Annotated in this window: 48 protein-coding genes (1 of these 48 running past the window's edge); 27 read left to right on the forward strand and 21 right to left on the reverse strand. The window is 60.8% G+C overall.

What is annotated here, in order from left to right; all coding sequences use genetic code 11:
* Positions 1-112 precede the first annotated feature (112 nt).
* Positions 113-1000, forward strand: coding sequence for a threonine/homoserine exporter RhtA (gene rhtA / locus ACI77H_RS13600; RefSeq protein ID WP_407012706.1), 888 nt, complete (start codon positions 113-115; stop codon positions 998-1000).
* Positions 1001-1169: 169 nt separating this feature from the next.
* Positions 1170-1451 carry a hypothetical protein gene (locus ACI77H_RS13605; protein WP_192419429.1) on the forward strand — a complete coding sequence of 94 codons (282 nt, stop codon included), beginning with the start codon at positions 1170-1172 and terminating at the stop codon, positions 1449-1451.
* A 9-nt stretch (positions 1452-1460) separates the two neighbouring features.
* Here ACI77H_RS13605 and ACI77H_RS13610 read toward each other — a convergent pair whose 3' ends face one another.
* On the reverse strand, positions 1461-2021 hold the full coding sequence (locus tag ACI77H_RS13610; RefSeq protein ID WP_407012707.1) for a TetR/AcrR family transcriptional regulator: 561 nt from the start codon (positions 2019-2021) through the stop codon (positions 1461-1463).
* A 90-nt stretch (positions 2022-2111) separates the two neighbouring features.
* On the opposite strand from ACI77H_RS13610, the gene ACI77H_RS13615 reads away from it, so the two are divergent.
* Together ACI77H_RS13615 and ACI77H_RS13620 are read left to right on the forward strand one after the other, a co-directional pair.
* Positions 2112-2840 (forward strand): SDR family oxidoreductase, encoded by a 729-nt coding sequence (locus ACI77H_RS13615; protein ID WP_407012347.1) that lies wholly within the window; start codon positions 2112-2114, stop codon positions 2838-2840.
* 36 nt (positions 2841-2876) lie between these two features.
* On the forward strand, positions 2877-3467 hold the full coding sequence (locus ACI77H_RS13620; RefSeq protein WP_407012348.1) for a 2-hydroxychromene-2-carboxylate isomerase: 591 nt from the start codon (positions 2877-2879) through the stop codon (positions 3465-3467).
* On the opposite strand, the gene ACI77H_RS13625 is transcribed toward ACI77H_RS13620, so the two are convergent.
* Positions 3464-4462 (reverse strand): zinc-dependent alcohol dehydrogenase family protein, encoded by a 999-nt coding sequence (locus tag ACI77H_RS13625; RefSeq protein ID WP_407012349.1) that lies wholly within the window; start codon positions 4460-4462, stop codon positions 3464-3466. The two genes, ACI77H_RS13620 and ACI77H_RS13625, sit on opposite strands and share 4 nt — an antisense overlap.
* A gap of 104 nt (positions 4463-4566) precedes the next feature.
* Between ACI77H_RS13625 and ACI77H_RS13630 the strand changes: the two genes are divergently transcribed.
* The gene (locus ACI77H_RS13630) at positions 4567-5487 is read left to right on the forward strand and encodes a LysR family transcriptional regulator (RefSeq protein WP_407012350.1); all 921 of its coding nucleotides are present in this window, start codon (positions 4567-4569) and stop codon (positions 5485-5487) included.
* Here ACI77H_RS13630 and ACI77H_RS13635 read toward each other — a convergent pair.
* The 4 genes from ACI77H_RS13635 to ACI77H_RS13650 form a co-directional block, all read right to left on the reverse strand.
* A complete protein-coding gene (locus ACI77H_RS13635) occupies positions 5480-7288 on the reverse strand; it encodes an aminopeptidase P family protein (protein WP_407012351.1) in 1809 nt (602 codons plus the stop codon). The two genes, ACI77H_RS13630 and ACI77H_RS13635, sit on opposite strands and share 8 nt — an antisense overlap.
* 64 nt (positions 7289-7352) lie before the next feature.
* Entirely contained in the window at positions 7353-8510 is a 1158-nt protein-coding gene (locus ACI77H_RS13640) for a cysteine desulfurase family protein (protein WP_407012352.1), read from the reverse strand.
* Between the two features lie 161 nt (positions 8511-8671).
* Entirely contained in the window at positions 8672-9286 is a 615-nt protein-coding gene (locus ACI77H_RS13645; protein WP_407012353.1) for a LysE family translocator, read from the reverse strand.
* A gap of 98 nt (positions 9287-9384) precedes the next feature.
* The gene (locus ACI77H_RS13650; protein ID WP_407012354.1) at positions 9385-9654 is read right to left on the reverse strand and encodes a hypothetical protein; all 270 of its coding nucleotides are present in this window, start codon (positions 9652-9654) and stop codon (positions 9385-9387) included.
* 480 nt (positions 9655-10134) lie between these two features.
* On the opposite strand from ACI77H_RS13650, the gene msuE reads away from it, so the two are divergent.
* The 4 genes from msuE (at position 10135) to ACI77H_RS13670 (ending at position 14301) form a co-directional block, all read left to right on the forward strand.
* Entirely contained in the window at positions 10135-10698 is a 564-nt protein-coding gene (gene msuE, locus ACI77H_RS13655) for an FMN reductase (RefSeq protein ID WP_407012355.1), read from the forward strand.
* Between the two features lie 10 nt (positions 10699-10708).
* Positions 10709-11854, forward strand: a complete 1146-nt coding sequence (gene ssuD / locus ACI77H_RS13660; RefSeq protein ID WP_407012356.1) for an FMNH2-dependent alkanesulfonate monooxygenase — start codon at positions 10709-10711, stop codon at positions 11852-11854.
* Between the two features lie 134 nt (positions 11855-11988).
* On the forward strand, positions 11989-13176 hold the full coding sequence (locus tag ACI77H_RS13665) for an acyl-CoA dehydrogenase family protein (RefSeq protein ID WP_407012357.1): 1188 nt from the start codon (positions 11989-11991) through the stop codon (positions 13174-13176).
* A 21-nt stretch (positions 13177-13197) separates the two neighbouring features.
* Positions 13198-14301, forward strand: a complete 1104-nt coding sequence (locus tag ACI77H_RS13670) for a sigma-54 interaction domain-containing protein (RefSeq protein WP_407012358.1) — start codon at positions 13198-13200, stop codon at positions 14299-14301.
* On the opposite strand, the gene ACI77H_RS13675 is transcribed toward ACI77H_RS13670, so the two are convergent.
* Positions 14298-14663 carry an antibiotic biosynthesis monooxygenase gene (locus tag ACI77H_RS13675; protein ID WP_008032619.1) on the reverse strand — a complete coding sequence of 122 codons (366 nt, stop codon included), beginning with the start codon at positions 14661-14663 and terminating at the stop codon, positions 14298-14300. The genes ACI77H_RS13670 and ACI77H_RS13675 overlap by 4 nt on opposite strands.
* A 93-nt stretch (positions 14664-14756) precedes the next feature.
* Here ACI77H_RS13675 and soxR point away from each other — a divergent pair, with 93 nt between their 5' ends.
* On the forward strand, positions 14757-15224 hold the full coding sequence (gene soxR, locus ACI77H_RS13680; protein WP_407012359.1) for a redox-sensitive transcriptional activator SoxR: 468 nt from the start codon (positions 14757-14759) through the stop codon (positions 15222-15224).
* 125 nt (positions 15225-15349) lie between these two features.
* Here soxR and ACI77H_RS13685 read toward each other — a convergent pair whose 3' ends face one another.
* From ACI77H_RS13685 to ACI77H_RS13695, 3 genes are all read right to left on the reverse strand, one after another.
* A complete protein-coding gene (locus ACI77H_RS13685) occupies positions 15350-16120 on the reverse strand; it encodes a MetQ/NlpA family ABC transporter substrate-binding protein (protein WP_407012360.1) in 771 nt (256 codons plus the stop codon).
* A 68-nt stretch (positions 16121-16188) separates the two neighbouring features.
* Positions 16189-16854, reverse strand: coding sequence for a methionine ABC transporter permease (locus ACI77H_RS13690; RefSeq protein ID WP_407012361.1), 666 nt, complete (start codon positions 16852-16854; stop codon positions 16189-16191).
* A gap of 2 nt (positions 16855-16856) precedes the next feature.
* A complete protein-coding gene (locus ACI77H_RS13695) occupies positions 16857-18080 on the reverse strand; it encodes an SfnB family sulfur acquisition oxidoreductase (RefSeq protein WP_407012362.1) in 1224 nt (407 codons plus the stop codon).
* A 269-nt stretch (positions 18081-18349) separates the two neighbouring features.
* Here ACI77H_RS13695 and ACI77H_RS13700 point away from each other — a divergent pair, with 269 nt between their 5' ends.
* The 9 genes from ACI77H_RS13700 to ACI77H_RS13740 all read left to right on the forward strand — a co-directional run bounded on the left by ACI77H_RS13700 (position 18350) and on the right by ACI77H_RS13740 (position 25323).
* Positions 18350-18808 carry a VOC family protein gene (locus ACI77H_RS13700; RefSeq protein ID WP_407012363.1) on the forward strand — a complete coding sequence of 153 codons (459 nt, stop codon included), beginning with the start codon at positions 18350-18352 and terminating at the stop codon, positions 18806-18808.
* Positions 18809-19089: 281 nt separating this feature from the next.
* Positions 19090-20292 (forward strand): PepSY-associated TM helix domain-containing protein, encoded by a 1203-nt coding sequence (locus ACI77H_RS13705; protein ID WP_407012364.1) that lies wholly within the window; start codon positions 19090-19092, stop codon positions 20290-20292.
* Positions 20289-20831, forward strand: a complete 543-nt coding sequence (locus ACI77H_RS13710; protein WP_008032641.1) for a hypothetical protein — start codon at positions 20289-20291, stop codon at positions 20829-20831. Before ACI77H_RS13705 ends, ACI77H_RS13710 begins: the two co-directional genes overlap by 4 nt.
* Positions 20828-21157, forward strand: a complete 330-nt coding sequence (locus tag ACI77H_RS13715; RefSeq protein ID WP_407012365.1) for a hypothetical protein — start codon at positions 20828-20830, stop codon at positions 21155-21157. Before ACI77H_RS13710 ends, ACI77H_RS13715 begins: the two co-directional genes overlap by 4 nt.
* The gene (locus ACI77H_RS13720) at positions 21154-21726 is read left to right on the forward strand and encodes a DUF6162 family protein (protein WP_407012366.1); all 573 of its coding nucleotides are present in this window, start codon (positions 21154-21156) and stop codon (positions 21724-21726) included. Before ACI77H_RS13715 ends, ACI77H_RS13720 begins: the two co-directional genes overlap by 4 nt.
* Positions 21727-21761: 35 nt before the next feature.
* Entirely contained in the window at positions 21762-22688 is a 927-nt protein-coding gene (locus ACI77H_RS13725) for a metal ABC transporter substrate-binding protein (protein ID WP_407012367.1), read from the forward strand.
* Entirely contained in the window at positions 22685-23521 is an 837-nt protein-coding gene (locus ACI77H_RS13730) for a metal ABC transporter ATP-binding protein (protein ID WP_407012368.1), read from the forward strand. Before ACI77H_RS13725 ends, ACI77H_RS13730 begins: the two co-directional genes overlap by 4 nt.
* Complete coding sequence (locus ACI77H_RS13735) at positions 23521-24420, forward strand: metal ABC transporter permease (RefSeq protein ID WP_134419184.1); 900 nt, start codon at positions 23521-23523, stop codon at positions 24418-24420. The genes ACI77H_RS13730 and ACI77H_RS13735 overlap by 1 nt, the downstream gene beginning before the upstream one ends.
* Entirely contained in the window at positions 24421-25323 is a 903-nt protein-coding gene (locus tag ACI77H_RS13740; RefSeq protein ID WP_407012369.1) for a metal ABC transporter substrate-binding protein, read from the forward strand.
* A 233-nt stretch (positions 25324-25556) separates the two neighbouring features.
* On the opposite strand, the gene ACI77H_RS13745 is transcribed toward ACI77H_RS13740, so the two are convergent.
* From ACI77H_RS13745 to ACI77H_RS13765, 5 genes are all read right to left on the reverse strand, one after another.
* Positions 25557-25781 (reverse strand): MbtH family protein, encoded by a 225-nt coding sequence (locus ACI77H_RS13745; protein ID WP_407012370.1) that lies wholly within the window; start codon positions 25779-25781, stop codon positions 25557-25559.
* An 81-nt stretch (positions 25782-25862) separates the two neighbouring features.
* Complete coding sequence (locus tag ACI77H_RS13750) at positions 25863-27275, reverse strand: aspartate aminotransferase family protein (RefSeq protein WP_407012371.1); 1413 nt, start codon at positions 27273-27275, stop codon at positions 25863-25865.
* Positions 27276-27352: 77 nt separating this feature from the next.
* Positions 27353-27838, reverse strand: a complete 486-nt coding sequence (locus ACI77H_RS13755; protein ID WP_407012372.1) for a GNAT family N-acetyltransferase — start codon at positions 27836-27838, stop codon at positions 27353-27355.
* Between the two features lie 120 nt (positions 27839-27958).
* Positions 27959-29284, reverse strand: a complete 1326-nt coding sequence (locus ACI77H_RS13760) for an ATP-binding protein (protein WP_407012373.1) — start codon at positions 29282-29284, stop codon at positions 27959-27961.
* Positions 29281-29964 carry a response regulator gene (locus ACI77H_RS13765; RefSeq protein WP_407012374.1) on the reverse strand — a complete coding sequence of 228 codons (684 nt, stop codon included), beginning with the start codon at positions 29962-29964 and terminating at the stop codon, positions 29281-29283. The genes ACI77H_RS13760 and ACI77H_RS13765 overlap by 4 nt, the downstream gene beginning before the upstream one ends.
* A gap of 153 nt (positions 29965-30117) precedes the next feature.
* On the opposite strand from ACI77H_RS13765, the gene dsbD reads away from it, so the two are divergent.
* Genes dsbD through dsbG form a run of 3 tightly spaced genes read left to right on the forward strand, consistent with a single transcriptional unit; the run spans position 30118 to position 33466 of the window.
* A complete protein-coding gene (dsbD, locus tag ACI77H_RS13770; RefSeq protein ID WP_407012375.1) occupies positions 30118-31854 on the forward strand; it encodes a protein-disulfide reductase DsbD in 1737 nt (578 codons plus the stop codon).
* Complete coding sequence (locus ACI77H_RS13775) at positions 31854-32720, forward strand: prolipoprotein diacylglyceryl transferase family protein (RefSeq protein ID WP_407012376.1); 867 nt, start codon at positions 31854-31856, stop codon at positions 32718-32720. The genes dsbD and ACI77H_RS13775 overlap by 1 nt, the downstream gene beginning before the upstream one ends.
* On the forward strand, positions 32696-33466 hold the full coding sequence (gene dsbG, locus ACI77H_RS13780; protein ID WP_407012377.1) for a thiol:disulfide interchange protein DsbG: 771 nt from the start codon (positions 32696-32698) through the stop codon (positions 33464-33466). Before ACI77H_RS13775 ends, dsbG begins: the two co-directional genes overlap by 25 nt.
* 148 nt (positions 33467-33614) lie before the next feature.
* Here the strand turns inward: dsbG and ACI77H_RS13785 are convergent, their stop codons facing one another.
* The 3 genes from ACI77H_RS13785 to ACI77H_RS13795 all read right to left on the reverse strand — a co-directional run bounded on the left by ACI77H_RS13785 (position 33615) and on the right by ACI77H_RS13795 (position 48644).
* The gene (locus tag ACI77H_RS13785; protein ID WP_407012378.1) at positions 33615-34034 is read right to left on the reverse strand and encodes a hypothetical protein; all 420 of its coding nucleotides are present in this window, start codon (positions 34032-34034) and stop codon (positions 33615-33617) included.
* Complete coding sequence (locus ACI77H_RS13790; protein ID WP_407012379.1) at positions 34012-35040, reverse strand: polymorphic toxin type 44 domain-containing protein; 1029 nt, start codon at positions 35038-35040, stop codon at positions 34012-34014. The genes ACI77H_RS13785 and ACI77H_RS13790 overlap by 23 nt, the downstream gene beginning before the upstream one ends.
* Before the next feature lie 608 nt (positions 35041-35648).
* Positions 35649-48644: a non-ribosomal peptide synthetase gene (locus ACI77H_RS13795; RefSeq protein WP_407012380.1), complete on the reverse strand. Its 12996-nt coding sequence runs from the start codon at positions 48642-48644 to the stop codon at positions 35649-35651.
* Positions 48645-49029: 385 nt separating this feature from the next.
* On the opposite strand from ACI77H_RS13795, the gene ACI77H_RS13800 reads away from it, so the two are divergent.
* Positions 49030-49578: an RNA polymerase factor sigma-70 gene (locus tag ACI77H_RS13800; RefSeq protein WP_017339972.1), complete on the forward strand. Its 549-nt coding sequence runs from the start codon at positions 49030-49032 to the stop codon at positions 49576-49578.
* 126 nt (positions 49579-49704) lie between these two features.
* Here ACI77H_RS13800 and ACI77H_RS13805 read toward each other — a convergent pair whose 3' ends face one another.
* The 3 genes from ACI77H_RS13805 to ACI77H_RS13815 form a co-directional block, all read right to left on the reverse strand.
* Positions 49705-50709 carry a GNAT family N-acetyltransferase gene (locus tag ACI77H_RS13805; protein ID WP_407012381.1) on the reverse strand — a complete coding sequence of 335 codons (1005 nt, stop codon included), beginning with the start codon at positions 50707-50709 and terminating at the stop codon, positions 49705-49707.
* Between the two features lie 101 nt (positions 50710-50810).
* Positions 50811-51605: a substrate-binding periplasmic protein gene (locus tag ACI77H_RS13810; RefSeq protein WP_407012382.1), complete on the reverse strand. Its 795-nt coding sequence runs from the start codon at positions 51603-51605 to the stop codon at positions 50811-50813.
* Between the two features lie 93 nt (positions 51606-51698).
* The gene (locus tag ACI77H_RS13815; protein ID WP_407012383.1) at positions 51699-52325 is read right to left on the reverse strand and encodes a TetR/AcrR family transcriptional regulator; all 627 of its coding nucleotides are present in this window, start codon (positions 52323-52325) and stop codon (positions 51699-51701) included.
* 175 nt (positions 52326-52500) lie between these two features.
* Here ACI77H_RS13815 and ACI77H_RS13820 point away from each other — a divergent pair, with 175 nt between their 5' ends.
* The 4 genes in view from ACI77H_RS13820 to atuD are tightly spaced (at most 24 nt apart) and all read left to right on the forward strand, a layout consistent with a single transcriptional unit that may run on beyond the window.
* Positions 52501-54291, forward strand: a complete 1791-nt coding sequence (locus tag ACI77H_RS13820) for an acyclic terpene utilization AtuA family protein (RefSeq protein WP_407012384.1) — start codon at positions 52501-52503, stop codon at positions 54289-54291.
* A 12-nt stretch (positions 54292-54303) separates the two neighbouring features.
* Positions 54304-55173, forward strand: coding sequence for an SDR family oxidoreductase (locus ACI77H_RS13825; protein WP_150635823.1), 870 nt, complete (start codon positions 54304-54306; stop codon positions 55171-55173).
* A gap of 3 nt (positions 55174-55176) precedes the next feature.
* Positions 55177-56793: a geranyl-CoA carboxylase subunit beta gene (gene atuC / locus ACI77H_RS13830; protein ID WP_407012385.1), complete on the forward strand. Its 1617-nt coding sequence runs from the start codon at positions 55177-55179 to the stop codon at positions 56791-56793.
* A 24-nt stretch (positions 56794-56817) separates the two neighbouring features.
* Positions 56818-57671, forward strand: partial view of a citronellyl-CoA dehydrogenase gene (gene atuD, locus ACI77H_RS13835; RefSeq protein ID WP_407012386.1) — the 5' portion only. It continues 304 nt past the right edge of the window; only the first 854 of its 1158 coding nucleotides appear in the window; the start codon lies at positions 56818-56820; its stop codon lies off the right edge, out of view.

The following is a 57671-nucleotide window of genomic DNA, read 5'->3' on the forward strand; positions in this document are numbered from 1 at the left end:
TCAAGATGTCCAAAATCAATGCTTATATATAGACGCGAAAGCCGTGAGTGCGCAGTATATTGCCCAGCACCAGAATAATACTCTCGTTTCCTGCCTTGGACGATGCCACGCCATGAATGACCAGCCCCGCAGTCTTGCCTCGACCCTGTTCTCGGTTGGCCTGCTATTGATAGCCATGGCGTCGATCCAGTCCGGAGCCTCACTGGCCAAAAGCATGTTCCCTGTCATCGGTGCGCAGGGGACAACGACCCTGCGGTTGATTTTCGCCAGCGTGATCATGCTGGTGCTCCTGCGCCCATGGCGTGCGAAGCTCACGGCAAAATCCTTGCGCACTGTCATTATCTACGGCATGGCACTCGGCGGCATGAACTTCCTCTTCTATATGTCCCTACGCACAGTCCCTCTGGGAATCGCGGTAGCACTGGAATTCACCGGGCCGTTGGCGGTCGCCATTTATGCCTCACGTCGCGCGATCGACTTTTTATGGATCGCCCTGGCCGCCGTCGGGTTGCTGCTGTTAATACCTACGGGAACCACGACTGCCGGCATCGATCTGGTCGGCGCGGGTTATGCCCTGGCAGCAGGCGCCTGCTGGGCGCTGTACATTCTCTTTGGCCAGAAGGCCGGTGCAGACAATGGCGTGCAGACAGCGGCACTGGGAGTCATGATCGCCGCACTGTTCGTAGCGCCTATCGGCATTGTGCATGCCGGCACCGCACTGCTGACGCCATCGCTGATCCCCATAGCGATCGGCGTCGCCCTGTTGTCCACCGCCCTGCCCTATACGCTGGAAATGGTCGCCCTTACCCGAATGCCAGCTCGGACCTTCGGCACGCTGATGAGTATTGAACCTGCATTCGGTGCACTATCAGGCCTTTTGTTCCTCCATGAATACCTCTCACTGTCACAGTGGATGGCTATCATGTGCATCATTCTGGCTTCCGTCGGCGCGACCATGACCATGGGCAGTGCCACCAAGCCTGCGGTTGCCGTGGATTAATAGAGGATTTGATGAAGGTCTGGTATTTGCCGCGCAATTAGGCCATGTTTAGGTCCGCAACCCAGTGTCAGACATGGATTTTTCACGATAGGGATATCAGAACGCTTCAAGCTAATGCGAACACGGCCAGACCCGGGCGCAAAGATCCGGGGACGCTATAAGGACAGCAATGAAACGAATTTTGATACTGATCGCCGTACTTGCAGTTGCGGGCTGCGCGGCGACTTCGGAAACTCATACCAAACGTGGCAAGAAAGGATTGCACATCAACTGTTCCGGACTGTCGTCATCCTGGGATAAGTGTTACACCAGCGCAGCCAACTCCTGCGCGCCCAAGGGATACAAGGTCATCGCCAAGTCAGGGGATGGCGTGGAAGAACCTGGCGATTATCCATTTGGTCTCAACCCGGCTGGCTATACCAGCCGCAGCATGATTGTCATCTGCAAATAGGCCGCCTCTTCAGGTCCGCGGACCGGCGATCTGACGGCTGATCTCATCGTAACTGGACTTCAGTACCGTGCGCTGGATGTCAGGGGTGGCCAGCATCCGCGCCACAACCAACGCACCGATGCATTGCGACAGAATCGCCCAGGCCAGGCTGTCGCTCTCCAGAATCCGCGCCCAACTCTCTTGTAGCCGACAAATCCAGTTCTCCGCCTGCTGGCGAATCAATACGTCTGAACGGGCTATTTCCGCGCCCAATGCCGGCAAGGCACAACCCGACTCCGGGTGCTCAACATGGGACATGCTCAAATAATGCTTCAGGCAGCGCTCGAGCCTGTCACGGTCCTGATCTGCCCCCAATCGCTCCAGGCTTTGCCCCAGCTCCCGCTCGACAATTGAAGCAAACAGCTCATCCTTCGACGAAAAGTGACTGTAAAAAGCACCGCCACTTAAACCGATCGCTTTCATCAAGGCGTCGACACCGACTGTGGCGAAACCCGACTTCTTCGCTGACACCGCACTGCTTTCCAACAGCTTCTGTTTGGTTTCCAGTTTGTGATTGGCCGAATAGCGCATAGCCTTGCCCTCAGTATTGATCATCTTGACGCCCGCCGAATCGTAGCATAACGTTCGTTTAGTTAACGATCGTTTAGCAAAGGAGCCACCATGAATAACAAGAAGGTCGTACTGGTTGTCGGCGCCGGTGATGCAACGGGCGGCGCTATTGCCAAACGTTTTGCTCGAGAAGGATTTGTCGCTTGTGTTACCCGACGCAGCGCGGACAAACTCCAACCGCTGGTGGATGCCATCAACGCCGAGGGAGGTGAAGCCCATGGTTTTGCCTGTGATGCACGCAAGGAAGAGGACGTGATTGCGCTGGTCGAGCAGATTGAAAGCCAGATCGGCCCGATCGAAGCGTTTGTGTTCAACATCGGCGCCAATGTGCCCTGCAGCATTCTCGAAGAAACCGCCCGCAAGTATTTCAAGATATGGGAAATGGCCTGCTTCTCGGGCTTTCTCAATGCCCGAGAAGTGGCCAAGCGCATGGCCAAGCGCCAACGGGGCACCATCCTGTTTACCGGCGCGACCGCCGGCCTGCGTGGTGCCGCCGGTTTTGCAGCATTCGCCGGTGCCAAGCACGGCATCCGTGCATTGGCTCAAAGCATGGCCCGCGAGTTGGGGCCGATGAATATTCACGTTGCCCATGTTGTCGTCGACGGCGCCATCGATACCGACTTCATCCGTGACACCTTTCCCGAGAAGTACGCCACCAAGGATCAGGACGGCATCCTCAATCCCGAGCACATCGCCGAAAACTACTGGTACCTGCACAGTCAGCCCCGTGACGCCTGGACCTTCGAGCTGGATCTGCGTCCCTGGAACGAACGCTGGTAAGTCCTCCCCCACAACAATAAACAGAGCGCATTGAACATGAGCAAAACCGTGGAGTTCTACTTCGATCTCGGCAGCCCTGCCACCTACCTGGCCTATACCCAGCTGCCGAAAATCTGCGAGCAGACCGACAGCCAGTTGGTCTTCATTCCGATGCTGCTTGGCGGTGTTTTCAAAGCCACCGGCAACGCGTCCCCCGCGACCGTTCCGGCCAAAGGTCTCTACATGTTTCAGGACCTGGACCGCTACGCCAAACGTTATGGCGTGCCACTGAAGTTCAATCCGCACTTTCCCATTAATACATTGATGCTGATGCGCGCCGTCACGGGCATGCAATTGCACCATCCCGAGCGCTTTCAGGCATTCATCGACTGCCTGTTTAAAGCGCTTTGGGTCGAGGGACGCAGCCTCGATGACCCGGCGACCGTCGTTTCAGTGTTGACGCAGAACGGCTTTGATCCCAATGAAGTGCTGGCCCTGACTGCCGATGACGACGTCAAGGCAGCGCTCAAGAACAACACCGAAAAAGCGGTGCAACGCGGCGTGTTCGGCGCACCCAGCATGTTCATCGATAACCAGCTGTTCTTCGGCCAGGATCGACTCGACTTTGTGATTGAAGCCCTGCGTTAGATCTCTATGACCAGCCGCCCCTGAGCCGCGCCGCAAACCAGCAGCTCATGGGCGGCCTCGGCGGTTTGCAAGGTGAACGCCCGAGGATCCATCAACGGCTTCAACTTGCCCGCCTCGATCAGTCGACCCGCCTCACGAAGAATCTCCCCGTGATGCTCGCGCCCCACACCGGTGAGCAACGGCAACAACGTGAACACGCCGGAATAGGTTGCACCACGAAACGAGAGCGGCGCCAAACTGTGCTGCCCCCAACCGAGGCAACTCAACACATGGCCGTAATAAACCCGTGCGGTCTTGAAAGACGCATCCAGGGTGTCACCGCCCACCGTGTCGTAGACGATATCGAAGCCGTCCCCACCCGTGTGCTGCGCAACATATTGCTCGACCGAAGAATGGCGGTAATCGATAAACGTCGCGCCGAAGCCTTCGATGATTGCCTGCTGCCCGGCAGACCCGGTGGCAAACACCTGGGCACCGAAGGCGCGGGCAATTTGCACCGCCACATGCCCCACACCACCCGCACCGCCATGAATGAGCACCTTCTGCCCCGGACGTACCCGCGCCCGGTCCACTAGCCCTTCCCACGCAGTAATCAACACCAACGGCAACCCTGCCGCCTCACGCATACTCAAATTGCATGGCTTGCGCGCCAGCAGTCTCGCATCGACCGCGGCGTACTCCGCCAACGAACCCTGCGCACCGCCAATTCCCGCGGCCATGGCATAAACCTCATCGCCCGGCCGCCATCCACTGACACCCTCCCCCACTGACTCGATGGTTCCCGCCAGATCAATGCCCAACACCGCCGGCAATGGCTGACGCGCATGGGCGGCCTGACCTGAACGAATCTTCCCATCCAGAGGATTTACCCCACTGGCGTTGATCCGCACCAGCACCTGCCCCGCTTCCGGCACTGGCCGTTGAATGGAAGCCAAGCGTAGCGGCGCGTTGGCCGAGTCGACAATCAGAGCACGCATTTCCAGTGAGTCAGTCATTTCGCATATTTCCGTCGGAGGTGGCTGTGGGATAAATCTTCGGCCAACCGACTCATGCTGATAAGAAGCTAAATAGCTATAGTGATCATGCCCATCTGGCATTAATGAGAAATCCCGTGGACAAACTCAATGCAATGGCGATCTTCGTCAGGGTCGTCGAGCGCGGCAGCTTTTCTGCCGTCGCCCGAGAGATGCAGACCAGCCAGCCCACCATCAGCAAAGTACTAAAGGCACTAGAGGCCGAACTGGGTGGAAAACTGATTAGCCGCAGCACCCGTCAGCTTTCCCTGACGGACGAAGGTCAGCGGTACTACAACGAATGTCGACAAATCCTCGCGGCCGTCGATGCGGCCGAGCACAGCTTCCAGTCCGGCAGGGAGCGCATTGCCGGTCACCTGCGCATCGGCTCCTCGGTCAGCTTCGGGCGTTTGCAGATTGCCCCACGCCTGGCGGAATTCCTTGAACGCCATCCCGACGTAGAAATCGACCTGCAACTGAGTGATCAGAACCAGGATCTGGTCAGCGAAGGACTGGATGTGACCTTCAGGATCGGTGAGCTGAATGACAGCGGCCTGATCGCCCGCCACATCGGCACCACCCACCGCGTAACCGTTGCAGCGCCCGCCTACCTCAATAGACACGGCCAGCCGCAAACGCCAGCAGAATTGAGCGGGCACAATTGCCTGCAGTTCAATCTGTTGAACAGTCAGAATTTATGGGTTTTCGAGAACAACAATCAACGCCACGAGGTGCGGATCAAGGGCAATGCGCAAAGCAACAACTCGGAGGCGATCCGCGAGATGGTGCTGGGAGGACTGGGGATTGCGTGGTCGCCGGTGTGGCTGTTCAGCGAAGAGTTGAAAGCCGGGCGAGTGACCGCGATTTTGCAGGACTACACCGCGCAGTCACTGCCGATGCATGCCGTGTCCCCGGCGAATCGTCGCCAATCCGCCAGGGTCATAGCCTTTGTCGACTACATGAGTCAGGCGCTGGCATCAGCGCCTGAACTCAAGCCGATCAGATAGCGGCGGTACGGGTGTTCAACCACTCAAGGGCCGCACCGTCGAGCAACGGGCTCAAGCGCTCGCGCACTTCGGCGTGGTAGGCGTTGAACCACTGCTTCTCATCCTGAGTCAGCAGCGACGACTCCAGGCAGCGCGTGTCGATCGGGCACAGGGTCAGGGTTTCGAATTTCAGGAACTCACCGAATTCGCTCTTGCCCGCTTCACGGTTCAACACTAGGTTCTCGATCCGCACGCCCCAACGGCCCGGACGGTAGGTGCCCGGTTCGATGGAGGTGATCATGCCCGGCTGCATCGCGGTTTGCGGCGCAGCAGCGGCTTGATAGGCAATCACTTGCGGGCCTTCGTGAACGTTGAGGAAATAGCCGACGCCGTGACCGGTACCGTGACCGTAATCAACGTTCTCCGCCCAGATCGGCGCACGGGCGATGGCGTCCAGCAACGGCGACAAAATGCCCCGAGGGAATTGCGCACGGGACAATGCGATGACACCTTTGAGCACTCGCGTGCAATCGCGTTTCTGCTCATCGGTTGGCGTACCGACCGGGACCATCCGCGTGATGTCGGTGGTGCCCCCCAGGTATTGGCCGCCGGAGTCGATCAGCAACAGACCGTCGCCCTCGATCACCGCGTGTTCCTCTTCGGTCGCGTGGTAATGCGGCATCGCCCCATTGGCGTTGAACGCGGCAATGGTGTTGAAACTCAACGACACGTAATCCGGACGACGCGTGCGCGCTGCGGTCAGGTGTTCGTCGATGGTCAGTTCGGTGATGCGTTCGCGGCCCCACGCCGACTCCAGCCAGGCGAAGAATTCGCACAACGCCGCGCCGTCCTGCTCCATGGCACGACGGATGTGCTCGGCATCGGCCAGGCTTTTCTGCGATTTGGCCAATGTCGTCGGGTTCAGGCCTTCGACCAGTTTCACGCCGCTGTTCAGGTTATCCAGCAAACCGGCGGTGACGCGTGCCGGATCGACTTGCAGGCTCGCGCCGCTCGGCACTGCACGCAAGGCGTCGGCCACTTCGCTGTAATCGCGCAGGGTCACGCCGTCCTGTTCGAGGATCGCGCGCAACTCGGCACTGACTTTGCTCAGGGCCACGAACAGCGTCGCCTGCTGCTGGCTGATCAACGCGAACGAGACGAACACCGGATTGAAGGACACATCGCCGCCGCGCAGGTTGAACAGCCACGCGATGTCGTCGAGGGTGGCAATGAAATGCCAATCGGCGCCCCGCTCTTTCAGCTCTTCACGCAGGTTGGCGAGTTTTTCGCCACGGCTGACTGTCGCCTGCGGCGGCAAGTGTTGATAGATCGGCTCGTTCGGCAGCGTCGGGCGATCGCTCCAGACTTCGCTCAACAGATCGATGTCAGTGCGCAGACGGGCGCCGCGCTCTTCGAGCTTGCTGCCCAACGTGCGTGCCGAGGCCACGGCCATCACCGCACCGTCGACGGCGACGACGCCACCTTCAGGGGTTTGTTCGGCCAGCCAGTCCAGCGGGCTGGGCTGGCCCGGTTGCAGCTTGACCAGTTCGATGCCGCTGCCTTTAAGTTCCTTGCTCGCTTGTTCCCAATAACGGCTGTCGGCCCAGACACCGGCAAAGTCCGGCGTGACGATCAGCGTACCGACCGAGCCATGGAAGCCCGACAGCCATTGCCGCCCTTGCCAGTAGCCCGGCAAGTATTCCGACAGATGCGGATCGGCCGACGGCACCAGCAGGGCATGAATGCCCTCCCGGCTCATCAGCTCGCGGGTGTGTGCCAGGCGCTCGGGCACCGACCCATTGATCGAAGGCTGCGTACTCATCATGTCTCCTGCTAATCACTTCATCATTATTGTTGAGTGCCGATCAACGTCGGCACTTAAGGCCCTATTGCCAGAATGCCGGAGCACTGGCGCAGGCCGACTTAATCAGTTGGGCCGCCTGATCGATGTCCTGCTCGGTGGTGAAACGTCCCAGGCTCAAGCGAATGGTGCGGCCCGCCGAGCGAGCGTCATGCCCCAGTGCCAGCAGCACATGGGACGGCGCATTGCTCGCGGAGTTGCAGGCCGAAGTCGCGGAAAACGCGATCGAGGCGCTCAACGCCGCGGAATTGAACTCACCTTCGCTGAAGGTCAGGCTCAAGGTGTGAGGGATGCGCTGGGTCGCGCTGCCATTGAGGCGAACGCCGGGAATGCTCAACAGATGTTCGAGCAAGCGCTCCCGCAGGCGGGTGATCGTGGCTTTTTCTTCATCGAACAGCTGCGCGGCCAAGGCGAACGCCACGCCCATCGCGGCAATCTGGTGAGTCGCCAGGGTCCCGGAACGCAAGCCACCTTCGTGCCCGCCGCCGTGGATCTGCGCCTGCAAGCGCTGTTGCGCGCGGGGCCCGACATACAGTGCGCCGATGCCTTTGGGTCCGTAGATTTTGTGCGCCGAAAACGACATCAGGTCCACCGGCAAGTGCGCCAGGTCGATCGCCACTTTCCCCGCGCCCTGGGCCGCATCGACATGGAACAACGCCTCGCGGGCCCTCACGACTTCGCCGATGGCCGCGATGTCATTGACTGTACCCAATTCGTTGTTGACCAGCATCAGCGAGACCAGAAAGGTGTCCTCGCGCAGCGCTTCGCTGACCGCTTGCGGGGTAATCAAACCTTGCGCGTCGGGCACCAGATACGTCACGGCAACACCGGCATCCTGCAATTGTTTCGCGGTGTCGAGAATTGCCTTGTGTTCGATCTGGCTGGTGATGATGTGGCCGCCGGACACTCCGCGCGCCTGGGCCACGCCCTTGAGGGCGAGGTTATTCGATTCGGTGGCGCCTGAAGTCCAGACGATCTGGTCCGCTTTTGCCCCCACCAGTTCAGCGACTTGCTGTCGCGCCTGCTCGACCGATTGCCGGGCCTGTTGGCCGAATGCATGGGAGCTGGACGCAGGATTGCCGAAGTTCCCGGCAAACCCCAGACACTCGACCATGACCTTGATGACCCGCTCGTCCACCGGCGTGGTGGCGGCGTAGTCGAAATACAACGGACGTTTATTCATAAAAGGCTCGCAGAGCTTGTTCCGGGATCAGGTGCTGGCGACCCGTGCGCCAGCATTACCTGATCGGATGCGTTAAAAAAGTACGACTTCGCTTGAAAGTGCGTAGGAACGCTCCTGAAGTCGAGCTTAACAGGCATCGGGCAACCGGTTGAAGCAATGCGTCAGCTAAAGCTTTCGAGCAACAACGGATACAGCGAAGCCACCAGTAACGCGGCCATGCCCCAATTGAACACGCGCAACCAGCGGCGGTCCTTGAGCACATTGCGCAGCAGCGTGCCACACGCGGCCCAGACGCCGACGCTCGGCAGGTTGATCAGGGCAAAAACCGCCGCAATCACGATGACGTTGGTGAAATAGCCCTGCATCGGCGTGTAGGTGCTGATTGCTCCGATGGCCATGATCCAGGCCTTGGGGTTGACCCACTGAAACGCTGCGGCGCCGAGGTAGCTGATCGGTTTGCTTTCACCGTTCTCGGCGTCGGATACCGGCCCGGAATGCGCGATTTTCCACGCCAGGTAGAGCAAATACGCCGCGCCGACGTAGCGCAGCACGGTGTAGAGCAACGGATAGGTTTGAAACACGGCGCCCAGACCAAAACCCACCGCCACCACCAGTACAAAAAAGCCGCAGGTTATGCCAAGCATGTGGGGGATGGTGCGGTTAAAGCCGAAGTTCACGCCAGATGCCAGCAACATGGTGTTGTTCGGGCCGGGGGTGATCGAAGTAACGAGAGCAAACAGGGCGAAGCCCAGTAGCAGATCGAATGAGAGCGTCATCGGAGGCAGTCCATCAGGGTCAGTCAGGTATTGACCCTATCGCACGCCTGCCGGGAAACCCATGGACAGTTAGGTGAAACTTCGAGCGGTACAGTCGCTCAGCTTGGGCGGCCGTGCAGTTGAACAGCGCGCTCGGCGTTCATTTCACCCTGTTTATCGAAGCTGAAGGATTTCTGCGGCTGACCGAGCAATGCGGCTTTTTGCGCATGGTACTCATCGAAAGACAAACCGCGACGATTCAGCGATTCCAACGCCAGTTGCCGGGTTTCTTCAGCGGTGTACGGCCGCAACTCCGGGGACACGTGGCTGGCACATCCGGCGAGAACGGAGACCGCGAGCAGCAAGAAAGTGGCGATTAGAGGTTTCATCGTGTGGCGTCCTGGCATCTGGGTTCGGGGCAATGAACACAGGCTACTCGCGCCTTTGGATGGGCAGAAATCAACGCTCTCGATAGTGGGTATTGAGACTGGATCACTCACCCTGTAGGAGCCGGCTTGCTGGCGATGGGGACCTTGAACCTTGTGGTGTTTTTGCGGCCGTCATCGCCGGCAAGCCGGCTCCTACAGGATCGTGCATATTTCTTAATGATCTATAAATATCCTGCATTGATCTTTTGAGGAATAACAAACAGCCTTTATAACAACCTCATCGCCGCAAACAACTGTTGCCCACGCAACTGTTTGCCAGGCAACAGTCATTCAACAAACAGTCCTTAAAATCGAACAACACGCAGGCATCAATACGCTGCAAGCCACGCAAAACGTGGGCTCGATGGATTGGTACAGCTCTTGCTCAAGCCCTGTGACTACTCACTGCTCGCTGAGCAACTGTTTAAAAAGGAACTGATCATGTCGCGTCCATTGAAAGTCGTTGCCCTCTCCGGCGGTACCTGGCGTCCGTCCCGCACGTTGGTGCTGACCCAAGCGCTGTTGGCCGCACTGGCCGAGCAATTGCCGATCGAGAGCAAGCTGATCGAACTGGGCGACATCGCCCGACCACTGGGCGCTGCACTGTCGCGCCAGGAACTGAGCGCCGACATTGAAGCCGAGCTGCAAGCCATCGAAAACGCAGACCTGCTGATCGTCGCCGCGCCGGTTTATCGCGGCTCCTACCCAGGCCTGCTTAAACACCTCTTCGACCTCATCGACTTGAACGCGCTGATTGATACGCCGGTGCTGCTCGCTGCCACCGGTGGCAGCGAACGGCATGCGCTGGTGCTCGATCACCAGTTGCGGCCGCTGTTCAGTTTCTTCCAGGCGCTGACCCTGCCGATCGGTGTCTACGCCACCGAAGCCGATTTCGCTAATTACCAAATAACCAGTGAGCCCTTGAAGGCGCGCATTCGTCTTGCTGCAGAACGCGCCGCGCCATTGTTCGGCGTGCACCCCAAAAATCTGCTGAAAATCGCTTAAGGATCTCTTCATGGATGTTTTCTGGTTTCTGCCGACCCACGGCGATGGCCATTACCTGGGCACCACCCAGGGCGCTCGCCCGGTGACGCTCAACTATCTGAAACAAGTGGCGCAGGCCGCTGACAGCCTCGGCTACCACGGCGTGCTGATTCCCACCGGGCGTTCCTGCGAGGATTCGTGGGTGATCGCCTCGGCGCTGGTGCCGTTGACCGAGCGCCTGCGCTATCTGGTGGCGATTCGTCCGGGGATTATTTCGCCGACGGTCTCGGCGCGCATGGCCGCGACCCTGGATCGTCTGTCCAACGGCCGCTTGCTGATCAACGTAGTGACCGGTGGCGACCCGGATGAAAACCGTGGCGACGGGATCTTCCTCGATCACAGCGAACGCTATGAAGTCACCGACGAATTCCTGCACATCTGGCGTCGCGTGCTGCAAGGCGAAACGGTGGATTTCGACGGCAAACACCTGCAAGTGCAAAACGCCAAAGCCCTTTATCCGCCGGTGCAGAAACCCTATCCACCGTTGTACTTCGGTGGTTCGTCCGAAGCCGCCCATGAACTCGCCGCCGAGCAGGTTGATGTCTACCTGACCTGGGGCGAACCACCGGCCGCCGTCGCGGAAAAACTCGCCGATGTGCGTGAGCGCGCGGCACGCAACGGGCGCACGGTGAAGTTCGGGATTCGCTTGCACGTGATCGTTCGCGAGACGGCCGAAGAGGCGTGGAAAGCCGCCGACAAACTGATCGAACACATCAGCGACGAGACCATCGCGGCGGCGCAAAAGTCGTTCTCGCGCTTCGACTCCGAAGGCCAGCGGCGCATGGCGGCGTTGCATGACGGACGTCGCGACAACCTGGAAATCGCCCCCAACCTGTGGGCCGGTGTCGGCCTGGTGCGCGGCGGTGCCGGCACGGCGCTGGTGGGTGATCCGCAGCAAGTGGCGGCGCGGATCAAGGAATACGCGGACCTGGGGATCGAGAGCTTCATCTTCTCCGGTTATCCACACCTCGAAGAGGCGTATCGCTTTGCCGAGCTGGTGTTCCCGCTGTTGCCTGAACCGTACGCGAGCCTGGCGGGGCGCGGTGTCACCAACCTCACCGGTCCGTTTGGCGAAATGATCGCCAATGATGTCCTCCCGGCTCACGCCAAAGCCTGACAACCAATCCCTGTGGGAGCGGGTTTGCTCGCGAAAGCATTGTGTCAGCCACCTGATTTTTGACTGACGCACCGCTTTCGCGAGCAAGCCCGCTCTCACAAGGGATCTGCGCTGATTTCACTGAGGAACCCCGCGTGACTGCCAAGCCGCAAAGCGCCCTGTTATCCCCCCTGCAAACCGCCCGCCAGTTGGCCGCCGAGTTTGCCTTGACCGCGGTCGAGCGCGACGAACGTGGCGGTACGCCGAAAACCGAGCGTGACGCCCTGCGCCACAGCGGCCTGCTCGCGTTAAGCATTCCCACCCAGTACGGCGGCCTCGGCGCCAGCTGGAGTGAAACCCTGACCATCGTGCGCGAGTTCGCCAAGGTCGACAGTTCGATCGCCCACGTCTTCGGTTTTCATCACCTGATGCTCGCCACCGTGCGTCTGTTCGCCCGGCCAGAGCAGTGGCAGCCGTGGTTCGAACAGACCGCGCGCAAGAACTGGTTCTGGGGTAACGCCCTCAACCCGCTCGACACTCGCACCGTGGTGAAAAAACTCAGCGGCTGGCGCGAGTTTTCCGGCAAGAAAAGTTTCTGCTCCGGCGCCAGCGATTCGGAAATGCTGATCGCCTCGGCGGTGGATGAAAGCGCCGGCGGCAAGCTGTTGATCGCCGCGATCCCCAGCGGCCGCAGCGGCATCACCCTGCACAACGACTGGAACAACATGGGCCAGCGCCAGACCGACAGCGGCAGCGCCACGTTCGAACGGGTGCGCGTTGAGGAATCGGAATTGCTGCTCGACCCGGGGCCGCTGAGCACACCGTTCGCCTGCCTGCGCCCATTGATCGCGCAGCTGACGTTCACCCACATGTTCCTCGGCATTGCCGAAGGCGCCTTCGAAGAGGCGCGGCAATACACCCTCACCGAAACCCGCCCGTGGCACAAATCCAGTGCGCGGGATGTGCGCCAGGACCCGTATGTCCTCAGCCATTACGGCGAATTCTGGGTCGCGCTCGAGGGCGTTCGCTTGCTGGTGGAACGCGCCGCCGACCTGCTCGACAAGGCCTGGGCGAAAGGCCCGAACCTCAGCGCCGAAGAACGCGGACACCTGGCCACCGCCATCGCCACGGCCAAGGTCGCCGCCACGCGCAACGGCCTCGAACTCTGCAGCCGGTTGTTCGAAGTGACCGGCGCGCGCTCGACTCACGCCTCACTGCGGCTGGACCGCCACTGGCGCAACCTGCGCACGCAAACCCTGCACGACCCGGTGGATTACAAACTCCATGAACTGGGCGATTGGGCACTGAACCAGTCCCTGCCGATTCCGACTTTCTATTCATAGCCTTCTCATGGAGCCTGCCCCATGCAACTGCTGACCTTACCGCCCTCGCCCGCCCTGGCCACGTCGATCCGCGCCACCGCGCAGGTGTTCGAAGACCCGAAATCCCAGGCCTTGCTCGCGCATTTGCAGCAGGTCGCGCCGAGTGAAGCCAGTGTGCTGATCATCGGCGAAACCGGCACTGGCAAGGAGCTGGTGGCGCGGCACATCCACAATCTCAGCGCCCGACGCAACCGGCCATTCGTGGCGGTGAACTGCGGCGCGTTCTCTGAATCCCTGGTCGAGGCCGAGTTGTTCGGCCACGAAAAAGGTGCGTTCACCGGTGCCTTGAGCGCCAAGGCCGGCTGGTTCGAAGAGGCCGACGGCGGCACCTTGTTCCTCGATGAAATCGGTGATCTGCCGATGGCGATTCAGGTGAAATTGCTGCGGGTGTTGCAGGAGCGCGAAGTGGTGCGCCTGGGTTCGCGCAAAAGCATTCCGATCAACGTGCGGGTGCTGGCGGCGACCAACGTGCAACTGGAAAAAGCCATCAACGCCGGGCATTTCCGCGAAGACCTGTATTACCGCCTCGACGTGGTCAGCCTGGAACTGAGCCCGCTGCGTGATCGCCCCGGCGACATCCTGCCGCTGACCCGTCACTTCGTCGAAGCCTACAGTCAGCGCCTCGGCTACGGCACCATCGCCATCAGCAAAGACGCTGAACTGAAACTGCGCAGTTACAGTTGGCCGGGCAACATCCGGGAGCTGGAAAACGTCATTCACCACACCCTGCTGATTTGCCGGAACGGCGTGATCGAGCGCGATGACTTGCGGCTGTCGAACATGCGCATCGAGCGTCAGGACGACTACCACAGCCAACTCGACGATTCCCCGGAAGCCTTGCTCGATCGGGCCTTTCAGAAGCTGTTCGAGGAACAGGCCGGCGCGCTGCACGAGAAAGTCGAGGACGCCTTGCTACGTGCGGCTTACCGTTTCAGCCATTACAACCAGGTGCACACCGCCGCGCTGCTCGGTTTGAGCCGCAACGTCACGCGCACGCGCCTGATCAAGATCGGTGAACTGGCGGTGAACAAACGCCGCCCCACGGAAAACGTGCAGGGCGAGCGTTTGATGCAACTGTCGATCTAACCCACCAGATTGCAGTGCAGCGCGTTGTCATGGCTGCGCTCCAGACTGTGGAGCACCTGGAACGAACCGAACGTCACGGTTTTCGCCTGATGGGCGCGGATCAGTTGCCAGAAATCCTGCTCGCCGCTTTCAAAACTCTGAAACGCGGCTTCCCCCGCCTCACGCGATTGCCATTGCAGGTAATTGAGCACCCGCCGGCCATCGTCGCTGGCCTGGATGCTCGCGCTGAGAAAACCGCTGTAGCGCTGAGCCAGACGTTCGGTTTGTAGCGAAAGCGCCGAGACCAGGGCGGGCTGCTGATGGGGTTCGATCTCGAATTCGATCAATTGGGTGAAGCTGCGATTTTTCTCTGGTGCTTGCATGAAAGTCCCCACTGACGTGTCAGGCGGATCTTGCGATCCGAAGGCCTGCAGGGTAAAACCTCAAGCTAACTAGAGGTCAAGGGCATTTTTCACATGATCACCTCGGAACACCTGCATAAAGAACTGACCGTCGGCCAGGTCGCCGCCCGCAGCGGCGTGGCGGTCACGGCGTTGCACTTTTATGAATCCAAAGGGCTGATCAAAAGCACGCGCAATCAGGGCAACCAGCGGCGTTATCCGCGTGAAGTGTTGCGGCGGGTGGCGCTGATCAAAGTCGCACAGCGCCTGGGGATTCCGTTGGCGGAGATTGGTGAGGCGTTGAAAACCCTGCCGGATAACCGGGCGCCGACGGCGGCGGACTGGAAGGTGTTGTCGGCGCAATGGAGTCGGGAGCTGGATGAGCGGATCAATCAGCTGACCTTGCTGCGGGACAAGCTCAACGGCTGTATCGGCTGTGGGTGTTTGTCGATGGAGGCGTGTCCGTTGCGTAATTTTGGTGATGTGTTGGGGGAACAGGGGCCGGGGGCGCAGCTTCTTGAATCGGGGACAGATCCTAAATAGCGGCGCGGCCATCGCGGGCAAGCCACGCTCCCACAGGGTTTATGTTGTTCACCATTATTACAAACGACACAAAACCTGTGGGAGCGTGGCTTGCCCGCGATGGCGTCCTGTCTATCAACAAAAATTTAGAACCCCGGCGCAATCTGCCCTTTGTAACGGGTCAGGATGAACTGGCGGACCTCGTCCGAATTCAACGCCTTGGCCAGTTTCTGAATCCGCGGGTCATTGATGTTGTCCGGCCGAGCGACCAGGAATTCGATATACAGACTCTTGCCCTTCTCGACGATCAACGCGCTGTTGGTGTCGATCCCCGCTTCCAGGGCGTAGTTGGCGAACACGAACGCCAGGTCCACTTGGCTCACCGAACGCGCCAGCAACGCGCCTTCCAGTTCACGGATTTTCAGGTGTTTCGGGTTTTCCGCGATGTCGCGCTGAGTGGCCAGGGTGTTGCTCGGGTCCTTGAGTTTGATCAACCCGGCTTCGTGCAGCAGCACCAGCGCGCGGCCGGTGTTCACCGGGTCGTTGGGGATCGACACGGTGGCGCCATCCTTCAGCTCGGAAATGTTTTTGATCCTGGTCGAATAGGCCCCGAACGGCTCGATGTGCACGCCGACCACCGGCACCAGGTCGGTGTGGCGGGTTTTGTTGAAATCATCGAGGAACGGTCGGTACTGGTAATAGTTGGCGTCGAGGTTTTTCAGCGCCAGTTGCTGGTTGGGCTGGATAAAGTCGGTGAAGACCTTGATGTCCAGGTCCACGCCTTCCTTGGCCAGGGTCGGTTTGACGAACTCGAGGATTTCCGCGTGCGGCACCGGGGTGGCGCCGACAATGAGTTTTTCGTTGGCGTGAACGCTGAACGACAGGACGGCAGCCAGAATGGCCAGGGTCTTTTTCATGCTGTGCTCCAAGGCAGATTGAATGGCCGTCGTGGGGCGGACGTGGGCCTGTTTTTTTGAGTAAAAAATTAGCGTCGGCTGTAACGTGCCACCAAGCGGTCGCCAGTCATTTGCAGGGCTTGCACCAGGATCACCAGCAACACCACGGTGACCACCATCACGTCGGTCTGGAACCGTTGATAGCCGTAGCGAATCGCCAGGTCACCCAGCCCGCCGCCACCGATCACCCCGGCCATCGCCGTGTAATCCACCAGTACAATCGCGGTGACCGTGACCGCTGCCAGCAACCCGCCCCGGGCTTCGGGCAACAAGGTGTGGCGGATGATTTGCCAAGTGGTGCCGCCCATGGCCTGGGTCGCCTCGACGACTCCGCGATCTACCTCACGCAACGCGGTTTCCACCAGTCGCGCAAAGAACGGCGTACACCCGACCACCAGCGGTGGAATAGTCCCCGGCACACCCAGCGAAGTGCCGACCAGCAGCGTGGTCAGCGGAATCAGAACGATCAGCAAAATGATGAACGGCAGCGAACGCAGCATGTTCACGACCACCGACAGCACCCGGTAAACGCCGATGGCTTCGTGCAACTGGCGCTTGCCGGTGAGGAACAGCACCACGCCCAACGGCAACCCCAACAGCACGGTAAAACCGAGGGCCGCGCCGAGCATGCTCAACGTATCGAGGCAGGCCTGGCCGATGTCGGCCCAATAAATGTTTTTGAACAATTCGGCCATGATCAGGACCAGTCGTGGCGCGGCGGTTTCACGCCGTTGAGCAGCCAGTTGCCGACCACGTGGTATTTCCAGCGCACCGGATCATGCAGGGTATGCACCCGGGCGTTGCGCCAGTGTCGGTCGAAGTTGTGCTTCTTCAGGGTCGAACGGGTGCCACCGAGTTCGAACAGCTTGTTGCTGGCTTCGATGGCGATTTCGGTGGTCAGCACTTTGGCCTTGGCCACCGCCAGGGACGCTCGGGCGACGTTGTCTTCATCGGGTGCCGGGCGCGCCGCGTCCAGCGCCCAACCGGCGCGTTCGAGCAAGGCTTCGGCGGCTTCCAGACGAATCTCCAGAGCGCCGACCTGAATGATGGTCAACGGATCTTCACTGGCCTTTTCCACCCCGGCATCGATCCACGGCCGGGCAAATTGTTGAACGAAGGCGATGGTGTCACGCAGCGCTGCGCGGGCGATGCCGGCGTCGATGGCGGCGGTGGCGGCGGTGGTCAGTTGCGCGAACGGACCGGCCAGGGTCGGGCTTTCATAGGAGCGCCACGTCGGGAACACATTGAACGCCGGGACGTGCAGGTCCTCGGCCAGCACGGTGCCGCTGGAGGTGGTGCGCTGGCCGATGCTGTCCCAGTCGTCGACGATCACCAGCCCCGGGGTGCCTCGTTCGACGAAGGACAACTGGCCCTTCTGTTCTTCATCCAGCGCCAACACCGCCAGCCAATGTGCGTAAAGCGAGCCAGTGCAATATCCCTTGCGGCCGTTGATCAGATGGCCGTCGCCATAAGGGCGAATGGTCGCCTGAATGTCCTGCACGTTCTTGCCGCCGGTTTCCGACAGCGCATTGGCAAAGCGCTGACCTTGCAGCGCCAGGCCGAAGAAATGCGCCTGCTGCTCGGGCGTGCCTTGCAGGCGGATGTCTTCCAGCAGGCAATAGTGGTTTTGCGGAATCTGCCCCAGCGACGGGTCGGCCGCCGAGATGATCGCGATGACCTGTGCCAGCACCGCGTATGACACCTGCGCGCCACCGAATGCTTTCGGCACGCTGATGCCCCACAAGCCACTGTTGGAATACAGATCGACGATCTCGGCTGGCACCTGGCGCGTGCGGTCGCGCTCGGCGTCCTGTTCCAGCAGGACCAAAGCGACGCGCTCGGCCACGCGCAAGGCTTCGGCTTCATCGGCGATCCGATGGGCGGCCGGCGGGTTGATCGGATAAACGGCAGATTCAGGCATACGTGACTCTCGGCAACGGTGTTTACCGGAGGACATTGCAGCTTCTGTGCCTGAGCGCCTGGGCCAATGTTTTCGGGTGGTTCCGGGGGTTTTGAAGGGGCATTCAGTGAGAAACCCGAGCATTCTGTTGCTTCACTGTTTATGGCTGAACAGTGGCGTTGCTGCTCGTCGGGCACTCGGCTGCGTAAAAGCCGCTGACCTATAGTTATCCGGCCGGAAATCGGCGAAGGGCTACCTTCAACTCAGAACAATAGACAGGGAGAATCGTCATGAGCGTCAAACCTATTCCAGAGGGTTATCACAGCATCACCCCCTATCTGGGCATTCAAAAAGCGGCCGAAGCCATCGAGTTCTACAAGAAAGCGTTCGGCGCGACCGAAGTCATGCGCCTGTCCATGCCCGACGGCAGCATCGGTCACGCCGAACTGCGCATCGGCGACTGCCCGATCATGCTCGGCACGCCGTGCGATCAGGGGCCGTTGAGCAATCCCGATAAATCACCGTCCGTGGGGCTGCATCTGTATGTGAACGATGTGGACAAGTCTTATAAACAGGCCATTGCGGCCGGCGCCACGGTGGTGTCCGAGGTCAAGGATCAGTTTTACGGCGACCGTTCGGGTACGTTGAAAGATCCGTATGGGCATCTGTGGTTTCTGGCCACGCGCAAGGAGGATTTGACCCAGGAGCAGATTGAGCAGCGGGCGCAGGAGATGTTTCAGCAGGATTGAGATCTTCCGTACCTGACCAGGCCCCATCGCGGGCAAGCCACGCTCCCACAGGCTTTGTGTGCGCCGCGGATCAACTGTGGGAGCTTGCCCGCGCCCACAGTTAATTGCATTCACGGAACACGAAACATTTACTTTCATATCCCGCTTCGGGATTTCTGATTCTCATTCGTCTTATATAGATGCAGACGGTTCGCGTAGGCAAAAGCCACGGCCGTACTTTTCATGGACCCACGCTGGGAAGCCCGCAGCAGAGGCCCTCTCATCGATACAAGACCTAATTCATGTCGAAGAAATCCCGTTCAAAACTCTGGTTTCTGGTCCATAGCTGGCTGGCACTGCCGATCTGGTTTTTTGTCCTGATCGTTTGTGTGACCGGCACGCTGGCGGTGATCAGCCAGGAAATCGTCTGGTTGGCCAACCCGCAGATGCGCGCCAGCCAACCCTCCGATGATGCGCCGCTGTTGAGCTATGACCAGCTCATTGCCGCGATCAAGCAGGCCGAACCGCAGATCCTGGTCGAGAGCATCAGCCGACCGGACGAAACGCATTTCGCCCTGGATGTGGAAGTGACCTACCCCGACGGCCGTTCGGTGGTGGTCTACGTCAACCCCTACAGCGGCGTGATCCAGGGCACTGCTCCGCAATTCAACTTCAGGGCCTTCACCCGCGCCTTGCATGGCTGGTGGCTGGTGCCGTTCACCAATGGCTACAGCTGGGGTTGGTACCTGGTGTCGTTTCTCAGCCTGCCGCTGCTGGCTTCGCTGATTACCGGGCTGGTGGTCTACAAGCGCTTCTGGAAAGGTTTCTTGCGACCGACCCTGCGCATTCGTCATGGCGCGCGGATTTTCTGGGGCGACTTTCACCGCCTCAGCGGCATCTGGTCGATCTGGTTCATCGCAGTGATTTCCGTGACCAGCACCTGGTTCCTGATCGAAGCGTTCATGTTCGATAACCAGATCACGATTTCCACCGCCCCGGTGGCGCCCGTGGTCCCGCGTGAGAGCGTGCCCCTCACCGCCGATGGCACGCCGGCACCGATGATCAGCCTGGAAACGGCGATCCGTGAAGCGAAAGCACGCATTCCCGGCCTCGAAGACAGCTTCGTCAGCCTGCCCGCCAATGCCTACAGCTACCTCTCGGTGGGCGGCCGCAGTTGGTATCCGCTGATGTTCCAGACTGCTGAAATCAATCCGTACACCGGCGACGTCGCCGTCACCCGCCTGCTCTCGGACCGCTCGGGGCTGGAACTGGTGACCGAATCGATGCGGCCGCTGCACACCGGTGATTTTGGCGGGATCTGGATCAAGCTGATCTGGTTCTTCTTCGGCCTGCTCCTGAGCATGATGGTCCTCAGCGGCCTGCTGATCTGGACCAAGCGCACCGCCCTGGCCACCGCAAACGCCCTCAAGCGCAGCAACAAACGTCCCCGCGCTGCCGATGCCACTCAAGTCACGAGCCGCGACACCACGGAGGTCAGCCAATGAGCCTGTTCGCCGCTGAAAAACCGGGCTCCAGACTCAGCCGCTTCTGGCACAAATGGCGCTTCCACATCAATGTCCTGCTGTTGCTGGTGCCACTGGGCTTTATGCCCAAGTACTTCGCCGATGCCGCTCTCTTTCGCGGGGACACCGGCCTGGGTGAGCGGGAAATCGGGGAAGTTCAGGTCGGACCGTGGAGTCTGCGCCTGGCGGAACTTCGCAACGAAGCACCGCGGCCCGATGGCCCGGCCGGTTACATGAAGAGTTTCAACGCGGCGCTGTGCGACAGCTGCCGCGAGCAGGTCAAGGCGACTTACCTGCGCATCGGCAAACCGCGCAGTCTGCGCGCCGCCGGGGTGATTTTCTTCGGCACGCCGTACCGCATGGGCGCGATGCTGCCGATCCCGGAAAAAACCAAGGCCGACGCCGAGCTGTGGATCACCATGGAAGGCTGGGACGGCGCGATGCATCAAGCGTCCATTCCGCTGAGCCAGGCATCCCCCGCCACCCTTGAGTGGCTGAACAAACAAGGAGGCAAACCATGAGCCACGCCTTTCGCCCTCTCTACGCCGTGTTGCTGGTGCTGTGCGCCGGTTTCAGCGCCAGCGCCCTGGCCCACAACCCGATGTGCGAATGCAAGGCCATCGACGCCGAGCAGATCCAGTGCACCGGCGGCTTCTCCGACGGCAGCGGCGCACCGGGCGTGACCCTGGATGTGATCGGCTACGACGAAACCATTCTGGTGCCCGGCAAGCTCGGGGCCGATTCCAAATTGACTTTCAAGAAACCCAGCGCCGAGTTTTATGTGCTGTTCGACGCTGGTCCCGGCCACGTTGTCGAGATCGACCAAGCGGACATCCAAGCCCCATGAGTACACCCACTACGCACGTCGTCCGCCCGGCCGGTGCCGGCCATGAAACCCTGTATGTACTGCTGTTGTGCCTGATGATCCTGGCGGTCGCCGGTTCGGTGGTCGCCTGGCGTCATGAGTCCCAGGAAATCAGCAACGTCAGCAGCCATCAACTGGATGCGCGTCGCGACCTCAGCGCCTCCGAACAAGGCATCTACGCCGACCTGCGGGTGACGCTGGACGAGATTCACCTGCTGCGTCAGGAACAGCCAACCCTGCCGACACCTGAAGCGCTTGCCGAGGAAGGATTTGCGCCGTTTGCCCAGGACGCCAGTTCCGTCAGCCGTGGCGCTCATGCCTGGCAATTGCTCGACGCCAAGGCCTACTTCGGTCAGAGCCAGACGCCCACCGTAGCAGGTTCGTTTCTGATGCGCCTGACCGCTGACGACGCTGCGCCAGACATCTGGCTCAACCGTGCCGTCGACCTCAACGCGCCAGCCGACCACACGGACGCCACGCTGGAAAGCGCTGGCTGGCAGCAGATCGTCGCGCAATTCGATGCCGGCGTGACCCGCCAGCACCGGCACTGAACCCTCGCCTTCACCCGAGAGAAGACCGCTTTCCCATGCCTATTTCATCTCAACGCTCACTCCTTCGCCCGCTGCTGATCGGCCTGTTTGCCTTGCTGCTGACCCCACTGGCCAGCGCCGACGAAGCCAAGCGCCTGCGCATCGGCATCACCCTGCACCCTTATTACAGCTACGTGGCCAACATCGTCGGCGACAAGGCCGAAGTGGTGCCGCTGATTCCGGCTGGTTTCAACCCGCATGCCTACGAGCCCCGCTCCGAAGACATCAAGCGCATCAGCGGGCTGGACGTGATCGTGCTCAACGGCGTCGGTCATGACGACTTCGCCGACCGCATGATCGCTGCCAGCGAAACGCCGAACGTACCGGTGATCGAAGCCAACGAAAATGTGCCGTTACTGGCCGCCACCGGCACGGCCGCGCGCGGAGCCGGCAAGGTGGTGAACCCGCATACATTCCTGTCGATCAGCGCCTCGATTGCTCAGGTCAACAACATCGCCCGTGAACTGGGCAAACTCGACCCGGACAACGCCAAGACCTACACCCAGAACGCTCGCGCCTACGGCAAACGCCTGCGGCAAATGCGCGCCGACGCCCTGGCAAAGCTGACCCAGGCGCCGAACGCCGAACTGCGTGTGGCCACGGTTCACGCGGCCTACGACTACCTGCTGCGCGAATTCGGCCTGGAAGTGACGGCGGTGGTCGAACCGGCGCACGGCATCGAACCGAGCCCGAGCCAGTTGAAAAAGACCATCGATCAACTGCGCGAACTGGACGTGAAAGTCATTTTCTCGGAGATGGATTTCCCATCCACCTACGTCGAGACCATCCAGCGTGAATCCGGGGTGAAGCTGTACCCGCTGTCGCACATTTCCTATGGCGAATACACCGCCGACAAATATGAAAAGGAAATGACCGGCAACCTCAACACCGTGGTCCGGGCGATACAGGAGTCTGGCGCATGACGGCGAAAGAAACCCTCAGCGAATCCCCGATGGGAGCGGGCTTGCTCGCGAACGCATCAGGTCAGTCCGCACATTCGTTAAATGACACAGCGCCTTCGCTGGCAAGCCAGCGCCTGCAAGTTTGGGGTCCGACGCTGGATTTTGCCGAGGTCAGTCTGACGCTGGGCCGCACGACGATCCTCGACAAAGTGACCTTCCAGGTCCAACCCGGCAACGTGCATGCGCTGGTCGGCCCCAACGGCGGCGGCAAGAGTTCGCTGATCAAGACCCTGCTCGGGCAAATGCCGCATCAGGGCCGCCTGAGCCTGCAATGGCCCGGCGAACCCGGCACCATCGGCTACGTGCCGCAAGCGCTGGAGTTTGATCGCGGCTTGCCGATGACCGTCGACGACTTCATGGCCGCGATGTGTCAGCGACGCCCGGCGTTCCTTGGTTTGAGCAAGCATTACGCGGCGGCGATTGGTGAAGCGCTGGAGCGGGTCGGCATGCAGGATAAGCGCAAACGGCGCATGGGCGCCCTGTCCGGCGGCGAGCGTCAGCGCGTGTTGCTGGCTCAGGGGTTGATCCCGGCGCCGCAATTGCTGGTGCTCGATGAACCGATGTCGGCCCTCGATGAGGCGGGCATTCAGGTGTTCGAACGGTTGCTCGATGACTGGCGTCAGAGCGGGATTACCGTGCTGTGGATCGAGCATGATCTGGAGGCGGTCGGTCGATTGGCGGATCGCGTCACCGGCCTCAATCGCCGGGTGCTGTTCGATGCCACGCCGAAACAGGCGCTGACCCCGGACCGCTTGCTGACCCTGTTCTCGACCCATCCACGGAGCGCCGCCTGATGAGTTACGAAGCCTTTCGTTTGATGGTTCAGGGCTGGGCGTCCTCGGGTTATCTGCCCGAGGCGCTGGCCTATGGATTTGTGGTCAACGCGCTGCTCGCCGGTCTATTGATCGGCCCGGTGCTGGGTGGCTTGGGCACGCTGGTGGTGGTCAAGCGTTTCGCGTTTTTCTCTGAAGCGGTGGGTCACGCGGCGCTGACTGGCGTGGCCATCGGCATTCTGCTCGGCGAACCCTACACCGGGCCGTATGGCAGCCTGTTTGGTTACTGCCTGCTGTTCGGCATTCTGCTCAATTACCTGCGCAATCGTACGGGCCTGGCGCCGGATACGTTGATCGGCGTATTCCTGTCAGTGTCGTTGGCCCTCGGTGCGAGTTTGCTGCTGATTCTGGCGGGCAAGATCAACGTGCACATTCTGGAAAACGTGCTGTTCGGTTCGGTGTTGACCGTCAACGGCAATGACCTGTTGGTGCTGGCCATCGTCGGTTCGCTGGTGATGACGCTGGCCTTGCCGCTGTACAACCGCATCATGCTCGCCAGCTTCAACCCGCAACTGGCGGCGGTGCGCGGCGTCGCGGTGAAGACCCTGGATTACCTGTTTGTGATTCTGGTGACGCTGATCACCGTGGCAGCGGTGAAAGTCATCGGTGCAATTCTGGTCGGTGCGCTGTTGGTCATTCCCGCAGCAGCGGCGCGCTTGCTCAGTCAGTCGCTCAAGGGGTTTTTCTGGTGCTCGGTGCTGATCGCCACGGTCAGCACGCTATGCGGGATTCTGGCGCCGATTGTCTTCGACCTGCCGATCCCCTCCGGCGCCGCGATCATTCTGGTGGCCGGTATCGCCTTCGCCCTCGCCGCCATTGCGCGCGGTGTGGTCCCCAGCCTGAAAGGGAACCTTGGATAAATGTCATTTTCTCTGCGTCAACTGACCCTCGCCGTCACCCTGTGCGGGCTGGTCAACACTTCGTTTGCGGCGGACAGCGCCAAGCCGCTGCAGGTGCTGGCGTCCTTGCCGATCACTTATGGTTTGGGCGAGGTGTTGCTCAAGGGCACCAACGTCATCCTTGAACGGGCGGCGCCGGCGAACCTGCCCGGCAGCCGTCAGACGGCTTATTTCACCGGGCGCGGCGCGCCAGCGCTGGCGAAACTGGCGACCGACGCCGATGCGGTGATTGGTCTGCGTTCGTTGTGGGCGGATGATCCGCTGTACCCGATCTCCCGGCGCAGCAACATTCGCATCGTCGAAGTCGACGCCGCTCGCCCGGTGGACGGCGCCCTGCCCGGCATCGCCGTGCAGCCGGGCAACAAGGTCGATGGTTTGAACAGTCAGCCGTGGTTTTCCAGCAACAACATGGGGCGCATGGCGGACGTGATGGCGGCGGACCTGGTGCGCCTGGCCCCTGCTGCAAAGCCTGTGATCGAGGCCAACCTGGCGACACTGAAACAGCGCTTGCTCAAGTTCAGCGCCGACAGCGAAGCGCGGCTGGCCAGTGCCGACAATTTGAGTGTGATGAGCCTGAGCGATCACTTCGGCTACCTGATTGGCGGGCTCAACCTGGAGCTGATCGGCGTCGATGCGCGGCCGGATGCGCAATGGACACCGCAAGCGCTCGAGCAATTGGGCGCGACGCTCAAGGACAATGACGTGGCGGTGGTGTTGCATCATCGGCAGCCGTCTGACGCGGTGAAAGCGGTGCTTGCCGAGGCTGGGAGCCGGTTAGTCGTTTTGAGTGTGGACGCGGCGGATCCGGTGGCCGAGCTGGAGGGGAATGTGGATTTGGTGATCAAGGGGCTGAGTGGCGCCTGACGTCGCTGGGACCGCGTTATCGTTCTTCGCCGGCAAGCCGGCTCCTGCAATGGTGTTACACAAACCGGTGTAGGAGCCCGCTGCCGGCGATAGCGGTGGGTCAGTCGACCTGTTTATCGCCTGAACGGACGCCATCGCCAGCAAGCGGGCTCCTACAGGTTCCGCATCGATCATCAGATAAAAAAAAGCCCGCTGACCTTCTCGGTTCAGCGGGCTTCTTTTTGCGCCGTCACTCAATGAGCCACAGCCGCCTCTTCCATCTTTTTGCGCAAACTCAGTGGACGCATGTCCGTCCAGGTTTCTTCGATGTATGCCAGGCAGTCCTTCTTCAGGCCACTCTTGCCCACGGTGCGCCAGCCTGCCGGAACGGCCTTGTAATCGGGCCAGATCGAGTACTGCTCTTCGTGGTTGACCACGACCTGAAAAAGGATGTCCTCGCGGTCGAATACTGAAGTCATGGTGTCTCTCCATCGCTGTAAGGTGGGCTGCACTGCGTGCACAGCCGTTATGTAGAAGGAACGTTCCGGCCGCCGGAAAATTTAGGGTCTGAGGGTGGCAGCGGCCATGGCCCGGCCAAAAATCTCCGCCACCCGATCGATTTCCGCAGCGGTAATCACCAGCGGCGGCAGGAAGCGCACCACGCCGCCATGACGGCCGCCCAGCTCAAGAATCAGTCCACGCTTGAGGCATTCACGCTGCACCAGCGGCGCCAGTCGAGCGAAAATCGGTGGATGACCTTGCGCATCCGGCGCGCCGTTCGGGTCAACCAGTTCGACGCCAAGCATCAAGCCACGACCGCGAATGTCGCCCAATTGCGGGAAGTCCCGCTGAAGAATTCGCAGGTGCTCGCTCAAACGCTCGCCCATGGCCGCAGCGTGTTCGCAGACCTTGTGTTCGGTCAGGTAACGCATCACTGCGGAGCCCGCCGCCATGGCCATTTGGTTGCCACGGAAGGTCCCGGCATGCGCGCCCGGCAACCAGGTGTCGAGCCAGTCGCGATACACCACCACCGCCAGCGGCAAGCTGCCACCGATGGCTTTGGACATCACCACCACGTCCGGGATGATCCCGGCGTGCTCGAAGGCGAACATCTTGCCGGTGCGGGCGAAACCGCTCTGGATTTCGTCGACGATCAGCGCCACACCCGCCTTTTCGGTGATGCGTCGCAACCCGCGCAGCCAGTCGAGATCGGCCGGGATCACCCCGCCCTCGCCCTGAACGGCTTCGACTATCACGGCGGCCGGCAATTGCACACCGGCCTCGGGATCGTTCAGCAGGTTTTCCAGGTAGTTGAGGTTGACCCGCACGCCTTGCGCGCCGCCGAGGCCGAACGGGCAACGGTAATCGTAGGGGTACGGCATAAACTGCACGCCACTGCTGAGCAGTGCGCCCAACGGTTTTTTCGGCCCCAGGCTGCCCATCAGGCTCAACGCGCCCTGGCTCATGCCGTGATAACCACCCTGGAACGACAGCACGGTGCTGCGCCCGGTGGCGGTGCGCACCAGTTTCAGCGCGGCTTCCACGGCATCGGTGCCGGTCGGGCCGCAGAACTGGATTTTCGCTTCCGCAGCCAGGGCTGGCGGCAACAGACCGAACAGGTCCTGGACGAATTGATCCTTGACCGGGGTGGTCAGGTCGAGGGTGTGCAGCGGCAGTTCATCGGTCAGCACTTGCTGGATCGCTTCGATCACCACCGGATGGTTATGCCCCAGCGCCAACGTCCCGGCGCCGGCCAGGCAGTCAATGAAACTGCGGCCTTCGACGTCTTCGACATAAATGCCCTTGGCGCGTTTGAGTGCCAGGGGAATGCGGCGCGGGTAGCTGCGGGCATTCGACTCCTGCTGGCTCTGGCGCGCCAGCAAGGGCGATTCGTTAAACTGATAAAGCGTTTCGGCCGGCGCCGGAGCGATCCGGGCCGACTGATCTTCCATAAGGCTGGTAGCGACTGACATCTCTCGACCCCTCAATAAGGTTTTCCTGTTCTGGAAACGCATCAGCGCGCCAAGGATTTAGACCCTTGAGCAGCTTTCTATGAAGGTGCAGTCAGGCCCTTGTGCATGGGGATGGCGTGGAGCCCGGCTACGGTGAAGGTTTCAGCACAGGGCTGGTAACCCAGATGCCGGTAAAAGGCTTCGCTGGTCCGGGTGCTGTTGAGTCTTGCCTGAGCCAAACCGTTATCGATCAGCCAGCCTTCAAGGTCGCGCACCAGCGCTTGCCCGGCGCCCCGGCGAAACCATTCCGGTTGCACGTAACAGAACGCAAGCTTGCCGCTGATCGCAGCCATCGCGACGCCGACCGGTTTGTCCTGCAGCAGGGCAATGTTCAGGTACAGCCGTTGGTCGGTCAGCCACTGTTGAATGTGTTCGGCAGTTTTGTTGTGGGTCCAGGTGGCGACAATTTGCGGGTCATTGCGGTGATCGAGCACGCAGCCGACGCGGATGGAACGTTCGACGATCCGGCTGATGATACCGGCGTCGGCAGGGTTGGCCTTGCAGATGTGTATGAGTGTTTCCATGGCGCTGTGACCTCAATCCATTGAGAAAAAGCTGCCGGGGACGATAGCGTTGGTGGTCGTCTGGATGCCAATGCAGAGACGTTACATTTGATGTGCAACACAGATTCTTGTAGGAGTTGGTCAGACCGGTTGCAGCGGCATCGTCAGCTCAACCCGCAAGCCATCCGCCCGACTGTCGAAATGCAGGGTGCAGCCACATCGCTGAACAATTGCCTGAACGATGGCCAATCCCAGACCGCAGCCGGTGCTCTGGCCGTTACGCCAGAAGCGTTGGGTCAGGTGTTGCAGATCATCTTCGGCAATGCCCGGCCCATGGTCGCGCACGATGAACTGCACGCGGTTGCCGGTGGTCTCCAGACTCAGCTCCACCGGACCGTCGTTCGGGGTATGGCGCAGGGCGTTGTCCAGCAGGTTGCGCAGCGCGGCAATCGACAGCACAGCAGGCATTTGCACCGGTGCGTGAGAGATCTTCGACGGCAACTTGAATTTGATCCGCTGACGATCACCGCTGGCCGCATCCTGAATCGCCAGTTTCGCCACTTGCTCGGCGCTGTATTGCACACCGTCGTCGAACGACAGGCTGCCCTCGACCCGCGCCAGCAACAACAATTGCTCAAGGGTGCGATGCAGACGGTCGGCGCCCTCCTCGGCGCGGGCCAGGGATTGATCCCGTGCCGCTCCCTCGGTCATGCGCGCCACTTGCAGGTGAGTCTTGATCGCCGTCAGCGGGCTGCGCAGTTCGTGGGCCGCGTCGCCGGTCAATCGACGTTCGCGCTCGATGGTCTTGCCGATGCGCTGGAACAGCTGATTCTGGGTGTCCAGCAACGGCTGCAGTTCACTGGGCAGCGGCTGGATCTGCAAGGGTTCCAGCGAGTCGGCGCTGCGGCGCATCAAGGCATCGCGCATGCGGTTCAGCGGCGCCAGGCCTTGGCCGATCCCCAGCCACAGCAGACACAGGCAACCGAGCAATGCCACGCCCACTGGCACCGATGCCGCCAGCAGAATCGACATGTTCAGCGCTTCGCGCTCGATCTGCCGATCCGCCGTGGTAATGCGCAGATCGCCCCGGGCCAGGGTGAAACTGCGCCACGGCGCACCGTCGATCATCTGATCGTGGAAGCCCATTTTCTCCGCTTCCAGGGTTTGCTGCGGATCGGTGTGACTGCGGGCCAGGATTTCGCCGCGCAGCGAGCTGACTTGACACGCCATGCCGCCCGGAATGTTCAGTTGTTCTGCACTGAAATGGGTGCCTTCGCCCTTGGTCGGCAACGCCGGCAATTGCTCCATCAGGCCGGCAACCATGCGCGCCGACGCCACCAGCCGCTGGTCGAGGGAAAACATCATCTGGTTGCGCAGGTCGCTGAGCATCCAGGCCGCTGCCAGTGCCCAGATCAGCGCAAATGCGGCACCCAAGGTCAGGCTCAGGCGCAAACGCAGGCTCATCACTTTTTCAATTCCTCTGCACCATCTGCCGGCCCCAGGCGATAGCCCAGGCCGCGCACCGTCTCGACAATGCCATTACCGAGTTTGCGCCGCAGGTGATGGATATGCACGTTGAGGGCGTTGCTTTCCAGTTCGTCGTTGAACCCGTAGACGCTGTCTTTCAACTGCTCGGTGGAGAGCACCCGACCACGGTTATGCAACAAAGCTTGTAAAAGCGACTGTTCGCGACGGGAAAGGTCCACTGGCTGACCGGCCAGCATGGTTTCGCGGCTGCTCGGATCATAGGTCAGGGCACCGTGCTCAATCAGGTTGACGCTGCGCCCCGCGACCCGCCGCAACAAGGTGTGCAGACGTGCGGCGAGTTCGCGCAGGTCGAACGGCTTGAGCAGGTAATCGTCGGCGCCCGCTTGCAGGCCGTCGACCCGGTCGGTGACCGAATCCCGGGCGGTGAGGATCAGCACCGGGATTTCCAGACCGTTGTGGCGAAGCTGCTGCAACAGCTTCAGCCCGTCTTCGTCGGGCAGACCGAGGTCGAGCACCATGACGTCGAACTCGGCGACCTTGAGCATGGCGCGGGCAGCCGAAGCCGTGGCCACGTGCTCGACCGTCAGGCCTTGAGCGGTGAGACCGGCGACAATGCCGCTGGCGATCAGCTCGTCGTCTTCGCAAACCAGTACGTGCATGGTCAACCCTGTTGAAAAAACCTGATTAGGCCGGTGGCCGATTAAGCGGACATTATGCCGCAAGCGCCACGTCCACAAGGTTATCGCGGTTAATCATCGGTTAATCGCCGCCTCCCATTGTGCACCTCACTTGCACAGGGATAAGGCTTACCCATGCGTCGTCTGTTTTTGTTTTTTGTTCTCTTGATCTCGGGTGTGGCCCAGGCAGGGACGAATCCATTCGAAACCAAACCTGAATTCCTGCCGGTGGAAAAGGCGTTTGTCTTCACCTCCGAGCGCCTCGAATCAGGTGAAACACAGCTCTATTGGCAGATCACCGACGGTTACTACCTTTATCAGAAACGCCTGAAGTTCGATGGGTTGCCCGCCGAGCTGCATCCTGTGTTACCCGAAGGCGAGTCTCACAGTGATGAATTCTTCGGCGAACAACCGGTTTATCGCCAAGGCCTGGAACTGAAGATTCCGGCGGGCGCGACCGGCCAGATCAAGGTCGGTTTCCAGGGTTGTGCCGATGCCGGATTGTGTTATCCGCCGCAAACCCAGGTCGTGGACCTGGGCGGCAGCGCTGTTACTTCGGCGGCCAATGAAGCGCCGGATCAAGCCCTGGCCAGCGGCCTGCAACAACGGGCGCTGGGCTGGAGCCTGCTGGTGTTCTTCGGTCTGGGCCTGCTGCTGGCCTTTACCCCTTGCACATTGCCGATGCTGCCGATTCTCGCCGGTTTGATCGTCGGCAGTGGCGCCAAGCCCAAACGCGGATTCGCCTTGGCTAGCAGCTATGTCGTGAGCATGGCGCTGGTGTATGCGGCGCTGGGCGTTCTGGCGGCGCTGCTCGGCGCGAATTTGCAGGCATTGCTGCAAAACCCTTGGTTGCTGGGCAGCTTCGCCGCGGTGTTTGTGCTGCTGGCGTTGCCGATGTTCGGTTTCTTCGAGCTGCAACTGCCGGTGGCGGTGCGGGATCGGCTGGAAAACGTCTCGCGCAATCAGCGCGGTGGCAGCCTGATCGGCGCCGGTGTGCTGGGCGCGCTGTCCGGTCTGTTGGTCGGTCCGTGCATGACCGCCCCGCTGGCGGGCGCGCTGCTCTACATCGCGCAAAGCGGCAATGCGCTGCACGGCGGGTTGATTCTGTTCGCCATGGGCATCGGCATCGGGGTGCCGCTGCTGTTGCTGGTGACCGTGGGCAACCGCTTCCTGCCCAAACCCGGGGCCTGGATGAACCTGCTCAAAGGCGTGTTCGGCTTCCTGTTCCTCGCCACCGCGTTGCTGATGCTGCGGCCGGTGCTGGATGAATCGTTGTGGGTCGGTCTGTGCGGTGCGTTATTGCTGATTGCCGCCTACAGCGCCTGGAAACAGTCGGAAGGTTTCGGGCGTGTCGCGCATCTGTTCGGTGCCAGCTCATTGCTGCTCGGCGTGTGGGGCAGCCTGTTGATGATCGGTGCGGCGGGCGGCAGTGATGACCTGTTGAAACCGCTGCAGGTTTATAGCACCGCCCATGCGAGCAATCTTGCCCGCCCGGTTGGCCACGATGCCTTCACCACGATCAAGGACCCGGCCGCACTGCAACGGGAACTTGACGCGGCAAAAGCTCAGGGGCAATGGGTGCTGCTGGACTACTACGCCGACTGGTGCGTGTCGTGCAAGGTCATGGAAAAACAGGTGTTCGGCCAACCCCGTGTTCTCGACGCCTTGAGCGACGTACGCTTGCTTAGGCTCGACGTCACCGCCGACAATTCCGCCAGCCGTGAACTGCTCGGCCGTTACAAAGTGCCGGGGCCACCGAGTTTTCTATGGATCGGTGCCGACGGCGAAGAACGTCGCAGCCAGCGCATCACCGGCGAGGTTGATGCCGACACCTTCCTGCAACGCTGGACCACCACCCGAGACGCCCGTTAATGCTGACTTTTACCCTCGGCACCTTTGCCATCGCGCTCAACCATCTGCTGCTGATCAGTGCTCTGGCGCTGGCGACGTTTGTCGGCTGGCGGGCGGCCAAACGGGGTGGCGAGAATCCCGAGTCGGTGCTGTTCAGCCTTTTCCTGCTGGGTATGCTGGCGGCCCGAATCAGTTTCGTTGCGCTCTACTGGAAGCATTATCGTGACGATCCGTGGCAAGTCATCGACCTGCGCGACGGTGGCTTCCTCGCCTGGCCGGGCGTGATCGCGCTGCTGCTGGCCGCGGTGTATCGAGGCTGGCGTCGCCCGGGTTTGCGTCGTCCGCTGGGCTATGGCGTAGCCAGTGGTTTGGCCTTCTGGCTGCTCGCAACGTTCTCCCTGAGCATTTACGAACAAGGCACGCGCCTGCCGGACATCGCCCTGCGCAATGCCGCCGGTGAAACGGTGCAATTGGCGGATTACAAGGGCGGACCGCTGGTGATCAATCTCTGGGCCACCTGGTGCCCGCCATGCCGCCGGGAAATGCCGGTGCTGGAAAACGCCCAGCAACATCGCCCGGACCTGACCTTCCTGTTCGTCAATCAGGCGGAAAGCATGCAAAGCGTCAGCACCTTTCTGGAAACCCAGGGCCTGAGCCTGTCCAACGTGCTGTTCGACGGCGGCGGCCGATTGGGTCAGGCGGTCGGTTCGATGGCATTGCCGACTACGCTGTTCTATAGCCCTGACGGTCGCCTGCTGGGCAGTCATCTGGGTGAGCTGTCGGACGCCAGCCTGGCCCGCGCCCTGGAAAACTTTGACACACCCAATCCGGCCCCATCTTCCACTTCTTCAAGGAAACTGCCATGCCCCGCCTCCGCCATCTGCTGACGCTGACCCTGGGCGCCGCCCTGCTGCACCTGCCGTCGGTGCAGGCTGCCGAAGAACTGCCCGAGGCGATCAAGAAGATCGAAGCCAAGGGCGCGAAAATCGTCGGTCAGTTCGATGCCCCCGATGGCTTGCGCGGTTACGCGGCGCAGTACCAGAACCGCGGCATGGCGCTGTACCTGACGCCGGATGGCAAGCATGTGCTGCTGGGCAATTTGTACGACGCCGAGGGCAATGACCTGAGCAGTGCGCCGTTGCAGAAACTGGTTTACGCGCCGATGGCCAAGGAAATCTGGGGCAAGATGGAAGCCAGCAACTGGATCGGTGATGGCAACAAGGACGCACCGCGTGTGGTGTACCTGTTTAGCGATCCCAACTGCCCTTACTGCAACCTGTTCTGGGAACAGGCGCGGCCGTGGGTGAAGGCCGGCAAGGTGCAGTTGCGGCACATCATGGTCGGCATCATTCGTGAGGACAGTCCGGGCAAATCCGCGGCATTGCTGGCCGCGAAGGATCCGCAAAAAGCCCTGCAAGACCACGAAGGGGCTGGCAAGGCCAGTACGCTCAAAGCTCTGAAAGAAGTACCGCCAGCGATTCAGGCAAAACTGGCGGCGAACATGCAGTTGATGGAAGACCTGGAACTGCAGGCCACGCCAGCGATTTTCTACATGGACGACAAGGGTGAGTTGCAACAGCAACAAGGCGCGCCTTCGCCGGACAAGTTGGTGAAGATTCTCGGGGCAAAATAGTTTGGCCGTATGTATGTGCTGGGTTCACGGACGCTTCCGCTGGCTTGCGAGCGAAAGCGTCAGTGAGACCGACTAATCAGCCGCGAGCCGTTCGAAAATTCCAGAGACAAGCTACAAAATAAACTCCAGCGTTACAGAAAACATCATTTCAATAGTTATCAAGGACAAACCGAATACTTTTTATTTTTCCATTTGAGCTATATTCACCGACCGATTTAAATTTATATACAGCGCCTTTAACTTTTAAATTTAAATTTCCTTCAGAAAAATCTCGCACAACTCCAGAGCTTGTTGTTACTAAAAAAGGCTCAGACAACTTCACCTCCTCCAGCACCGCCTCCGAATTTTCTTGTTGCCGCAATAGAAAATATTGATAAACAAAAGGAACAGTGGCACCACCTGGATCGTAAAGCACTTCATACACAGCAACTCCATCTTCCAATGGTGTAACTGAAATCACTCGCACCGGCACTGGCATGCTTGGACCTGATATAAGGCTAAACACCACCCCAACACAAACTAGCAGCAGCGCTCCAAAAAACCATTTAAAAACCTTTGGATTTAGCATATTCGATTCCTGCCCTTACCCACACCTGGTCTACTGGATCATCCCCATAAGGCGTATCCGCCCACCACTCTCCGTACTCCTTCTTTGATGTTCCTGCTAGAGATTGTGCGGCTCCAGCAGCCTTCAGCAGTACTTCCTCTGAAAACCCTGCAGCAGTACCGACAACTCCATAATTAAAGTTTCCAAACTCTTGATATTGACCACCAAGCTGCTTGTAGTCCCAATCACCTTTATTCCGAACTTTTTTATAGAACCAGCTAAAGAGAAAACCACTACCACCATTACTAAAAAAATCTCTCTTTGATTTAGCCTCTTCCAAATTACTGTCCAGCGAAACATCAGGAGGAAACACGGGGATTTGCTTTCGGCTTGCACGCTCTTCCGCGTCCCTCAATGCCAAATCGGCGTTTCGCTTTAATTCAGCCTCAGCAGCCTGCGCCTCTTCCAACGCTTTGATCAGTCTAGCCGTATGACCGGTCAGCAGGCTGATCTCCTCTCTGATAAATTTGGCGGTATACGCAGCGCTAATGGATGCCGTCCAGTCGACCAACAACTTTGCCGGATCTCGACCGGCATTGTATAGACGCATCCAGTCATCAACTGTTTTATTACTAGGATCACTGCCAAAAAAAGCCATTGCAAGTTTTTCTTGCTCATGAGCTTCAGTAGATTTCGCCGCAATGAGTGAGTCGCGAACTGCTAGTTCATGGCTCAAAGCTGCTATTGGATCATTGGGGGCTGCAGGCGCTAGAGCCCTGACGACAGCAAGATCAGTTTCAACACGCTGGGGGAGAGTCTGTAACATCCCTCTATAGGCAGATTTTATTTGAATCTCTCTGCTTTCCCACTCATCCATATAAGCAAAGCTGTTATCGTTGGCATGGTGATCATCACCATAGTGCCCAGCACCACCAGGGTTAAAACTGCTATAACCAGATTTCCCACTTCCCGAAACTGAAGGGGTACGAGGAATACCTCTAGTTACAATTATATTTTTCTCTGCCATATCGATCTCCTTTTCAATTTAGCATAACGACAAAACAACGCCTCAGTTAACCTTGTAACTCACATACAAAATCCGTGTCTACAGCCAAACCAATACAGCATATTTAACCGCCAAACTGAAACAAATTTTTATGACACATCCACTGTGTATTAATAGCGTTGGCTGTGGAATGCATACCTACTTCCATCACCCACATGAACACTCCAACAATTAACTTTCGACGCCTATTGGAGATCTATAAATTTACGACTTTTATTCCGACCACCATCAACAGCCATTTGCAGGACACCACTAAAAACCCAAACATTGCATAGTGCACAACTCTCCGCACTCGCCAACACTTAATTTTTTGTCTTGAGTATCAATTCGCCCGTCGTTAATTAATGAGAGATTATTTAATAGAGATGTAATCAGGGAACATGAACCAAGGAGCAGGCTTGCCGGCAAAGACTTGCAAATGATCGGGACGACAGTTCTGGCGCCATCGCTGGCAAGCCAGCTCCTACAGATCCCGGTTGGTCACAACAATTGCGATCAACAAAAACTGTAGGAGCTGGCTTGTCGGATCGCCGCACCGCAGCGAAGAGGCCCTCACAGACACTAGAGAATTACAGGCCCTCCAACTCCGCCATCAAGTCATTCAACCGATCCACCTTGTCCTCGGTGATATCACTCGCCGCCAACCCGTCGATGTACTCCGCCAATTCCTCCACCGTGCTGCACTCGAACATTGCCCGCAGCGGCACATTCCGTTGCAGCGATTTCTGCACCCGCGAGGCAATCTGCGTCGCCAGCAGCGAATGCCCGCCCAGTTCGAAGAAGTTGTCGCGAACCCCCACCTTCTCGACCTTCAACACCTCGGCCCAGATATCCGCCAACGTCAGCTCAAGCTCATTGCGCGGCGCCTGATAATCCTGACTCTGCAACTGACCGATTTCCAGCGCTGGCAGGGCCTTGCGGTCCAGTTTGCCGTTGGCATTCAGCGGCATGCGCTCTAGCCACAACCAATGCAAAGGCACCATGTATTCCGGTAGTTCGGCCCGCAGGCGTTGCTTGATGCGTTCCAGTCGTTCGCCCGGATTCAACGCCGACTCCGCTGCAACCAGATAACCAACCAAGTGTTTGCCGTTCACGCCTTCCTGCACCCCGACCGCCGCTTCGCGCACTTCAGGTTGCTCATGCAGACGCGCTTCGATTTCACCCAGTTCGATGCGGTAACCGCGAATCTTCACTTGATGGTCAATCCGCCCGACGTACTCCAGCACGCCGTCACTGCGACGGCGCGCCAGGTCACCCGTGCGGTACAAACGATCACCCGGTTCGCCAAACGGGTTCGACACAAACACCTGCGCCGTGCGTAGCGGATCGCTGACATAACCGCGCCCGACACCGGTGCCGGCCACACACAACTCGCCGACCGCACCCAACGGCACCAGGTCCAGCGCGGCATCAAGCAGGTACAAACGGTTGTTGTCGGTCGGCGTACCGATCGGCAAATAGCTGCCGCGGGTCGAGGCCATGTCGACGCGGAAGAACGCCACGTCATCCGAACATTCCGCCGGCCCGTAAGCATTCACCAGGCCGATGTCCGGGTAGCGCAACAGCCATTGATGCGCGAGTTCCGGCGGCATCGCTTCGCCGGTCGGCAGCATCCAGCGCAGGCCGTCGAGGCTCATGCGTTCCTGGGCGAGCATGCCCTGAATCAGCGACGGTACGCTTTCCAGCACGGTGATGCCCTGGGCCGACACATGCGCCAGCAAACCCTGCGGATCGTGGGCGATGGTGTTCGGCACGATGTCCACCCGCGCGCCAAACAACGGTGCGGCGAGGAACTGCCAGACCGAAATGTCGAAGCTTTGCGAAGCGGTCTGGGCGATCACATCGGCGTCGCTGAGGTCCAGGTACGGGACCTTGCTCAACTGGTTATTGAGCATCCCGCGCTGTTCGACCATCACGCCTTTGGGCAGACCGGTCGAACCCGAGGTGTAGATGACGTAGGCGAGGTTGTCCGGACCGCTGTAGATGCCGGGATTCGCCACCGACACATCGCTCGCCTGCACCTCTTCCCACACCAGCAACCGTGGCCGATTGGCGCAACCGAATTCCTCCAGCAGTGCGACAGCCTGTTCACGACAGGCCTGCGTGCACACCAGCAACGGCGTGCGGCTCAGGTCGATGATCCGGCTCAGGCGCTGACTCGGCAACCCCGGATCCAGCGGCAGAAAACCCGCGCCAGCCTTGAAGCTGCCGATGATCATCCCGAGCAGATCGAGGTTACGTTCGGCCAGCAACGCCACCGGCTGATCCAGCCCGACACCGGCCGCGATCAACGCATGGCCGAGACGGTTGCTGCGCTGGTTCAGCTCGACGTAACGGTGTTGCTGATCGAGGCAACTGGCGGCGATCCGTTGCGGATGCAGCGCCACCTGCGCTTCAAACACCGCCACGTAGCTCTGCTCCAGCGGGTACTGGTGTTCGCTCTGGTTGCAGCCGTGGATCAGGAAATCCCGTTCCTCGGCCCCCAGCAGCGGCAAGTCCGCCATGTCGCCATGGAAGCCTTCGACCAATGCCAGCAACAAGCGCTTGAACTCGCCGAGCATGCGTTCAACGGTCGACTCATCGAAATAGCGTTGGTCGTAAGACAGGTGCAAGCCCAGGTCATCGCCCGGATAGCACACTGCCGTCAGCGGGAAATTGGTGTGGGTCCGGCCCGAATCCGAGGTCGCGTTGAAGCTCTGCGCACGGTCCAGCACCGAGACTTCCACCGGGGCGTTTTCGAACACGAACAGGCTGTCGAACAACGGTTGGCCTTTGGGCAATTCGCTGTTTTCCTGGAGGCTCACCAGCGGCAGGTATTCGTACTCGCGCAGTTGCATGTTGCTGTCGAGCAAGTCGCTCAGCCACTGGCGAACGCTGCAACGCTGGTCGTCTGCCGGCATTTTCACCCGTAGCGCGATGCTGTTGATAAACAGCCCGACGGTGCGCTGCATCTCCGGCATTTCCACTGGTCGTCCGGCCACAGTGACGCCGAACAGCACGTCGCGATCACCGCTCAAACGCCGCAGCACCAGGGCCCACGCCGCTTGGGCGAAGGTGTTGATGGTCAGTTGATGGGCTTGCGCCAGTTCACGCAGTTGCGCACCGTCGCGGGCATCGAGCCGGGTGTAGCGGTCGCCGACGATCATGCCGCCGCTGTCGCCGGCATGTTCACGCAGGAACGGTCGGTCGCTCGGAATCGGCGTGGTCCGTTCGAAGCCTTGCAGGTTGGTTTTCCACCACTGCCGCGCCTCGTCCAGGCTCTGGCGTTGCAGCCAGCCGATGTAGTCGCGGTAGCGCGGCGGCACAGCCAACTGAGCTTCGCGACCTTCACCCAACGCGGTGTAGATTTCGAAGAAATCGTTCATCAGCAACGAACGGCACCAGGCATCGATGAGGATGTGGTGGTTGCTCATCATGAACCAGTAACGCGCTTCGCCAACCTTGATCAAACGCAGGTGGAACGGGGCCTGGTTGAGCAGATCGAACCCGGCTTCGCGTTCGCTTTTCAGCAACGCTTGCAGTTTAGGTTCCTGCTCGGCGTCAGCAATCGCCGTCCAGTCCAGATACTCGATCGGCGTGCTGCCCGGCTTGTGGATCACTTGCAGCATGTCCTCGCCGACGTTCCAGCAGAACGATGCACGCAAGGCTTCATGACGGGCGATCACCGCTTGCCAGGCTTCGGCGAAACGCTGCGGATCGAGCGCGCTGTTGATACGGTAGCGGTCCTGCATGTAATAGAGGCCGGTGCCCGGTTCGAGCAAGGTGTGCAGGAGCATGCCTTCCTGCATCGGGGTCAGTGGGTAGACGTCTTCGATGGCGGCGGCCGGGATCGGCAGTGCATCCAGTTGCGGCTGGGTCAGTTTCGCCAGCGGAAAGTCCGACGGGGTCAGGCCGCCCGCCTCGTCACGCAGGCAATGCTCGATCAGGCTCTGCAATTCGCCGAGGTAGGCGTCCGCCAGTTCGCAGATGGTTTGCGCGTCGTAGCGTTCGGCGCTGAAGGTCCAGCGCAGCACCAGCTCACCACCATAGACCTGACTGTCGACACTCAGCTCGTTGGGCAGCAGCGCGTTCGGACCGTGGGCAGCGCCGAGCGCTTCATCGAGCGGACGGAACAACGCATCCGCGCCGAAGCTCTGGTCGAACTGACCGAGGTAGTTGAAGGTGATCGGCGCCACCGGCAATGCGGTCATGGCCTCACGGCACAGATCGTCGGCGAGGTAACGCAACACCCCATAACCCAGCCCTTTGTGCGGCACGCCGCGCAGTTGTTCCTTGATCGCCTTGATCGAGGCGCCCTGGCCGGCGGCTTCTTCGATGTTCAGCGGCGTCAGGCGCAACGGATAAGCGCTGGTGAACCAGCCGACGGTGCGGGTCAGGTCGATCTCGTCGAACAGCGCCTCGCGACCGTGGCCTTCGAGTTGGATCAGTGCCGACTCATCACCGCTCCAGCGGCACAGCACGCGGGCCAACGCCGTCAGCAACAGGTCGTTGACCTGCGTGCGATAGGCGCTCGGTGCCTGTTGCAGCAGTTGCCGGGTGTACTCGGCGTCGAGGCGCACGCTGACGGTTTCAGCATGGCGATTCTGCCGACCGCCCTCAGGCCGCTCACACGGTAGCCCGGCGCTCGGCCCGGCCAGTTGCGACTGCCACCAGTTCAGCTCTTCGCGCAGGGATTCGCTGCCGGCATACGCCTGCAAGCGGGCCGCCCAGTCCTTGAAGGCGCTGGTTTTCGCCGGCAGTTTCACCGACTGCCCCGCCGCCAGTTGGCGGTACACCGTTTGCAAATCGTCTAGCAACACACGCCAGGAAACGCCATCCACCACCAAGTGATGGATCGCGAAGAACAGCCGTTGCTGGCCCTCGGGACCATCGACCAGCAGCACCCGCATCAACGGCCCCTGTTCGAGGTCGAGGCTGCGTTGGGCATCGGCAAACAGGGCTGGGCATTTTTCCATCGCCGCCACACGCACTTGCCACAACACCGGGGCATCGGAAACCTTCTGGTGTGTGGCCGACCATTGACTCGCAGTCTGGGTGAAACGCAAGCGCAAGGCGTCGTGCTGTTCGATCACCGCCAGCAGCGCTTGCTCCAGACGATGAGGTTCCAGTGCAACGGTCGGTTCCAGCAACAACGCCTGATTCCAGTGCTGGCGCTCGGGCATGTCAGTGTCGAAGAACCAGTGCTGGATCGGCGTCAGACGAGATTCACCGGTGAGCAAGCCCTGCTCGGCCGTGACCTGCTCTGTACGGCTGGCCACCGCCGCGAGGGTCTGCACGGTCTGGTGCTGGAACAGGTCACGCGGGCTGAAGTGAATGCCCTGCTGCCGCGCACGGCTGACCACCTGGATCGACAGGATCGAGTCGCCGCCCAGTTCGAAGAAGTTGTCATTGAGGCCGACCTGCGCGACGTTCAGCACATCGCACCAGATCTGCGCCAGCGTCAGTTCCAGCTCGTTGCTCGGCGCCACGTAGTGCTGACGGTTCAGCTCTGGGTCCGGCGCCGGCAGTGCGCGGCGGTCAAGTTTGCCGTTGGCGGTCAGCGGCATGCTTGCCAGCAGGATCAGGTGCGTCGGCACCATGTAGTCCGGCAGTTGCGATTTCAGGTGAGCCTTGAGGGCTTCGCGCAATTCGGCTTGTTGTGCTTCGTCCTGCTCGGCCACTTCGGTGACCAGATAGCCAACCAGCTGTTTGCCGCTCGGGGCATCGAGCGCCAGCACCACCGCTTCACGCACAGATTCATGGTCCAGAAGACGGGTCTCGATCTCGCCCAGCTCAATGCGGAAACCGCGAATTTTCACCTGATGGTCGATGCGCCCGAGGTATTCCACCAGCCCGTCGGCGCGCTGCCGCACCAGGTCGCCGGTGCGATAAATCCGCCCGCCACCGACCACGAACGGGTTGGCCACGAAACGCTCCGCCGTGATGCCCGGACGCTCGTGATAACCCTGGGCCAGACCGGCACCACCGACGTACAACTCGCCGGTCGCACCTTGTGGTACCAACGCCAGATCGGCGTCGAGAATGTACGCCACACGCGCACCGATCACGCTGCCGATCGGCACGCTGCCCAAGCCCTCTTCAAGCTGCTCGGGCGCGAGACTGGCCAACGGCATGACCACGGTTTCGGTCGGGCCGTAGGCGTTGAAGAACAGGCTCGGTTTGAACGCGGCGCGAATTCGCTGCAGATGTTCGCCAGTCAAGGCTTCGCCGCCGGTGATGCACATGCGCACCGGCAGGGTTTCGCCCTGCGTCGCCAGCCACTGCGCCAATTGGCTGCCGTAGCTCGGGGTGAAACCGAGGATGTTGATGTGATGGCGACGGATCAACCCGCAGATTTCTTCCGCGTCCCACTGGCCCTGAGCACGCAGGACCACTTGCGCACCGCTCAGCAATGGCACCAGCAGACGTTCGGTCGCGGCGTCGAAATTGATCGAATAGAAGTGCAGCTCACAGTCGTCCGGGCGCATGCCGAAACGCTCGATCACGGCACGGCAGTGCATGGCGATTTCACCGTGAGACACCACCACACCTTTCGGCTTGCCCGTGGAGCCGGAGGTGTAAATCAGGTACGCCTGATGCTGCGGCAGACTGATAAACGGCAGCTCGGTGGCCGGGTAGTTGGCCAGTTCCGCGGCGTCATCTTCCAGGCACCAACGGGCGACGGTGGATGGCAGATTACCGAGGGCGTTGAACATCGCCGCATCGCTGAGCAGCAAACCGACACCGCTGTCTTCGATCATGTAATGCAGGCGATCGAGCGGGTATTCCGGATCGAGCGGCACGTAGGCGCCCCCGGCCTTGAGGATCGCCAGCAGGCCGATGACCATTTCCAGCGAACGCTCAAGCGCCAGACCGACGCGAACCTGTGGGCCAACACCCCGTTCGCGCAGCATCCAGGCCAGGCGATTGGCGCGGCTGTCGAGTTCGGCGTAACTCAGGGTTTCACCGGCGAACGTCAGCGCGGGCGCATCCTTGCGCACCAGTGCCTGTTCGCTGAACAGGTGATGAATGCACTGATCCAGTCGATGTTCGCCCGGTTCAATGCCGAGGCTGTCGAGCAGGTTTTGCTGCTCCATGGCTTCGAGCAACGGCAGTTCACTGAGGCGCTGTTGCGGATTGGCCAACAGCGCCTCCAGCAGATTGCGCCAGTGCCCGGCCATGCGCGCAATGCGCGGTTCATCGAACAGATCGGTGCTGTAAGTCAGGCAGCAACCCAACCGATGATCGAGGTCGGTGACTTCCAGGTTGAGGTCGAATTTGGTCGCCCGCGCATCGTTCGCCAGGTACTCGACGGTCATGCCGGCGAGCGTGCGGCGTTGCTGGAATTCCCAGCGCTGCACGTTGCACATCACCTGGAACAGCGGGTTGTAAGCGGCGCTGCGCGGTGGCTGCAACGCTTCAACCAAATGGTCGAACGGCAGGTCCTGATGGGACTGGCCTTCGATCACGGTGTGACGCACCTGCTCGAACAACTCGCCGACCGACATCTGCCCGTCGAGCTGGCAACGCAGCACTTGAGTATTGAGGAACGCACCGATCAGTCCTTCGCTTTCCGGGCGAATACGGTTGGCCACCGGTGCGCCGATACGCAGGTCGGTCTGGCCGCTGTAGCGGTAAAGCAGCACGGCCAGCGCGGCGGTCATGGTCATGAACAGGGTCAGGCCGTTTTGCGCGTTGAAGGCGCGGACCCGTGCGGCGAGGTCATCGCTCAAGTCGAAACGGAACAGCTCACCCTGGTGACTTTGCACCGCTGGACGTGGACGGTCGGCGGGCAATTCCAGCAGTGGATGTTCGCGCCCAAGTTGCGCGGTCCAGTAGTCGAGTTGACGCTGACGCTCGCCGGATTCCAGCCACTGACGCTGCCAGACGCTGTAATCGAGGTACTGCACCGGCAGCGGCGCCAGTGGCGATTCGCGGTCATCGACGAATGCTTCGTAAAGCGCACTGAGCTCCCGGGCGAAAATGTCCATCGCCCAGCCTTCGGTGACGATGTGGTGCAGGGTCAGCACCAGGTAATGTTCCTGCTCGGCGGTCTTGACCAGGCAGGCGCGCAGCAGCGGGCCGGTTTCCAGGTCGAAGGGCTGATGCGCTTCGCTGTCGGCCAGTGCCTGAACCTGCTGTTCACGCACGTCTTCGTCCAGCGCGGAGAAATCCTTCCACTCCATACGCATCCCGGTTTCCGCGTGCACCCGCTGTTGCGCCACGCCGTCGATGCTCGGGAACGTGGTGCGCAGGGTTTCGTGACGCATGATCAGCGCTTGCAAAGCCATCTCGAAGCGCCCGACGTCCAGCACCCCGCGCAACCGCGCCATACCACCGACGTTGTAGGCCGGGCTGTCCGGCTCCATCTGCCAGAGGAACCACATGCGCTGCTGGGAATAGGACAGCGGCACCGGATGGCTGCGGTCGACCTTTTCAATCGGTGGTTGTTTGTTGGTGTGGCCGCTGGCCTGAATCCGTTGCACCTGCTCGGCGAACGCGCCCAGTTCACTGTTTTCGAACAACGCGCGCAGCGGCAATTCGACGTCACAGGCCTGACGGGTGCGGGAGATGATTTGCGTGGCCAGCAGCGAATGACCGCCGAGGGCGAAGAAGTCGTCGCGCAGACCGATCTGCTTCAGGCCCAGCACTTCACGCCAGATCGCGGCGATCTGCTGTTCAAGTTCAGTCACCGGCTCAACGTGTTCGCATACCTGCCATTGCGGTTCCGGCAAGGCGCGGCGGTCGAGTTTGCCGCTTGGGCTGAGGGGCATTTCGTCGAGGCGCATCAGTTGCGCCGGGACCATGTATTCCGGCAGCTCGGCCGCCAGCGCGGTGTTCAGGCGTGCGGTTTGAGTGTCTTCGGATTCGCGGGTATCGGTGGCGGTGTAGTAGCCGATCAATTGCCCGCCAGCGGCAGTTTCGCGCACCAGCACCACCGCTTGTGCAACACCTTCCTGCGCCAGCAGACGCGCTTCGATTTCTTCCGGTTCGACGCGGAAGCCACGCAGCTTGACCTGCTGATCGAGACGACCGAGGTATTCGATCACGCCCTCGGCGGTCCAACGTGCGCGGTCGCCGGTACGATAAAGGCGTGCGCCCTGCTCGCCCAGTGGATCGACGACAAAGCGTTCAGCCGTCAGCCCCGGACGCCCCAGATAACCCCGGGCCAGACCGATGCCACTGATGCACAACTCACCGGGCACACCGGCCGGCACAGGGTTGAGATCGCTGTCGAGCACGCGGCAGATCACGTTGCCCAACGGACGGCCAATCGGCGAGCGCTCGCCATCGGCCGCGCTGCACTGCCAATGAGTGACGTTGATCGCGGTTTCGGTCGGGCCATAGCGGTTGTGCAGTTGTACGGCCGGCAGTTGTTCCAAAACGCGGTTGCGCAGTTCCGCCGGCAGGGCTTCGCCGCCAGAAAATACGCGGCGCAGGCTGGCGCATTCGGCGGTGAGCGGTTCGTCGATGAACAACGAAAGCAGTGTCAGCACAAAGTGCAGCGTGGTCACGCCGTATTGCTGAACAAGCTGGGCAATGCGATGCGGATCGCGGTGTTCGCCGGGCGCAGCAATCAGCAAACGTGCGCCTGTGATCAGCGGCCAGAAGCATTCCCACACCGACACGTCGAAACTGATCGGTGCCTTTTGCATCAGCACGTCGGTGTCGTTCAGGCGATAGGTGTTCTGCATCCATTGCAGGCGTTCGGCGAGGGCCGCGTGGGTGTTGCCGACGCCCTTGGGCTGGCCGGTGGAACCGGAGGTGTAAATCACGTAAGCGAGGTTGTCGCCGTGCAGATGCAGGCCCGGCGCCTGGCTCGGCCAGTTCTCCAGGTGCAGCGCATCCATGGCGATCACGCTGACGCCATCGGTGGCCGGCAGCCGGTCGAGCAATTGGCTTTGCGTCAGGAGCAATTCGACGCCGCTGTCGCTGAGCATGTACGCCAGGCGTTCGGCCGGGTAATCCGGGTCCAGCGGCACGTAAGCACCGCCGGCCTTGATGATCGCCAACAGACCGATCAACAGTTGCGGCGAACGCTCGGCAGCGATGGCCACGCACACGTCCGGGCCGACACCTTTGTCGCGCAAGTAATGCGCGAGGCGGTTGGCCTGGGCGTGGAGTTCGGCGAAGTCGAGGCTGCCGCCGTCCCACATCAACGCCGTACGTTCCGGGGTCCGGCGGGCCTGTTCGCCGAGCAGTTCCGGCAGCCATTGGCTGGCCGATGTGCACGGTGCGGCGCTCCAGTTTTCCTGCTGATCGTGCTCGCTGGGCGCCAACAATTGCAGGTCGCCGACGGCCGTCTTCGGTTGCTCGCAGATGGCGCGCAGCAGGTTGCTGAAATGCTCGGCCAACCGCTCGATGGTGCTGACGTCAAACAGTTCGCTGGCGTAGTCGAACGACAGACTCAGCCGACCGTTACGGTCTTCCTCGCTGTGCAGTTGCAGATCGAACTTGGCTTCGCGGCTGTGCCACGGCAATTCTTCGGCGAGCAGCCCGGGCAAGCGACGCAGTGCGCTCAAATCCCGTTGCTGATGGTTGAACATGACCTGGAACAAGCCTTGTTCGCGAGCCTGGGGGAACGCTTCCAGCAGTTGCTCGAACGGCAAGTCCTGATGCGTTTGTGCGCCCAATGCGTTTTCGCGGGTTCGCGCCAACAGTTCAACGAACGGCAACCGCGAATCCACTTCGGCGCGCAGCACCTGGGTGTTGATGAAGAAGCCGATCAGGCCCTGGGTTTCCAGGCGCGGACGGTTGGCGTTTGGCACGCCGATGCGAATGTCGGTTTGGCCGCTGTAGCGATGCAGCAGGCTCTGGAACGCCGCGAGCAACAGCATGAATGAGGTGGAATCGTGGGCCTGGGCAGTCTGTCGAATGGCATCGCTGAGGGTCGCGCCCAGCCGGACGGTATGGCGTGCGGCGCTGTGCAGGTGATGCGCCGAACGCGGATGATCGGTGGCCAGGCTCAGGGTCGGATGCTCATCGCCCAACTGCGCTTTCCAGTAGGCCAGTTGCCGTTCGCCCTCGCCTTGCGCCAGCCATTGACGCTGCCAACTGCCGTAGTCGGCGTACTGGGTCGGCAATGGCGTGAGGGTTGCCGTTTGCCCTTGGGACGCAGCGGCATACAGGCGCGAGAATTCGTCGATCAGCACGTTCAGCGACCAGCCGTCGGCAATGATGTGGTGCAGCGACACCAGCAACTGGTGATCTTCATCATCGAGGCGCACCAGCGTCAGCCACAGCAACGGACCTTTTTCCAGATCGAACTGGGTACGCGCTTCGTCCTCGCGGATTTTTTGCGCACGGGCTTCACGCTCGGCGACGGGCAAATCGCTGATGTCGATCCGTTGCAGGTTGAATTCGCCAGCGGCATCGACCTGTTGCAGCGCCACGCCGTCACGTTCGAAGAAACGTGTGCGCAGGGATTCGTGGCGTTCGATCAGTTGCTGGAAACTGGCGCGCAAGGCGTCTTCGTCCAGCTCACCGCGCAAACGCAAGGCGCCGGGAATGTTGTAGGCGCTGCTGTGCGGGTCGAGCTGCCAAGTGATCCACAGACGGTTTTGCGCGAGGGATTGCGGCAGCGCTTCGCTGCGCGACAACGTGCCGATCGCGCCTTGGGCCAAGCCGCCGTCCTGTTGTTGCGCGACCACGGCGGTAAAGGCGCCGAGCGTTGGCGCTTCGAACAACAGGCGCAGGTTCAGCTCCAGACCGAGTTCTTCGCGCAAACGCGCAACCACCTGAGTGGCGGCGATGGAGTTGCCGCCGAGCAGGAAGAAGTGGTCATCGGCGTTGACCTGCTTGACCTGCAACTGCTCGGACCAGATCTGGCCGATCAGGGTTTGCAACTCGGAAGCCGACTCGGTTGTTGCCTCGTTTTCAGGGGTCGCCGACGGGAACAGCGCGTAGCTGTCGAGACTGCCCTCCGCCAGGCGACTACGGCATGCCGAGCGTTGCAGTTTGCCGCTGGAAGTCTTGGGCAATGCCCCCGGATTGAGCAACACCACCACGCTTGGCGCTTGCTGATACGCCTCGGCGACGGCCTGGCGAATGGCTTTGATCAGCGCTTCGGGCGGGAGGATTTTCTGCACGCTGCGGCTGATTTCCGCGGCGATGCCGATGCCTTCCTGATCGTCGATGTTCACGGCGAACGCGGCGACGCGACCTTTGCGCACCACTTCCACTTCTCGCTCGATGGTCTGCTCGATGTCTTGCGGGTACAGGTTGTGCCCGCGAACGATCAGCATGTCCTTCAGGCGACCGGTGATGAACAGTTCACCGTCGCGCATGAAACCCAGGTCACCGGTGCGCAGCCAGGTTTTTCCATTGTGTTGAACGAAAGTCTTGGCGCTGGCCTCGGGGTTTCGCCAGTAGCCATGGGCGATGCTCGGCCCGCTGGCCCAGACTTCGCCGACCGCGTTGTCGGCCAGCTCGGTAAGCGCCGACGGTTCGACAATCAACACCGCGTGATCCGGCTGGCTGATGCCGCAACTCATGATCGCGCTGCCTTCGCCCGGTTCGGCGCGGTTTTGCGCCAACGCCTGATCGTCCACGCGCTGGTTGCCGATGCCTTTGCCACGGGGTGTGCCGGCGACGAACAACGTGGCCTCGGCCAAGCCGTAGGACGCCATGAAACTGTCTGGGGTGAAACCGCAGGTCGCGAACTTCTCGGCGAAGCGGTCGAGGGTATCAAGGCGAATCGGTTCGGAACCGGAATACGCCACGCGCCAGCCGCTGAGGTCGAGGCGTTCCAGCGCCGACTCGCTGACGCGCTCGCTGCACAGGCGATAGGCAAAATCCGGCCCGCCGCTGATGGTGCCGCCGTACTCGCTGATCGCTTCGAGCCAGCGCAACGGCCGGCCGAGGAAATAGGCCGGCGACATCAACACGCACGGCACGCCGCTGAAAATCGGCTGCAACAAACCGCCGATCAGGCCCATGTCGTGGTACAGCGGCAGCCAGCTGACGATCACGTCGTCAGGGTTCAGGTCGATGCCGAAACCGTGGCGGATCAGCCGCTCGTTGGCGACCAGGTTGCTGTGGGTGACTTGCACGCCTTTTGGCAACGCGGTCGAGCCGGAGGTGTATTGCAGGAAGGCGATGTGATCGCCTTCGAGATTCGGTTCGATCCACTTTGTCGCCAGTGCACCGTCGAGGGTGTCGACGCACAGCAGCGGTGGCGCGCCTTCGATGTGCAGCAACGCGTCGCGCAGGCCGGCGCTGGTCAATAGCAGGCGCGGTTCGGCGTCGCGGATGATCGACAGCAGGCGCTCCTGATGGTGGCGCTTGGCCGATTCCGGCGGATAGGCCGGCACCGCGATCACGCCCGCATACAGGCAACCAAAAAACGCCGCGACGTAATCCGGTCCGCTGGGAAACAGCAGCACCGCGCGATCGCCGAAATCACTTTCGGCCTGCAACGCGCCGGCAATGGTGCGCGCCCGTTGATCCAGTTCGCGATAGCTGAGCACCACCGACTGATCCGGGGGTTCGGCGAGAAAACGCAAGGCCACCCGATCCGGCGTCAGGGCCGCGCGGCGCTGAAGGGCTTGGACCAGTGTGCCAGGTATTTCGAACGCGTCGGTCATGAGGTTTCCTGCCTGAATTCGGCTTGCAAGTGGAATCGGTTTTCTATTGTCACGCCCTTCGAGGGCATGCAGGACGCGGTCTTCGCCGACCACGCGAGGCATTGGGAATGCTGTTTTGGCCGGGGCTTGCGCCCGGAGCCATTCACCAATGAGAACGGATGACGTCTTGAAATAATTAGTCGGCGGGCTGGATCGTCAACGGGGGCACGGCTGCGGCAAGCGGGCGCGACAGCGTGTCGCAGTTCTCACTGCGCACCTTTTAAGAGCATTACTTCTCTTTCTCAATTGACAATCATTATCATTAAGAATAATTTGTCGCTCGATGTGCAGGACGGCTCCGATTCTCTTGTCGTCCCACGACCCCATTTGCAGCAAGGTGATTTCCATGACGGAACAAGTATCCACAAGCAGGTGCGATTCACCGCTACTTCAGGCATTCGTGGACAATCGACTGATTCTGGTCAAGATTGCCGCGCGTATTACCGGCTGTCGGTCACGTGCCGAAGATGTGGTTCAGGATGCGTTCTTCCGTCTGCAATCGGCGCCGCAGATCACGTCCTCGATCAAGGCTCAGCTCAGTTACCTGTTCCAGATCGTGCGTAACCTGGCGATCGACCACTACCGCAAACAGGCGCTGGAACAGAAGTATTCGGGGCCTGAAGAGGAAGGGCTGAACGTGGTGATTCAAGGTGCCTCGCCGGAAACCTCGCACATCAACTTCTCGACCCTGGAAAACATCGCCGATGCGCTGACGGAGCTGCCCAGCCGCACCCGTTACGCCTTCGAGATGTACCGCCTGCACGGTGTGCCGCAAAAGGACATCGCCAAGGAACTGGGTGTTTCGCCGACCCTGGTGAACTTCATGATTCGTGATGCGTTGGTGCATTGCCGCAAGGTGTCGGGCAGTCGCGCGGATACCTTCGCCCGTCGGTAAGGTCCGACATTTGCGTCTCCCCCATCGCGGGCAAGCCCGCGCCCACAGGGTTAGCGCTTAACCTGTGGGAGCGGACTTGCCCGCGATGACGGACTCAGGACCGACGCAGGTCTTGAGCCTTATTTATCAAACCAACCCACACCGCTCAAAAAACCGCTCCCGCCCCAAGACCATCAACGCCGCGCGCTTGTGCGGGAAGTCGAACTCTTTCTCGCAATGAAACCGCTGCCCCTGCATGTACCCGATCATCTTCGCGTTGTCGGCACGCGGCTCGGCGACCACTCGCTGGGTGCGTGGATCGTCGAGCAACAGGTAATGCGCCAACGCCGATAACCAGCTCGCCACCTTGTGCGGACCCCGATGGTTTTCCTCGCCGACCAGCATGTGAATGCCACGGTCGTAATCGCCAGCATCGTAGAACGGCGCAATGCGGTCTTCCTTGGCCCAGTAGGCTTCGAAATAGGCAAACGGCTGATCATCGAAACAGCCGATCAACGTCACAGTGTGCGGATCGGCGTCGAGTTTGCTCAGGTATTCGCGATGCTGCTCGAGGCTGCCCTCCTCCTGCCAGAAACTCGCCACCCGCGCACTGTTCTGCCAGCGATTGAATCGCGCCAGGTCCAGGTCGATGTCCAGCGTTCGCAGGGAAATCCACGCTCCCAGTCGCGCATCAAAGCGCCGATAGACCTCACCGCGCGGTTTCACCGGGCGCAACGGGTGACGTTTGCCGCCGCTGATCACCATTTGCTGTGGGTAGCTACTGGTCAGAGACGTGCCCAGCCAAGGCTGCGGCAATTGCCAGAACAGCGTGCGCTCGCAGCGATACTGGCCAGCGAGTTCGGTCGGGATCAGCAAACCGCTGAGCAAGGCGTCGGCAGGGACGTCATCAAGGTGCCAGGTCAGGCGCTGGCAAGCCGGGTCGCGGGCAAACAGCCAATAGCCGGCGGCCCACACGGCCTGAGTATCGACCCCTGTCTCGACGCGCACCTGCAACTCGGGCTCACGGGTCAGCCGCAGGCTAATCAGCGGCTGCTCGTCCAGGCTCAGGCTCAGGCGGTCTTCGGTTTCATCCGCGACAAGGCGACTGCCTGTCGGCAAGGCCAGGGCAGTCAGGTCATTCAGATTGGGCATGGGTCGGGCTCACGATAATCGTCGACAGTTCAACGAAGTGACGTGAGCCAGCGCGGGAAATTTAAGGGAAGTCGGCAAAAACGCCGCTAGGCGACGCGATCTCAGCTGCCCGGAACCGGCACCACGGCGATCTTGTACGGATCGAAAATCTTCAGCATCTGGCCGTTGTCCCGCAACCCTTGCAGCAACTTGCCGAAGGCCTCGCCGCTGATTGGCGCTGAAGGGCGAAGAATGGCGTAGTGGTGATAGATCTGATCGACACGCTCGGACACCAGCAGCTGATCAGCGACTTTCTCATTACGCAACAGGTAATCGCTCAGGTAGGAGCGCGTCACCAGGGCAATGTCGGCACGCCCGCGCAGCACCATCAGCAGGTTGCTGTCGTGGGAATAGGTGAGCGTGGCGTTGTAGTTTTGCGCGAGGACCTTGGGGTCGGCATTGAAGTTGGCGAATTCGTAGTGATAGCCGCTGAACAGTGCCAGACGCTTGCCAGCGAGGTCGGCGAAATAGTTCTGCTGACGATTCGGTATACGTTGCGCGACAAAAATCTCGGCGTCTTCCAGGCCCATGTCGACGCTGGTGTGCGGAATGTCTTTCCAGCCCCAGTTCGGGTTCTCGAAAATGGCCATGTCCACCCGGCCTTGCTTGAAGTCACCGAAGCGCCGCGGTATGGACGTCGGCACCAGCACAAATTGATAGTCGGTTTGCAAGGCATTGAGCGCCTCGACCAATTGCGGCAGCAGGCCGGTGTCGGCACCGGATTCGGGGCGTACGGTGTAGGGCGGAAAATGCGCGGCACCGACCCGCACCAGTTGCGCCGCCGGGGACGGCAACACCCAAAGCGCTGCAAGCGCCGCCAGAAAAAGCCGCGAGGCCGTCCGAATTGGCGAAGACATCAAAACAACCCACTCCCCAAAAAAGTACGCATCAATTTATTCAAGCTAGGCGGTTTCGGCCACTTAGCCAGTTTCCTGCGGCCCCGGGCACTACTATTGTTTTTCTTTCAGCACCAGAATCAGCGCCTCATCGGCCAGTTGATCGAGGTTCACGCTACCATCTGCGCGGTACCAGGTCGTGGTCCAGGACAGCGCACCGGTCAGAAAACGCCGGGTGATGAACACGTCGCCGCGGATAAATCCCGCGTCCTTGGCCTCCCCCAGCACCTGCAGCCAGAGGTCTTCATAGATGTCGCGCAGCGCCAACACCTTCGCCTGCCCGTCTTCGGACAGCGAACGCCATTCATACACCAACACCGCCATGGCCTCACCGCTGCCGCCCATGATCGACTGCAACTCACAGCGAATCAGCGCCAGCACGCGCTCGCGCACATTTTCGGCTTCGGCGATCGCGGCACGCATCAACGCGGTGTTGTAGCGAATGGTTTCTTCCATCACCGCCCGCAGGATCTCGTCCTTGCTTTTGAAGTGATGAAAAATACTCCCCGACTGAATGCCCACCGCGCCAGCCAGATCGCGCACCGTGGTGCGCTCATAGCCTTTATTGCGGAACAGGTGAGCCGCCACTTGCAGCAGTTTGCCACGGGCGCTGTCCGGGTCGGTCAACTGGCCGCTGTCGACCAGTTCGCGCATTACCCTCAGGGCTTTTTGCTCATCCACCCGTTCTCTCCTACAGTCGTATTCACCGCTAAAACAGCGGGGTTGCGCGGGCAATTTAAGCTGACGAAGGCAACCAAGCAAGCGCTCGGGCAGAAGTAATTTAAGGCATTTACAAACCAAGCGCTTGCTTGGTAGTCTCGTTGCACGTTTGTGGGAGGTGGCTATGGAAAGGGCTGTGCCTGAAACTGTTCGCATCGGTTGCGCCAGCGCCTTCTGGGGTGACACTTCAACCGCCGCCGCGCAACTGGTGGAAGGCGGGCGTCTGGATTACCTGGTATTCGATTATCTGGCCGAAATCACCCTGTCGATCATGGCCGGGGCGCGGATGAAAGATCCCCAGACCGGCTACGCCAGCGACTTCATCGAAGTCCTCAGCCCGCTGCTCACTAAGCTCGCCGCGCAGAACATTCGCGTCATCAGCAACGCCGGCGGCGTCAACCCACAAGCCTGCGCCGCGGCCCTGCAAGCAGCCTGCGACAAGGCCGGCGTGGCGCTGAAAATTGCCGTGTTGCTGGGCGATGACCTGCAACCGCAGTTCAAACAACTGAGCACCCGCGGCCTGCGCGAAATGTTCAGCGGTGCGCCCCTGCCGCCGATGTGCGTTTCCACCAACGCCTACCTCGGCGCGCCGGGCATTGTCGAAGCCTTGCGCCTGGGCGCGGACATCGTCATCACCGGGCGCGTGGTCGACAGCGCCGTGGTCAGCGCCGCGCTGGTGCATGAATTCGGCTGGTCCTGGCACGACTACGACAAACTCGCGCAAGCCGCATTGGCCGGTCACATCATTGAATGCGGCGCCCAGTGCACCGGCGGCAACTTCACCGATTGGCGCGACGTGCCCGACTACGAACACATCGGCTTCCCTATCGTCGAAGTCAGCGCCGACAGCCAGTTCATTGTCAGCAAACCCGAAGGCTCCGGTGGCCTGGTCACGCCACTGACCGTCGGCGAGCAGATGCTCTATGAAATCGGCAACCCACAGACCTACTTCCTGCCCGACGTGGTCTGCGATTTCACCCAGGTCAAACTTCAGCAACAAGGCAAAAACGCGGTTCAGGTGCATGGCGCCAAAGGCTTGCCGCCGACCGCCCACTACAAGGTCAGCGCGACGTATCCGGACGGGTTTCGTTGCACCGCCAGTTGCCTGATTGCCGGGATCGATGCGGTGGACAAGGCGCGGCGCGTCAGCGAAGCGATCATCAACAAGACCTCGGAAATCTTTAGCCAACGCGGCTGGTCGCCCTACAGCGAAGTCAACATTGAACTGCTCGGCAGCGAGGCCACGTACGGCCCGCATGGCCAGCGTCAGGACAGCCGCGAAGTGGTGATCAAACTCGCCGTGCGCCATCCGAGCAAACAGGCGCTGATCGTGTTCTCCCGGGAAATCGCCCAGGCCGCCACCGGCATGGCACCGGGGCTGACCGGGATCGTCGGCGGACGGCCGACGGTGTATCCGCTGATCCGGCTGTTCTCGTTCCTCATCGACAAAAGCGCCTGCACGCTGGACATTGATCTCGACGGGGAACGCCATCCATGCGCCCTGCCCACCCTCGACGCGCTTGCCACCGCGGACTTGCCGGTGCCGATTGACCCACCGAAACCCACCGGTCGCGCCGATGCCAGCGTGGCCCTGATCAAACTGGCGATCGCCCGCTCCGGTGACAAGGGCAATCACAGCAACATCGGCGTCATGGCCCGCGAGCCCGAATACCTGCCATGGATCGCCGAGGCCCTGACCCCGGCCGTGCTCGTCGACTGGATGCGTCACGTGCTCGACCCGGTGCACGGCCGCGTCGAGCGCTGGTATTTGCCGGCCACCCACAGTCTGAATTTTTTGCTGGAAAACGCCCTTGGCGGCGGTGGCGTGGCCAGTCTGCGGATCGACCCGCAAGGCAAAGCCTTCGCCCAACAACTGCTGGACATCCAGATTCCGGTGCCGCAGCGCATCGCCGACCAGGTCAACTAGAGGACTGCCGCCGTGGCCTACGATTCGATTTTCAAAGCCGATCTGTTTGCCGGCCAAACCATCATCGTCACCGGCGGCGGCAGCGGCATTGGTCGTTGCACCGCCCATGAACTGGCGGCCCTCGGCGCCCATGTGCTGTTGATCGGGCGCAAGGCCGACAAACTGAAAAGTGTCGCCGCCGAGATTGCCGAAGACGGCGGCAAGGCTGACTGGATGACCTGCGATATCCGCGAGGAAGAAGCGGTCACGCATCTGGTCAGCGAGCTGATCCGCCAACACGGGCCGATTCACGGTTTGGTCAACAATGCCGGCGGGCAATACCCGTCGCCGCTGGCCTCGATCAATCAGAAAGGTTTCGAAACCGTGATGCGCACCAACCTGGTCGGCGGCTTCCTGATGGCGCGCGAAGTGTTCAACCAGTCCATGAGCAAACACGGCGGCGCCATCGTCAACATGCTCGCCGACATGTGGGGCGGCATGCCCGGCATGGGTCACTCGGGCGCCGCGCGTTCGGGCATGGACAACCTGACCAAAACGGCTGCATTCGAGTGGGGTTATGCCGGGGTGCGGGTCAACGCCGTCGCGCCGGGCTGGATCGCCTCCAGCGGTATGGACACGTACGAAGGCGCGTTCAAAGCCGTGATTCCAACCCTGCGCGAACACGTGCCACTGAAACGCATCGGCACCGAGTCGGAAGTCAGCGCGGCGATCGTGTTCCTGCTCAGCCCGGCCGCGGCGTTTGTCAGCGGCAGCACCTTGCGCATCGACGGCGCGGCGAGCCTGGGCGGTCGGGCGTGGCCAATTCACAAGGCGACGAACAGTGAGTCGTACAACGGTTTCCACCGCGCTTACTTGCCAGACGTGCTCAAGGACAAGGAATAAGTCATGCCGGTGATTCAGTCGCAAGTCGACCCGAACAGCGAACAGTTCGCCCAAAACCGTGCAGCGATGCTGGCCGGGATCGAGCAGGTCCGTCAGCTCGAACAGAACCTGCTGAACAAAGCGGCCGAAGCCAAACCGAAGTTCGACAAGCGCGGGCAATTACTCCCCCGTGAACGCCTCAATCTGTTGCTCGACCCCGGCGCGCCGTTCCTCGAACTGGCGAGCCTGGCCGGCTACAAACTGCATGACGACAAGGACGGCAGTTCGGCGGGCGGCGGCTTGATCGCCGGGATCGGCTATGTTTCCGGCGTGCGGGTTCTGGTGGTGGCGAACAACAGCGCGATCAAGGGCGGGACGATCTCCCCCAGCGGGCTGAAAAAATCCCTGCGCCTGCAACAGATCGCCCTGGAGAACAAACTGCCGGTGATCACCCTCGCTGAAAGCGGCGGCGCCAACCTCAATTACGCCGCAGAGATTTTTGTCGAAGGCGCGCGCAGCTTTGCCAATCAGGCGCGGATGTCGGCCATGGGTTTGCCGCAGATCACCGTGGTCCACGGTTCGGCCACGGCGGGCGGCGCTTATCAGCCAGGGCTGTCCGATTACGTGGTGGTGGTGCGTGGCAAAGCCAAACTGTTTCTCGCCGGCCCGCCATTGCTGAAAGCCGCGACCGGAGAAGTGGCCACCGACGAAGAACTGGGGGGTGCCGAAATGCACGCGCAAACCGCCGGCACCGCTGAATACCTGGCCGAAAACGATGCCGATGGCGTGCGCCTGGTGCGCGAGATAGTCAGCCTGTTGTCATGGAATGATCAGTTGCAGTGGGTCCCCGAACGCCGCTATCAAGAACCGCTCTACCCCATCGAAGAACTGCTCGGGCTGATCCCCGACGACCCGAAAAAACCCTATGACGTTCGCGAAATCATTGCACGAATCGCAGACGGCTCGAACTTCCTTGAGTTCAAGGGGGAATTCGATCAGCAAACCATTTGCGGCCACTTGCACATTCAGGGCCGCGCCTGCGGATTCATCGGCAACAATGGCCCGATTACGCCCAAAGGCGCGAGTAAAGCCGCGCAATTCATCCAGCTGTGCGATCAGAGCCAGACGCCGCTGCTGTTCTTTCACAACACCACCGGGTTCATGGTCGGCACCGAATCGGAACAGCAAGGCGTGATCAAGCACGGCGCGAAGATGATTCAGGCGGTGGCCAACGCCCGCGTACCGAAACTGACCATCGTCGTCGGCGGCTCCTATGGCGCCGGCAACTACGCGATGTGCGGCCGTGGCCTCGACCCGCGGTTCATCTTCGCCTGGCCCAACAGCCGCACGGCGGTGATGGGCGGCGCGCAGGCCGGCAAGGTGCTGCGCATCGTCACCGAGGCCAAGCAGCTCAAGGACGGTTTGGTGCCCGACCCGAAAATGCTCGACATGCTGGAGCAGGTCACCGCGCAGAAACTCGACAGCCAGTCCACCGCGCTTTATGGCAGCGCCAGCCTGTGGGACGACGGTCTCATCGATCCACGGGACACCCGGACCCTGCTCGGTTACTTGCTGGACATCTGTCATGAGGCCGACGTGCGGCCGCTGCAAACCAACAGTTTTGGCGTAGCCCGGTTCTGAGCCGGCCAGAGGAGAACAATAAAAATGATCTTCACCCAGGAACACGAAGCACTGCGCCGCACCGTTCGCCAATTCGTCGAGCACGAGATCAACCCGCACGTCGAGGAATGGGAAAAGGCCGGGCGATTTCCCATCCACGAGATCTTCCGCAAGGCGGGTGAGCTCGGCTTGCTGGGGATTTCCAAACCGGAAAAGTTTGGCGGCATGGGGCTCGACTACAGCTATTCGATTGTCGCCGCCGAAGAGTTCGGCACCATTCATTGCGGCGGCATTCCGATGTCCATCGGCGTGCAGACCGACATGTGCACCCCGGCGCTGGCGCGTTTCGGTTCCGATGAACTGCGTGAAGAATTTCTGCGCCCGGCCATTACCGGCGAACAGGTCGGCTGCATCGGCGTTTCCGAAGTCGGCGCCGGTTCCGACGTGGCCGGGCTGAAAACCACCGCCCGCAAGGACGGCGACGACTACGTGGTCAACGGCAGCAAGATGTGGATCACCAACTCGCCAAGCGCCGATTTCATTTGTCTGCTGGCCAACACCTCGGACGACAAACCGCACATCAACAAGTCGCTGATCATGGTGCCGATGACCACGCCGGGGATCAGCCTCAGTTCGCACCTGGACAAGCTCGGCATGCGCAGTTCGGAAACCGCCCAGGTGTTTTTCGACAACGTGCGCGTGCCGCAACGCAACCGCATCGGCCATGAAGGCGCCGGGTTCATGATGCAAATGCTGCAGTTTCAGGAAGAACGCCTGTTCGGCGCGGCGAACATGATCAAGGGCCTGGAATACTGCATCGACAGCACCATCGAATATTGCAAGGAACGCAAAACCTTCGGCAATGCGCTGATCGACAATCAGGTGATCCACTTCCGCCT

It is taken from the genome of Pseudomonas sp. O230, from assembly GCF_045447035.1.
GTDB lineage: Bacteria > Pseudomonadota > Gammaproteobacteria > Pseudomonadales > Pseudomonadaceae > Aquipseudomonas.

Coding starts and splice junctions, on each gene's coding strand:
- ACI77H_RS13640 (WP_407012352.1), bottom strand. CDS start 8,510: ATGAATAAACGTCCGTTGTATTTCGACTACGCCGCCACCACGCCGGTG.
- ACI77H_RS13625 (WP_407012349.1), bottom strand. CDS start 4,462: ATGACTGACTCACTGGAAATGCGTGCTCTGATTGTCGACTCGGCCAAC.
- ACI77H_RS13615 (WP_407012347.1), top strand. CDS start 2,112: ATGAATAACAAGAAGGTCGTACTGGTTGTCGGCGCCGGTGATGCAACG.
- ACI77H_RS13720 (WP_407012366.1), top strand. CDS start 21,154: ATGAGTACACCCACTACGCACGTCGTCCGCCCGGCCGGTGCCGGCCAT.
- ACI77H_RS13800 (WP_017339972.1), top strand. CDS start 49,030: ATGACGGAACAAGTATCCACAAGCAGGTGCGATTCACCGCTACTTCAG.
- ACI77H_RS13675 (WP_008032619.1), bottom strand. CDS start 14,663: ATGCAAGCACCAGAGAAAAATCGCAGCTTCACCCAATTGATCGAATTC.
- ACI77H_RS13740 (WP_407012369.1), top strand. CDS start 24,421: ATGTCATTTTCTCTGCGTCAACTGACCCTCGCCGTCACCCTGTGCGGG.
- ACI77H_RS13670 (WP_407012358.1), top strand. CDS start 13,198: ATGCAACTGCTGACCTTACCGCCCTCGCCCGCCCTGGCCACGTCGATC.
- ACI77H_RS13785 (WP_407012378.1), bottom strand. CDS start 34,034: ATGCTAAATCCAAAGGTTTTTAAATGGTTTTTTGGAGCGCTGCTGCTA.
- ACI77H_RS13610 (WP_407012707.1), bottom strand. CDS start 2,021: ATGCGCTATTCGGCCAATCACAAACTGGAAACCAAACAGAAGCTGTTG.
- ACI77H_RS13730 (WP_407012368.1), top strand. CDS start 22,685: ATGACGGCGAAAGAAACCCTCAGCGAATCCCCGATGGGAGCGGGCTTG.
- dsbD (WP_407012375.1), top strand. CDS start 30,118: ATGCGTCGTCTGTTTTTGTTTTTTGTTCTCTTGATCTCGGGTGTGGCC.
- ACI77H_RS13765 (WP_407012374.1), bottom strand. CDS start 29,964: ATGCACGTACTGGTTTGCGAAGACGACGAGCTGATCGCCAGCGGCATT.
- ACI77H_RS13705 (WP_407012364.1), top strand. CDS start 19,090: ATGTCGAAGAAATCCCGTTCAAAACTCTGGTTTCTGGTCCATAGCTGG.
- ACI77H_RS13700 (WP_407012363.1), top strand. CDS start 18,350: ATGAGCGTCAAACCTATTCCAGAGGGTTATCACAGCATCACCCCCTAT.
- dsbG (WP_407012377.1), top strand. CDS start 32,696: ATGCCCCGCCTCCGCCATCTGCTGACGCTGACCCTGGGCGCCGCCCTG.
- ACI77H_RS13735 (WP_134419184.1), top strand. CDS start 23,521: ATGAGTTACGAAGCCTTTCGTTTGATGGTTCAGGGCTGGGCGTCCTCG.
- ACI77H_RS13650 (WP_407012354.1), bottom strand. CDS start 9,654: ATGAAACCTCTAATCGCCACTTTCTTGCTGCTCGCGGTCTCCGTTCTC.
- ACI77H_RS13790 (WP_407012379.1), bottom strand. CDS start 35,040: ATGGCAGAGAAAAATATAATTGTAACTAGAGGTATTCCTCGTACCCCT.
- ACI77H_RS13725 (WP_407012367.1), top strand. CDS start 21,762: ATGCCTATTTCATCTCAACGCTCACTCCTTCGCCCGCTGCTGATCGGC.
- atuC (WP_407012385.1), top strand. CDS start 55,177: ATGCCGGTGATTCAGTCGCAAGTCGACCCGAACAGCGAACAGTTCGCC.
- soxR (WP_407012359.1), top strand. CDS start 14,757: ATGATCACCTCGGAACACCTGCATAAAGAACTGACCGTCGGCCAGGTC.
- ACI77H_RS13750 (WP_407012371.1), bottom strand. CDS start 27,275: ATGTCAGTCGCTACCAGCCTTATGGAAGATCAGTCGGCCCGGATCGCT.
- ACI77H_RS13695 (WP_407012362.1), bottom strand. CDS start 18,080: ATGCCTGAATCTGCCGTTTATCCGATCAACCCGCCGGCCGCCCATCGG.
- rhtA (WP_407012706.1), top strand. CDS start 113: ATGAATGACCAGCCCCGCAGTCTTGCCTCGACCCTGTTCTCGGTTGGC.
- ACI77H_RS13755 (WP_407012372.1), bottom strand. CDS start 27,838: ATGGAAACACTCATACACATCTGCAAGGCCAACCCTGCCGACGCCGGT.
- ACI77H_RS13710 (WP_008032641.1), top strand. CDS start 20,289: ATGAGCCTGTTCGCCGCTGAAAAACCGGGCTCCAGACTCAGCCGCTTC.
- ACI77H_RS13810 (WP_407012382.1), bottom strand. CDS start 51,605: ATGTCTTCGCCAATTCGGACGGCCTCGCGGCTTTTTCTGGCGGCGCTT.
- ACI77H_RS13775 (WP_407012376.1), top strand. CDS start 31,854: ATGCTGACTTTTACCCTCGGCACCTTTGCCATCGCGCTCAACCATCTG.
- ACI77H_RS13805 (WP_407012381.1), bottom strand. CDS start 50,709: ATGCCCAATCTGAATGACCTGACTGCCCTGGCCTTGCCGACAGGCAGT.
- ACI77H_RS13635 (WP_407012351.1), bottom strand. CDS start 7,288: ATGAGTACGCAGCCTTCGATCAATGGGTCGGTGCCCGAGCGCCTGGCA.
- ACI77H_RS13690 (WP_407012361.1), bottom strand. CDS start 16,854: ATGGCCGAATTGTTCAAAAACATTTATTGGGCCGACATCGGCCAGGCC.
- ACI77H_RS13645 (WP_407012353.1), bottom strand. CDS start 9,286: ATGACGCTCTCATTCGATCTGCTACTGGGCTTCGCCCTGTTTGCTCTC.
- ssuD (WP_407012356.1), top strand. CDS start 10,709: ATGGATGTTTTCTGGTTTCTGCCGACCCACGGCGATGGCCATTACCTG.
- ACI77H_RS13685 (WP_407012360.1), bottom strand. CDS start 16,120: ATGAAAAAGACCCTGGCCATTCTGGCTGCCGTCCTGTCGTTCAGCGTT.
- ACI77H_RS13745 (WP_407012370.1), bottom strand. CDS start 25,781: ATGACTTCAGTATTCGACCGCGAGGACATCCTTTTTCAGGTCGTGGTC.
- msuE (WP_407012355.1), top strand. CDS start 10,135: ATGTCGCGTCCATTGAAAGTCGTTGCCCTCTCCGGCGGTACCTGGCGT.
- ACI77H_RS13795 (WP_407012380.1), bottom strand. CDS start 48,644: ATGACCGACGCGTTCGAAATACCTGGCACACTGGTCCAAGCCCTTCAG.
- ACI77H_RS13620 (WP_407012348.1), top strand. CDS start 2,877: ATGAGCAAAACCGTGGAGTTCTACTTCGATCTCGGCAGCCCTGCCACC.
- ACI77H_RS13605 (WP_192419429.1), top strand. CDS start 1,170: ATGAAACGAATTTTGATACTGATCGCCGTACTTGCAGTTGCGGGCTGC.
- ACI77H_RS13715 (WP_407012365.1), top strand. CDS start 20,828: ATGAGCCACGCCTTTCGCCCTCTCTACGCCGTGTTGCTGGTGCTGTGC.
- ACI77H_RS13630 (WP_407012350.1), top strand. CDS start 4,567: ATGAGAAATCCCGTGGACAAACTCAATGCAATGGCGATCTTCGTCAGG.